Consider the following 57,490-nt stretch of genomic DNA (forward strand, 5'->3'; position numbering starts at 1 on the left):
GGTCGTTAGCTCAGTTGGTAGAGCAGTTGACTTTTAATCAATTGGTCGCAGGTTCGAATCCTGCACGACCCACCAATGTAAAAAAGCGCCCTAAAGGCGCTTTTTTGCTATCTGCGATATGGAAGATTCGAACCTGCAGCAGGTTCGGGTCTTGCCTGATGCGCTGCGCTTATCAGGCCTACAGACGACACCACACGCGTAGGCCGGATAAGACGTTAGTCGCCATCCGGCATAAATACCGCAGCAACGCTACCGGCTCACTTACCGTCTATAGCTGATACAGCGGATCTTTCGCCCTCGCGGCGGTTAATTCGCTGGCCTGGGTGCGTACTACATCCCACAACGCCTGCGCCGCCGTGGAGAGCGATCGGTTTTTTCGCCGCGCCAGCATGAGCTGCCTTTCAACTACGGGCGTCAGCCGTTTAACCTGTAAGTGGCTGCCCTGCGGGAGCGGTAACGCCAGCGCGGGCAGCACGCTGATGCCGATTCCCGCTTCCACCATTGGAAAAAGCGTGGCCGGGTGACCAATCTCCTGAACAATATTGGCATCAATCGAAAAATGGGCCAGCGCCGCATCAATCAGCGGTCGACTGCCGGAAGCATAATCCTGTAAGACCAGCGACGCCTGTTTAAGATCCTGCCAGCTTACCCATTCCTGATGCGCCAGCGGATGATCCTGGCGACACAACAGTAAAAAAGGCTCTGATAAGATGGCTTCACACTGTAAATCCACCGCTGCGCCGGGATCGATAACGATGCCAAAATCCACTTCTCCCTGGCGGATACTCTCCAGCACCCACTGCTGCGGACGATCGTGCAATACAAAATCAATAGCGGGATAAAGTGAATTACTTTGGGCAATGCATTGCGGAATAAGATGCGCAGAAATGGTTTGGCTCGCGGCAACGCGCACGGTGCCGGTTAATTGTGTCCCTACTCTGCCTGCATCGCGCAGTATGCTATTCAGTTCATCAAGCACCCGCTCCAGACGCGTCGCCAGTTGTTGCCCCGCCTCGGTCAGCACCACCTCACGCGTAGTGCGATCCAGCAGTCTGACGCCGGTTTGCCGCTCCAGCTCTTTTACGCTATGACTGACCGCAGACTGGCTCAGTCCAATCCTGTCCCCTGCCCGACTGAAACTTTTGGCCTGGGCGACGGTAATAAAAATACGCAGCTGACGCAGTGAATAATTCATCGACTAGATTCATATATAGATGCAATAAATCAATTTTATTTCTCAAAGCGAAAAACGCAAAATAGCTGCACCGACTTTCAGGAGTTTTTATGAAACTTTTTCGTATCCTTGACCCTTTCACGCTGACACTTATCACCGTGGTACTACTGGCCTCTTTTTTCCCGGCGGAAGGCGGCTTTGTGCCTGTCGTTGAAGGCATTACGACAGCGGCCATCGCTCTGCTATTTTTTATGCATGGCGCGAAGCTTTCGCGTGAAGCGATCATCGCTGGCGGCAGCCACTGGCGGTTGCATCTGTGGGTCATGTGCAGCACTTTTGTGCTCTTTCCTGTCCTCGGCGTACTGTTTGCCTGGTGGGCACCTGTCAATGTCGACCCTATGCTCTACAGCGGCTTTCTGTATCTGTGTATTTTGCCCGCCACCGTGCAGTCTGCGATTGCGTTTACTTCACTCGCGGGCGGTAACGTCGCGGCCGCGGTGTGCTCAGCGTCTGCGTCCAGTCTGCTGGGCATTTTCCTGTCGCCGTTGCTGGTCGGTCTGGTAATGAATATTCATGGCGCGCAGGGCAGTCTGGAAGAGGTGGGCAAAATTATGCTGCAACTGCTGCTGCCTTTTGTGCTGGGACACCTGTCTCGCCCGTGGATCGGCAACTGGGTCGCGCGCAACAAAAAGTGGATCGCGAAAACGGATCAGACCTCTATTCTGTTGGTGGTCTACTCGGCGTTCAGCGAAGCGGTGGTCAACGGCATCTGGCACAAAGTCGGCTGGGGATCGCTGCTGTTTATCGTCGTGGTCAGCCTCATACTGTTGGCGATCGTCATCGCTATTAACGTCTTTGTCGCCCGTAAATGCGGCTTCAATAAAGCCGACGAAATTACTATTGTTTTCTGCGGTTCGAAAAAAAGCCTGGCCAACGGGATCCCGATGGCCAATATTCTTTTTCCGACGTCAGTGCTGGGTATGATGGTATTACCGCTGATGATCTTCCACCAGATCCAACTGATGGTCTGCGCAGGGCTGGCGCGGCGCTACAAACGCCAGACCGAGATGTTACAGGCGCAGCAGGAAAGCCGCGCCGCGAAAGCTTAAAGCGGGCGTTTCAGGGGCTGTACCAGTTGCGTCAGCCCCTCGGTTTTAATCAGCAGCGTGATTTGCATCAACTCCCCCAGTTTACCCGCCGGAAATTGATCTTTACGGGCAAACCACAGCAAATACTCTTCCGGAAGGTCGATCAATCGACGTCCCTGATATTTGCCGAACGGCATCACGGTGTTGGCGATTTCAACCAGCTGCTCTTTTTCCATCTCAGGCACCCAGTAAGCGGATCATTTCCGCTTCATCAATCACGGTAATACCCAGTTCCTGCGCTTTGGCAAGTTTGGAACCCGCCGCTTCACCGGCAATCACCAGATCGGTTTTCTTCGATACGCTGCCTGCCACTTTCGCGCCCACCGCCACTAAACGCGCTTTAGCGTCATCGCGGGACATCTGGCTCAGGCTACCGGTTAGTACCACGGTTTTACCGGCAAACGGGCTATCAATCTCTTGCACATTAATGACTACTGGCGCGGGCCAGTGCACCCCTTCCGCCAGTAGCTGCCCAATCACGTCACGATTACTCTCTTCGGCAAAAAAGTTAAAGACGTGCGTAGCGACCACAATCCCCACGTCAGGTACTTTCTGCAACTCGTCAATGGTGGCGGCCTGCAGCGCCTCCAGCGTGCCGAAATAAGCTGCCAGCCCCGCCGCCGTCGCTTCACCCACTTCACGGATGCCCAGCGCATAGAGAAAACGCGCAAAGGTCGTCGCTTTGGCTTTTTCCAGCGCGTTAACAACATTTTGCGCGGACTTTGGCCCCATTCGGTCCAAGCCGGTCAGTTTACCCGCCGTCAGACGGAACAGATCCGCTGGCGTATGGACATACTCCCTTTCCACCAGTTGGTCGATGATCTTATCGCCCATCCCGTCTACATCCATCGCCCGGCGCGACACAAAATGTTTCAGCGACTCTTTACGCTGCGCGCCGCAAATCAGCCCGCCGGTACAACGGGTAACGGCTTCGCCTTCAACGCGCTCTACGTCCGATCCGCACACCGGACAGTGCGTTGGAAACACAATCGGACGCGTCTCTTCAGGGCGTTCGGACAGAACCACGTTGACCACCTGAGGGATCACATCGCCTGCCCGACGGATAACCACCTTATCGCCAATACGCAAGCCAAGCCGTTCAATTTCATCGGCATTATGCAACGTGGCATTGCTGACCAGCACACCAGCCACCTGAACTGGTTCCAGACGCGCCACCGGCGTAATCGCCCCGGTGCGCCCGACCTGAAACTCAACATCGCGCACAAAAGTCATCTGCTCCTGAGCAGGGAATTTAAACGCCACCGCCCAGCGCGGCGCGCGGGCCACAAAGCCCAGCTGTTCCTGCAAAGCCAGCGAGTTGACCTTAATCACCACGCCGTCGATATCAAAACCGAGCGTGGGGCGATCTTTTTCGACGTTGTGATAAAAATCCAGTACCGCCTGGGGAGAATCGCACAGCGTCACGCGATCGCTGACCGGTAGCCCCCACGCTTTAAATTGCAGCAAACGTCCCAGATGCGTATCCGGCAACTCGCCGCCTTCCAGAATACCGACGCCGTAGCAGAAAAATGTTAGCGGTCGCTTCGCCGTAATACGCGGATCGAGCTGACGCAGCGAGCCCGCCGCCGCGTTACGCGGGTTAGCAAACACTTTGCCGCCAGTACGGCGCGCGTCTTCATTGATCTTTTCGAACCCGGCCTGCGGTAAAAATACCTCTCCGCGAACTTCAAGACGCGCCGGAATGTTATCGCCATGCAGCTTTAAAGGAATGGCGCGAATCGTGCGCACGTTTGAAGTGATATCTTCACCGGTGGTGCCGTCGCCACGCGTCGCAGCGCTCACCAGCACGCCGTTTTCATACAGAATGCTGACCGCCAGGCCATCCAGTTTTAGCTCGCAGCACCAGATGACATTTTCCGTGCTTTTTAGACGATCCTGCACTCGCTTGTTAAACGCCAGGAAGCTTTCTTCATCAAATACGTTATCGAGCGACAGCATCGGTACTTCATGGCGAATCTGGTTGAATGCCGTCAGCGGCGCCGCGCCAACGCGCTGCGTGGGCGAATCCGGCGTGATAAGGTCCGGACGTTGCGCCTCCAGCTCTCGCAGTTCCCGCATCAGGCGGTCATATTCGGCGTCGGGAATCTCCGGCGCATCCATCACATGATACAGATATTCATGATGGCGAAGCGTGGTTCGCAGTTCTGTTAGTTGTTGTTCGATTGGTTCCATATCACACCATCAATGATAAAAAACCCCCGACAGGCGGGGGTTACGTTAAAAATGTCACACCTGCGTTAACCTCAGGCGTTAGCGTCCATCACCTCGCGGATGCGGTCCTGATATTCGCGCAGTTTCTGCGGCGTCATCATCCGACGCTGGTCATCCAGCACAACGCCGCCGACCTCATCAGCGATATGCTGCGCGGATTGCAGCATCAGCTTGAAGTTCTGCAGCGCATCGCCGTAAGACGGAACCTGCATAAAGATAGTGACGCCAGGCGTAGTGAAGTCCGTCATTTCAGGATCAAACGTTCCCGGATTGACCATATTCGCGAGACTGAACAAGGCCGGGCCGCTGCCGTCCGGGCTCAAATGACGATGGAAAATATTCATATCGCCAAATTTAAAGCCTGACTGCTGAATACTGTTCAGTAACACTTCACCATTAAGCTCGCTGCCATGATGGGCCGCGACGTTCATAATGATGACCGCCTCTTTACGCTGCGGTTTTTCCACAACCGGCGCTTCTTCCACTACCGGTTCTGCCTCAACCACAGGTTCCGCAGGCTGGAAGGTTTGCGCTGATGGCGGCGGCGCGGGCTGCGCAACAGGCTGCGGCGTTTGCGACGGCGGTGCAGGCTGCTGTTGCGGCGGCTGTACCGGCGGCGCAGATGGCTGAACCTGCTGAGGCTGCGGCGCAGGTTGGACCGGTTGCTGAACCGGCTGTTGCATCGGCGCTTGCGGCTGCGGCGGCGCCGCTGGACGCGGTTGCGCAGACGCATAAGGCGGCTGGTACTGGTGTTGCGGCGACTGACGAGGGGCATCATGCTCCTGCGGCTGGCCGGGGGCATGATTTACGCGGTGAACACGAACTTCACCCACGCCTTCGTCTTCTTCAACATCGTCGTCATACGAGTCGTCGTCGCGTTTCGATTTCATGCGTTTTAGTGGACGATCGCGGAACATAGAAGAGCGTTCTTTACGGCTGGTCCAGAAACCATGTACCAGTAAAGCGATTATGGCGATCGCGCCAACAATGATTAATATCAGACGCAAATCCTGCATCATTATATTCTCTGTTGTTCTAACACCTTGCCACCACGGCAAACATTTACTCACTAAGAGTATTTGCCGATTACGTCAAGTGCAAGTGTACTGTTGGCTTTCGCAGCATAAAGATGAAGGAAAATGTACTTTTTGCTGTTTTTTCGAACATTTCCGAACTATCCACCGTCTGATAACCGGGTAAGATATCCCACGTTTACCCAGGGCTTTAAGAAAAAGGAGTATGTCCTGCATATGGTTTCATCATCCACAACCGTACCACATAGCGGCGTCTATTATTTCTCGCAAGGATGGAAGTTAGTCACCCTACCGGGAATCCGCCGCTTTGTTATTTTACCTTTGCTGGTCAACATTGTGCTGATGGGCGGCGCATTTTGGTGGCTGTTTACCCAGCTTGACGCCTGGATACCTTCGTTGATGAGTCATGTGCCGGACTGGCTGCAATGGCTGAGCTATCTGCTGTGGCCGATTGCGGTTATTTCTGTTCTGCTGGTCTTTGGCTATTTTTTCTCTACCCTCGCCAACTGGATCGCCGCGCCGTTTAACGGCCTTTTAGCCGAACAGCTTGAGGCGCGGTTAACCGGCGCCACGCCGCCAGATACCGGCATACTCGGCATCATGAAAGATGTACCGCGCATTATGAAACGTGAATGGCAAAAGCTGGCGTGGTATCTGCCGCGTGCTATTGTGCTGCTGGTTCTCTATTTTATTCCTGGCATTGGCCAAACCATCGCGCCGGTGCTGTGGTTTTTGTTCAGCGCCTGGATGCTGGCGATCCAGTATTGCGACTACCCGTTTGATAACCACAAAGTGCCGTTTAAAACGATGCGCGCCGCGTTGCGCACGCAGAAGGTGGCGAATATGCAATTTGGCGCGCTCACCAGCCTCTTTACGATGATTCCAGTGCTTAACCTTTTCATTATGCCTGTCGCCGTCTGTGGCGCGACGGCAATGTGGGTTGATTGCTGGCGTGCTAAGCACGCGTTATGGAAATAACGTAAAAATGTATAAATAAGAGATGGCTTAGAGCCTATCCCACCAGGCGTTATTGGCGCAGCCAGTTTGGACACGGACAGCGCGCAAAAACCGGAGCGTACACGTAGTACGTGAGGATTTTGCGCGCTGTCCGTGTCCAAAATGGCAAGTAAAATAGCCCTAATGGGATAGGCTCTTATGCTGTCTCTTATTCTATACTGATAACCATTATTTCCCATCAGCATATAGATATGCGAAATCTTTACTTCCCCATATCTGGCTGGAAGGTATGCTGGGAAGGTATCCCAATTTCATACAGTTAAGGACAGGCCATGAGTAAGATTTATGAAGATAACTCGCTGACTATCGGTCATACGCCGCTGGTTCGACTGAACCGTATCGGTAATGGACGCATTCTGGCGAAGGTGGAGTCGCGCAACCCGAGCTTCAGCGTCAAGTGCCGTATCGGCGCCAATATGATTTGGGATGCCGAAAAGCGTGGCGTACTGAAACCTGGCGTGGAACTGGTGGAGCCGACCAGCGGCAACACCGGTATTGCGCTGGCGTATGTCGCCGCCGCGCGCGGTTACAAACTCACCCTGACCATGCCGGAAACCATGAGCATTGAACGCCGCAAGCTACTCAAAGCATTAGGCGCGAATCTGGTGCTGACCGAAGGGGCGAAAGGGATGAAAGGCGCTATTCAGAAAGCCGAAGAAATTGTCGCCAGCGATCCGCAAAAATATCTCCTGCTCCAGCAGTTCAGCAACCCTGCCAACCCGGAAATCCATGAAAAAACCACCGGCCCGGAAATCTGGGAAGACACCGATGGTCAGGTGGATGTGTTTATCTCCGGCGTCGGTACTGGCGGTACGTTAACCGGCGTCACGCGTTATATCAAAGGGACGAAGGGTAAAACCGATCTTATCACCGTTGCGGTAGAACCCACTGACTCCCCGGTTATCGCCCAGGCGCTGGCTGGTGAAGAGATCAAACCGGGCCCGCATAAAATTCAGGGCATCGGCGCAGGCTTCATCCCAGGCAACCTGGATCTGAAACTGATTGATAAAGTGGTTGGCATCACCAATGAAGAAGCCATTTCTACCGCGCGCCGTCTGATGGAAGAGGAAGGTATTCTGGCGGGAATTTCTTCCGGCGCCGCGGTTGCTGCAGCGCTTAAGCTGCAGGAAGATGAAAGCTTTACCAATAAGAATATTGTGGTTATCCTACCTTCATCAGGTGAGCGTTATCTGAGCACCGCGTTGTTCGCCGATCTCTTTACTGAGAAAGAACTGCAACAGTGATGCCAGCATGTTAAAAACGCGTAAAAAAGCACCTTTTTGGGTGCTTTTTTGTGGCCTGCTTCAAACTTTCACCTCACCTGGCATTGATTCACCCTGCCGGAACTGGTATTTAACCAGACTAATTATTTTGATGCGCGAAATTAATCGTTACAGGAAAAGCGTTAGCTGAATCGATTTTATGATTTGGTTCAAATCTTCCTTTCGCGGCATAATGTTTAATGACGAGCGAAACGTCAGCGGCCATAAGTTGCCAGCAACGGATTGCGTAGAACACCTTTTGTGTCGCGTCCCGTTTACGCCGGCGCTAACAATACAGGCTAAAGTTGAGCCGCCAGGCTAGACTTTAGTTCCACAACACTAAACCTATAAGTTGGGGAAATACAATGTTCCAGCAAGAAGTTACCATTACCGCTCCGAACGGTCTGCACACCCGCCCTGCTGCTCAGTTTGTTAAAGAAGCAAAAGGCTTCACTTCTGAGATTACTGTGACTTCCAACGGCAAAAGCGCCAGCGCGAAAAGCCTGTTTAAACTGCAGACTCTGGGCCTGACTCAAGGCACCGTCGTCACCATCTCCGCAGAAGGTGAAGATGAGCAGAAAGCGGTTGAACATCTGGTCAAACTGATGGCGGAACTCGAGTAAGTTTTTTTCCGGGTTCTTTTAAAAATCAGTCACAAGTAAGGTAGGGTTATGATTTCAGGCATTTTAGCATCCCCGGGTATCGCTTTCGGCAAAGCACTGCTGCTGAAAGAAGACGAAATCGTCATTGACCGGAAAAAAATTTCTGCCGACAAGGTTGATCAGGAAGTTGAACGTTTTCTGAGCGGTCGTGCCAAGGCATCTGCGCAACTGGAAGCGATCAAGACAAAAGCTGGTGAAACGTTCGGTGAAGAAAAAGAAGCCATCTTTGAAGGGCATATTATGCTGCTCGAAGATGAGGAGCTGGAGCAGGAAATCATAGCCCTGATTAAAGATAAGCACATGACGGCTGACGCAGCCGCACATGAAGTTATCGAAGGTCAGGCCACTGCCCTGGAAGAACTGGATGATGAATACCTGAAAGAGCGCGCGGCTGACGTACGTGATATCGGTAAGCGCCTGCTGCGCAACATCCTGGGTCTGGCCATTATCGATCTGAGCGCGATTCAGGAAGAAGTTATCCTGGTTGCCGCTGACCTGACGCCATCAGAAACTGCACAGCTGAACCTGCAGAAAGTGCTGGGCTTCATCACCGACGCGGGCGGACGCACGTCTCATACCTCCATCATGGCGCGTTCTCTGGAACTGCCGGCGATCGTAGGTACCGGTAGCGTCACCTCTCAGGTGAAAAACGGCGACTATCTGATTCTGGATGCCGTAAACAACCAGGTTTACGTCAACCCGACCAACGATGTTATTGAGCAACTGCGCGCCGCCCAGGAGCAGGTTGCGACCGAGAAAGCGGAACTCGCAAAACTGAAAGATCTGCCGGCAATCACGCTGGATGGACATCAGGTCGAAGTTTGCGCCAACATCGGTACCGTTCGCGACGTTGAAGGCGCTGAGCGTAACGGCGCGGAAGGCGTTGGTCTGTATCGTACTGAATTCCTGTTCATGGATCGCGACGCGCTGCCGACAGAAGAAGAGCAGTTTGCCGCCTATAAAGCGGTCGCTGAAGCGTGCGGCTCGCAGGCGGTTATCGTCCGTACCATGGACATTGGCGGCGACAAAGAGCTGCCTTACATGAACTTCCCGAAAGAAGAGAACCCGTTCCTGGGCTGGCGCGCCGTGCGTATCGCCATGGATCGCAAAGAGATCCTGCGTGACCAGGTTCGCGCGATTCTGCGTGCCTCCGCTTTCGGTAAATTGCGCATTATGTTCCCGATGATCATCTCTGTTGAAGAAGTTCGCGCGCTGCGCAAAGAGATTGAAATCTACAAACAGGAACTGCGTGACGAAGGTAAAGCATTTGACGAAAGCATTGAGATTGGCGTGATGGTGGAAACACCGGCTGCGGCGACAATTGCGCGTCATTTAGCCAAAGAAGTTGATTTCTTTAGTATCGGCACCAATGATTTAACGCAGTACACCCTGGCAGTTGACCGTGGTAATGATATGATTTCACACCTTTACCAGCCAATGTCACCGTCCGTACTGAACTTGATCAAGCAAGTTATTGATGCTTCTCATGCAGAAGGTAAATGGACTGGCATGTGTGGTGAGCTTGCAGGCGACGAACGTGCTACACTTCTGTTGCTGGGGATGGGTCTGGACGAATTCTCTATGAGCGCCATTTCTATCCCGCGCATTAAGAAGATTATCCGTAACACGAACTTCGAAGATGCGAAGGTGTTAGCAGAGCAGGCTCTTGCTCAACCGACAACGGACGAGTTAATGACGCTGGTTAACAAGTTCATTGAAGAAAAAACAATCTGCTAATCCACGAGATGCGGCCCAATTTACTGCTTAGGAGAAGATCATGGGTTTGTTCGATAAACTAAAATCTCTGGTTTCTGATGATAAGAAAGACACCGGAACTATTGAGATTGTTGCCCCGCTCTCTGGCGAGATCGTCAACATCGAAGACGTGCCGGATGTAGTTTTTGCTGAAAAAATCGTTGGTGATGGCATCGCTATCAAACCAACCGGTAACAAAATGGTCGCCCCTGTTGACGGTACCATCGGCAAAATCTTTGAAACCAACCATGCGTTCTCTATCGAATCTGATAGCGGCATTGAGCTGTTCGTTCACTTCGGTATCGACACCGTTGAGCTGAAAGGCGAAGGCTTCAAGCGTATTGCTGAAGAAGGTCAGCGCGTGAAAGTTGGCGATCCGGTCATCGAGTTCGATCTGCCGTTGCTGGAAGAAAAAGCCAAGTCTACCCTGACTCCGGTTGTTATCTCCAACATGGATGAAATCAAAGAACTGATCAAACTGTCCGGTAGCGTGACCGTGGGTGAAACTCCGGTTATCCGCATTAAGAAGTAATTCTTGCCGCAGTGAAGAATGGCGCCTTTGGGCGCCATTTTTTTTGCCTGTACTTGCGCCGCCATCCGGCGATGGTGCGGCGCACTGCCTGATGGCGCTACGCTTATCAGGCCTACAAGGTTGCGAACATTTCAGCGCCAATCCACGGGTTACAACTGCGAGGTCACCGGGCGAAAGCACTTCTCGCGCATCAGGATCTTCATCCCATCCGGGCCACTCTCCAGCATCCTGCGTTCGGAATCGGACACTTGCAACTCGCACTGATAGCCGCCAGTGATACCAAACATCGCCCGCGCTACGCAAATATCTTCCAGCGCGTCCAGCCCGCTCGTTTCAAAATGCCCCACGATACGTCCCTGCTGGCGAACTACCAGCCGATAACTCTTCATCGCGCCTCCCCTGCCGGCGGCAGAATTAACTCATCACAGCCACACTGCTGTGTCCAGGTCATCACCTCCAGCACGCGCTGCGCCGCATCTTTTGCCGCGGTCGTCAGTTTTTTTCCCTGCACAATACCGCTGACCAGCTCGGCGCAAAAGAGATCTCCCGTCCCTTTTAACTCCGTCGCCACCCGCGGATGGGCAAAGACCTCCACGACCTGCGCGGTAACGACGGCAACCGTTATGGTCTCCAGAGATTCGCCCGGCGCGCTGGTGATAACCACCCATTTCAGCGTATCGGAAAGCAGCGATTGCGCCGCCGCCACCGCCTCTTCCAGCGTGCGGCACGGTTTACCACTCAGCATCTCCAGCTCAAATACGTTCGGCGTTAGCCCCTGCGCCTGCGGCAACAAATGTGTGCGATAAGCCTGCGGAATTTCCGCCTGCACATACATTCCACTGTCGGTATCGCCAATGACCGGATCAACAAGAATACACACCTCCGGATGCGAAGCCCGGATCGCCATTAGCCACTTCGAAAGCAAGACAATTTGGTCTGCGCTGCCCATGTAACCGGTGGTAATCGCTTTTAATTCACGTAGCGCATCGCGCTCATTCAACGCCGTAAGGTAGCCTGCAAACCACTCGGCGGGAATAATACCGCCATAAAACGTTTTATAGTGCGGCGTATTGCTGAACAGCACCGTCGGGACAGCCGTCACGCGTAATCCCTGCGCTTTAATGGCCGGAACAGCGATACTGTTGCCTACGCTGCCGTACACGACCTGTGACTGGACGGCGACGATATCGGTCTGTAACGCCCGATAGTTGTCGTCGAAGAGCACTGACTGAATATCACTCTCTTGTCCCATAAAATTTTCCTCTCGCTGGACAGCAGGCTACCGCCTCATTATCATTGTCATATGCTAAAATTCATTTTGTCATAGGTCAATAATGATCGACGGAAAAACCGCTAACGAAATTTTTGACAGTATCCGTCAACACATTATTGCCGGCACGTTACGGGCAGAGGATTCGCTCCCGCCGGTACGGGAGCTGGCAAACGAATTAAAGGTGAACCGCAATACCGTCGCAGCGGCGTATAAACGGCTGATAACGGCGGGACTGGCGCAAAGTTTAGGCCGCAATGGGACGGTGATTAAAGGCAGTCCGTCTCCCGTAGCGCTGGAAGGCGGCGATCCGCATACGCCTCTGCACGACCTTTCCGGCGGCAATCCCGATCCGCAGCGTCTGCCTGACCTCAGCCATTATTTTGCCCGTCTCAACCGCACGCCGCATCTCTACGGCGATGCGCCCGTTTCCCCTGAACTACACGCCTGGGCGGCGCGCTGGCTACGGGATGCCACTCCCGTCGCAGGCGAAATTGATATCACCAGCGGAGCTATCGACGCTATCGAAAGACTGCTTTGCGCGCATCTGCTGCCGGGCGACAGCGTCGCGGTGGAAGATCCCTGTTTTTTAAGCAGTATCAATATGCTGCGCTATGCCGGTTTTAGCGCCAGCCCGGTCAGCGTAGATAGCGAAGGAATGCAGCCTGAAAAGCTGGAGCAGGCGCTAAATCAGGGCGCGCGGGCAGTGATCTTAACGCCGCGCGCGCACAACCCTACCGGCTGTAGCCTGAGCGCTCGCCGTGCCGCTGCGCTGCAAAATATACTGGCGCGTTACCCTCAGGTACTGGTCATTATCGACGATCACTTCGCCTTGCTTTCTTCGTCGCCCTGGCAGCCGGTTATTGCGCAGACAACGCAACACTGGGCGGTGATACGCTCCGTTTCCAAAGCCCTCGGCCCCGATTTACGTCTTGCTATTGTCGCCAGCGACAGCGCGACCTCGGCAAAACTTCGGCTGCGGCTAAATGCCGGTAGTCAGTGGGTCAGCCATCTGTTACAGGATCTGGTCTACGCCTGCCTGACCGACCCTGAGTATCAGCACAGGCTGGCGCAAACGCGGCTGTTTTACGCCGCCCGGCAACAAAAACTGGCCTGCGCCCTACAGCAATATGGCATCGCCATTTCTCCCGGCGACGGCGTGAATGCCTGGCTCCCGCTGGACACCCATAGCCAGGCTACCGCGTTTACGCTGGCAAAATCCGGCTGGCTGGTACGTGAGGGAGAAGCCTTTGGCGTAAGCGCGCCGTCTCACGGTCTACGTATCACGCTGTCGACATTAAATGACAGCGAGATCAACACGCTGGCGGCTGATATCCATCAGGCGCTAAATCGCTAACAGGAGAAAATAACGTGCGAGTTCATTTTGTTGTCCATGAGTCGTTTGAATCCGCTGGCGCTTATCTGAAATGGGCTGAAGATCGCGGTTATACCATTTCATGGTCGCGCGTCTATGCCGGAGAAGCGCTACCGCCCAATGCCGATGAGTTCGATATGCTCGTGGTATTTGGCGGTCCCCAGTCGCCGCGCACCACCCGCGAAGAGTGCCCGTACTTTGACTCTCGCGCCGAACAGCACTTAATTAATCAGGCGATTACGGCCCGGCGAATGGTTATCGGCATTTGTCTTGGTTCGCAGCTCATTGGCGAGGCGCTGGGCGCCGCTGTGTGCCAAAGTCCGGAAAAAGAGATTGGTCACTACCCTATTACGCTCACTGAAGCCGGTCTGCGGCATCCGCTTATCGCCCACTTTGGCTCCCCGTTAACCGTCGGCCACTGGCACAACGATATGCCAGGACTCACCGATCAGGCGACCGTGCTGGCCGAAAGCGAAGGCTGTCCACGTCAGATAGTGCAGTACGGCAATTTTGTCTACGGCTTCCAGTGTCATATGGAATTTACCGCTGAGGCGGTTGAAGGATTAATCCAACATTCGCAGCAGGAGCTGGCCGACGCGCAAGGGAAGCGTTTTATCCGCTCGGTCGCCGAGATGCGCGCATGGGATTACCAGCAAATGAATGAAAAGCTGTGGCGTTTTCTGGATGAACTCACGCTGGCGCACTCACAGAAATAACCACACCAGGAGTGCAACTTATTACCCGGCTAACGGTCTGAGGTGCAGTGATTCTCGCATGAAAAAGGATTTTACCATGAAGAAAATTGTCTGCGCCGTCGTTGCGCTCCTGCTGGCCCTACCCGCCTGGGCGAAGCTAAACGCCCACGAAGAAGCGCGCATTAACGCCATGCTTAATGCGCTGGCGCAGAAAAAGGATCTGACATTCGTTCGTAACGGTGATGCGCATAACTGCGAGGAAGCCGTATCGCACCTGCGCTTAAAACTGGGTAACACGCGCAATCGTATCGACACCGCCGAACAGTTTATCGATAAAGTCGCGTCGTCGTCGTCCATCACCGGAAAACCCTATATCGTTAAAATTCCCGGTAAAAGCGATGAAAACGCGCAGCCTTATTTACATGCGCTTATTGCGGAAACGGATAAAACGCTATAACACACGGGTGCCATACGACGATGGCACCTCGTTTAAATCCCTGCCCCCTGGCTGAAATGCTCTTCACCAAACACGCCGGTAGACAAGTAACGGTCGCCGCGATCGCAGATGATCGCCACCACTATCGCGCCGGGCGTGGCTCGTGCGACGCGTAACGCACCCGCTACCGCGCCGCCGGAACTCACGCCGCAGAAAATCCCTTCACGCACCGCCAGTTCACGCATGGTGTTTTCGGCATCATTCTGATGAATATCCAGCACCTCATCCACCAGCGAAGCGTTAAATATGCCCGGCATATATTCCGCAGACCAGCGGCGAATTCCCGGAATACTGCTGCCCTCTTCCGGCTGCAGGCCAACGATAGTGACCGGCTTTTCCTGCTCGCGCAGAAAACGCGACACGCCGGTAATGGTGCCGGTCGTGCCCATGCTGGAGACAAAATGCGTTACCCGCCCCTGCGTTTGCCGCCAGATTTCCGGGCCGGTGGTGGTGTAGTGAGCGTAGGGATTATCAGGATTATTAAACTGATCGAGCAGTTTGCCCTCGCCTCGCTCAGACATAGCGAGCGCTAAATCGCGTGCCCCTTCCATTCCCTGCTCTTTAGTGACCAGAATCAGTTCCGCGCCATAGGCCCGCATTGCCGCCCGACGCTCCTGGCTCATGTTGTCTGGCATCAACAGCTTCATGCGATAACCTTTCAGCGCGGCGATCATCGCCAGCGCAATGCCAGTGTTGCCGCTGGTCGCTTCAATCAGGACATCGCCCGGTTTAATTTCCCCGCGCTTTTCCGCCTCGACAATCATCGATAGCGCCGCGCGATCTTTCACCGATCCTGCTGGATTATTGCCTTCCAGCTTGACCCAGATTTCACTGCCGTTATCCGGCGCCAGACGTTGTAATTTGACCAGCGGCGTATTGCCGATGGTTTGTTCTAATGTATTCACGTTTTCAGCTCAATAAAAATGCCGGGTGGCGCTGTGCTTACCCGGCCTACAAAATCACGATATACGCTGTAGGCCCGGTAAGCACAGCGCCACCGGGCGATAACTATACAAATTAACCTATCAGGCCGATTGCGCCAGAGCAAGTTCCTCTTCACGCGTTTCAATACGCTGGTCGCCGTTATACAGACGCGCTTTTTGCAGTCCAACAAACAAACGCTCGCCGCGAACCGGAACATCCTCACCCGCCATCACCACCGTCAGCGGATCGTGATACCACCCCAGCGGCTGTACCACTAACTGTGTATAATGACCTTTCGGGCTGGCCTCAATGACCTGTACTGGTAGCGGAGAATCCAGGCTGGTGCGGCGGCTAATATCCACCTCCCACGGACGCAGGAACAGATCGACCGGCCCCTGGTACGCGGGCGTATAACCCAGCGGCCAGCGATGCGCGCCAACGTGAAACTGCCCGCCGCGGACGGTGCCTGTCAGGCGGTTCACCTCGCCCATAAACTCCAGTACGAAGCGGGTTGCCGGTTCACGCCACACCCGATCCGGCGCATCAGCCTGTTCGATATTGCCCTGACTCATCACCACCACCCGATCCGCCACTTCCGTCGCTTCTTCCTGATCGTGGGTGACAAAGACGCTGGTGAATTTCAGTTCTTCATGTAGCTGGCGCAACCAGCGACGTAACTCTTTACGTACCTGGGCATCCAGCGCGCCAAAGGGTTCATCCAGCAGTAGAATTTGCGGTTCCACGGCGAGCGCGCGCGCCAGCGCCACGCGCTGTTTTTGTCCGCCGGAAAGCTGGGCGGGGAAACGATCCGCGAGGTGCGCCAGTTGCACCATCTCCAGCAATTGCGTCACTTTCGTTTTAATCGCCGCCGCAGTTGGGCGGTCGCGTCGCGGCAGCACCGTCAGACCAAAAGCAATGTTGTCAAACACCGTCATATGGCGAAACAGCGCATAGTGCTGAAACACAAAACCGACTTTACGCTCACGCGCGTGCAGGCGGCTAACGTCCGTACCGTGGAAACGAATATGGCCGCTGGACTGATGTTCCAGCCCAGCAATAATGCGCAGCAGCGTCGTTTTGCCGGAACCTGACGGCCCCAACAAGGCAACCATCTGGCCGGAAGGAATATCCAGCGAGATATCATTCAGTACCTGAGTACGACCAAACGATTTCTTAATTCTGGCGATCTCAATGCTCATGATTTTCCTCCTGTTGCGCGCGTTTTTCCTGATTCTCCAGACGCCATTGCAACATGCTCTTCAAAAACAGGGTAATAATCGCCATTAGCGTCAACAATGCGGCGGCGGTAAAGGAGCCGACGGTGTTGTAGTCCTGCTCCAGTAATTCAATCTGTAACGGTAGCGATAACGTTTCGCCGCGAATCGAGCCGGACACCACCGACACCGCGCCAAACTCGCCAATCGCGCGGGCGTTGGTTAACACCACGCCGTAAAGTAGCGCCCAGCGAATATTCGGCAATGTCACGCGGCGAAACATTTGCCAGCCGGATGCGCCCAGTAAAATCGCCGCCTCATCTTCCTGACTGCCCTGGCTGAGCATCACTGGCACCAGTTCGCGCACCACAAACGGACAGGTGACAAAAATAGTGACCAGTACCATCCCCGGCCAGGAGAACATCATTTGCAAATTATGTTCATCCAGCCAGCCGCCCAACGGGCCGTTGGAGCCATAAAACAGCAGATAAACCAGACCGGCCACCACCGGCGAGACGGCAAAGGGAATATCCAGCAGGGTCAGCAGTAGCTGACGTCCGGGGAAGTTAAAGCGCGTCACCAGCCACGCCAGCAGAATGCCGAACACCAGATTCACCGGCACTGCGATCAAGGCAATCAACACCGTCAGCCAGATAGCGTGCAGCATGTCCGGATCGGCCAGATTTTGCAGTACCGGCATTAACCCTTTGCTGAACGCCTGCACGAAGATGTAAATCATCGGCACCAGCAGGATAAACGCCGAAACCAGCATCCCGACGCCAATCAAAAACCATTTTCCCCAGTTAATGCGGGGGACGTCGTATCGCTTCAATTGAGTCACTTCCGCCATTAATGACCTACCACACGTCGACCAAAGCGACTTTGCAAGGTATTGATAGAGAACAGCAGCAGCAAGGATGCCGCAAGGATCACCGAGGCAATGGCGCTGGCGGCGGGGTAATCAAACTCCTGCAAACGCACAAAAATCATCAGCGAAGTCACTTCTGTTTTCCAGGCGATATTTCCGGCGATAAAAATCACCGCGCCAAACTCGCCCAGGCTACGGGTAAAAGAGAGCGCCACGCCGGCAATCAGCGCAGGCGACAGCTCAGGCAGCACGACTTTGCGAAAACTTTGCAGGCGGGTGGCCCCCAGCGTTTGTGCCGCTTCTTCATATTCCGGCCCCAGCTCTTCCAGTACCGGCTGGACGGTGCGTACCACAAATGGAATGCTGGTAAAGGCCATCGCCACCGCAATACCGAGCCAGGTATAGGTCACTTTGATATCAAACTGCGCTAGAAACTGACCGTAGAAACCGTTCACAGAGAACAGCGAGGCCAGCGTTAACCCCGCTACTGCTGTCGGCAGCGCAAACGGCAGATCCATCAGCGCATCCAGCAACGTGCGCCCAGGAAAACGGTAGCGGGTTAAAATCCACGCCATCAACAGGCCAAACACGCCGTTAAAAATCGACGCCACAAATGCCGCCAGTAGCGTCACTTTATAGGCAGCCACCACCTGAGGGTTGGTCACGACATCCCAGTATTGCGCCCAGCTCATCTGTGAGAGCTGCATCACCAGCGCGCTCAACGGCAACAGTAGGATCAGGCAGACAAACAGCAAACTGGTGCCGAGGCTTAACGTAAAGCCGGGCAGCACGCGTCGGGAAGAAACGGCAAGCATTACTTACGCCCCGCCGCCAACAGTTTGTCCAGCTCGCCGCCGCTGGCAAAGTGCGTTTTCATCACTTCCGGCCAGGAACCAAACTTGTCTTCCACGCGGAACAGTTCGGTCTGCGGGAATTTATCTGCTTGCTTGCCCATGATTTCCGGGTTACTCACGCGGTAGTAGTAATGGGTAATGATGGTCTGCGCCTGCGGGCTATACAGCCAGTTCAGGTAAGCTTTGGCGGCTTTTTCTGTGCCGTTGGCCTGCACGTTTTTATCCACCCAGGCAACCGGGAACTCAGCAAGAATGTTCGTTTTCGGGATCACCACTTCAAATCCCTGGGCTTCATATTGTTTGCGGATGTTGTTCACTTCCGATTCAAAACTAATCAGCACATCGCCCAGACCACGCTCGGCAAAGGTAGTCGTAGCGCCGCGACCGCCGGTATCAAACACTTCGACGTTTTTCAGGAACTGGGTCATAAACTGTTCGGTTTTGGCTTTATCGCCGCCGTCCGCGTTATCCGCCGCGCCCCATGCCGCCAGATACGTATAGCGGGCGTTGCCGGAGGTTTTCGGGTTAGGGAAAATCAGCTTCACGTCGGAACGTACAAGATCGCTCCAGTCGTGAATATTTTTCGGGTTCCCCTTGCGCACCAGGAAGCCCATCGTGGAATAGAATGGTGAACTGTTGTTCGGCAGACGGCTTTGCCAGTCGGCAGGGATCAGTTTGCCTTTATCATGGAGAATCTGTACGTCGGTCACCTGATTGTAGGTCACGACGTCTGCCTTCAGCCCCTGCAAAATCGCCAGCGCCTGTTTTGATGACCCGGCATGAGACTGCTTAATCGTCAGCTTATCGCCGCCGTTATCCTTCGCCCATTGTTGCTCAAACGGCGGGTTAAGGGCGGCAAACAGCTCGCGGGAGACATCGTATGAGCTGTTCAGCAGCTCCGTTGCCTGCGCCTGCCCTGCCAGTAACAGCATTGCTGCCAGCGTCAGGGGTCTCTTTTTCAGTAAGTTAACGGCCATTGCGCACCCTTATAAATTTAATGACTTTCTTATGGTCATCATATTTATAACCAGCGCTAAAGGAGTAACGGTTTTATATACCGTTTGATGATTTGAAAGTTGAAAAGGGAATAAGAGAATCCCTCCCCACGCGGCGCGGGGAGGAGACCGGCATCAATCAGACGCCTACGCTCACGCTTTCAGGCAGGGTACTGCCGCCATCAATGACGTTTTGCGTTCCGGTAAGATAGCTGGACTCATCGGAAGCCAGAAATGCCGCCAGTTCCCCTACTTCCAGCGGATCGGCAAGACGGCGTAGCGGAATGGCTTTTGCCATTTCCGTTAATACCGATTCCGGATCGTCAGGATTAGACTGACGGGCAATGCTTTCCGCCATCGGCGTTCTTACATAACCGGGGCAAATGGCATTCACGCGAATACCGGACTGCGCATACTCCACCGCCAGCGATTTGGTTAAACCGACAATGGCGGCTTTTGACAGCGCATAGGCCGTTTCACCCGGGTCCGCCACCATATCTCCCGTGACGGAAGACATCATCACAATGCGGCCATCTTTACGTTTAATCATCTCCGGCAGGACGGCTTTGGTGACGTTCCAGACACCTTTAATATTAATATCAATGTGGAAATCGCGATCTTCTTCACTCATATCGAGGAAGTTGCCCAGACGGCACACGCCAGCGTTATTCACCAAAATATCAATTCTTCCTTCAGTCTCTTTGGCGCGCGCAACCGCCGCCTGCACCGAAGCAAAATCTCTGACGTCAGCCTTAACGGCAGTACAGCGATGCCCGCGCCCGCCCAGCTCATCCGCCAGCTTTTCAATCTCATCGGAGATATCCAGCAAGATTAAGTTCGCGCCGTGGCGTGCGAATACGCGAGCGATCCCTTCGCCAATGCCCTGCGATGCGCCCGTAATCAATGCTGTCTTGCCCGTGAGTTTACCCATTTTCAATGTCTCCTTTTGAATATGGAGTCTTACACTCCATTAACACTGAAAATACAGTAATAACAAATAAGTGCTGAGGAATAGCTCACTAATTCAGGTAAATATTAGGTAAAAAAATCCCCGCGGAGGCGGGGATGGGCATTTTTATGCTGTTCTGCCTGATGGCGCGGCGCTTATCAGGCCTACCAATCGTAGGTCGAATAAAGCGTTTGCGCTGCCATCCGACAGGGTTTTACCTTATAGCGCTAACAGGCGATCCAGCGACGGCGCAAAATAGTAGCCGCCAGTCACCGGTTTGGTGAAGCGCAGCATCGCGTCGCGTTTACCGTCGGTATCGCCGAACATACTCAGAAGCTGCTGTTCGATATTGTGCAGGCGTGCGCAGTAAGCGCAGAAATAGAGACCATGAGTACCGCTGGCGGTGCCGTATGGCAGGCTCTGGCGCACAATCTTCAGCCCTTTGCCATCTTCTTTGAGATCGACGCGGCTCAGGTGAGACGTTGCCGGACGCGCATCGCCGTCAATCTCTTCATTGGCTTCTTTGGTACGCCCAATCATCATCTCCTGATCGTGAATACTCATCCGGTTAAGTTGCTTGAGATTGTGTTCCCAACGCTGCACGAACACATAACTGCCGCCGGCATCCACGCCATCTTTGATCACCGCCACTTCACGACGCGTCTCTTCGCCCGCCGGGTTCTCTGTCCCGTCGACAAAGCCGCTCAGATCGCGTTCTTCCACCCAACGGAAGCCGTGAACTTCTTCTTTCACGTCGATACAGTCGCCGAAGGCTTCCATCGCCGCCTGGGCAACAGAAAAATTCACATCGTGGCGCAGGGAAAGGATATGGATCAGCACGTCATACTGCGTGGCCGGCGCCAGCCCTTTACCATAAGGAATAAAATCTTTCAGTTCTTCCGCCCCGACGCCGCCGCTCAGGGCGCGCCAGGTATTGTTGCCAAACGCCACAACGGCCCCAAGATGGGCGTCCGGAAATTTGACTTCGAAGGTCGCCAGTTTATCGGCAAATGTTCTGCTGGCCGCGCGCAGGGCGTCCAGGTCGCCTTTTACATTGGCTTCAATCCAAATTGCCGCACGGCAATGTTCCGGCAAAATGCCACTTTGAACCTGAGACATGATTCCTCCTGAAAATGAGAATGCCACGCAGTCGTGGCATTAATGGAGGCTATTTTACCTTGTTTTTAAGCGAAGCGGTTTGTTCAGGCGCAAATTAACGACGCCAGATAATTTTGCGCACATCCCAGTTTTTTAAGACGTCATCAGGAGGCATTAAGCCTTCCGGTCCGCTCCACTCGCCGGAGAAAACATAGCTAATATGCTGACTTCCCTCGGCTTTACATTCGACGCTGGTATGGCTATCGCTGGAAACCGGCTCGCAGTGACCAAACGCTTTGCTGTAAAGGTCGCTAAACGGCGTACCGATTTTGCCCCCCGCGGCGGTTGGGATATCGCTGTCCAGCACATCAATACGGCTCACGGTTCCCTGCTCGCCGTTGATCACCATCGCGACGCTGTCGCCCTTCATCGCTTCGAAAAAGCGCACCACGTTACCGTTATCGGTTTTCATACCGCTACGCAGGCGATAATCGCCATCTAATGCCTCTGCAATAGCCGGCTCTTCCAGCGGCGTGGCGGCGGTCAGCGCTCCCACGCCTTGCTCAGTAACTTCTGTCGAGGAACCAAACCAGTTCCATGGATTTGCGGCAGACCAGTTGACCGAGGAGAGCGTTGAGCAGCCGGTCAGCGCCAGCGGCAGTGCGAGTAAAGTCAAACGCAGCGATTTCATCTCACTTCCTTTCTTTTATTAATTAACGTTGGTTGGAGTGCGGGTTCGCCAAAAAGTGCCGTTATTCTTTCTCAAGGGAAAAACAGGCACGCAAACGTTGATTGGTTAACAGCCAGATCAGCGCGACGATGTCCGCCAGCAGCAGCGCCAGCCCGACGCCGTTGACCGGGTCGCCACCCAGCCACATCACCGGCAGCCAGCACAACGACACCAGTTGAGCAAGGATCAGGAGTCCGCGCAGCCAGCGCCACACACCAGGAACCGCTTCACGCCGCCCGCTGAGTAAAAATGCCACTACCGCCGGAACGCCGGGCAACAGCCCCAGCCAAAAATTGTCATGGTCGGGATAAAAAAAGTTTAACAAAGTATTACCCTGTCCACGGGATGAACCGGCAATGACAAAGAGTACCCAGGCGCGCGCCTGAAGTAGCAGTACGCACCAGAACAGAAACGGCAGGCGTAAACGTCCGTGTACATCATAATCGGCTGGATGAAACTCAGTACTCTTCATCTTCAATCAGGCGTTTACCCAAACTTATGGCGTCAGAATGCTCATACCCCAGACGTTCATACATGCCCAGCACAACGTCGTTATCATCACGCACCATAATTTGGATTTTCGGACACCCGCGGGCGATGAGTTTTTTTTCCAGCCGGTTAAGCAACGCATTCGCAATGCCGCGCCCGCGGAACTCCGGGTGAACGCCCAGGTAATACGCCGAGCCGCGATGCCCGTCATAACCGCCCATTACCGTACCGACGACTTCGCCGCTAACTTCCGCAACGAGGAACAAGCTGACATCGTGATTCACCTTGCGTTCAATATCCATTTCAGGATCGTTCCATGGACGCAGCAGGTCGCAACGCTCCCAGAGGGTAATCACCTCTTCGAAATCTTCCTGGCGAAAAACGCGTATTTCCATGGTATTCGTTGCCTTTTCGGGTGGAAAAACCAAGATTATGGCGCAAACATCTGATTCAGCCAATATCTGACGCGATGTAGCGGAAAAAATGGCATAATGGCGATGTGTCACGTATTGAAATGAAAAGTAAAACAATTCTCATCACCAACCGTCGTAACGGATTACGCGATACGATATAACATCTTGAACTTAATTTTCACAACTCAGGCCGTATGAGCACTTTTAAACTCCTAAAAACTCTCACTTCGCGCCGCCAGGTACTCAAAACAGGTCTGGCGGCCCTGACGCTGTCAGGTATGTCGCACGCAATAGCCAAAGAAGAAACGCTAAAAACCAGTAATGGTCACAGCAAACCCAAAACCAAAAAAACCGGCAGTAAACGGTTGGTGATGCTCGACCCCGGACACGGCGGCATCGATACCGGCGCGATTGGCCGCAACGGTTCTCAGGAAAAACACGTCGTACTGGCAATTGCCAAAAACGTACGCGCTATTTTGCGAAATCACGGAATCGATGCGCGTTTAACCCGGACAGGGGATACCTTTATTCCGCTGTACGATCGAGTGGAAATCGCCCATAAGCACGGCGCGGATCTGTTTATGTCCATTCATGCCGATGGTTTTACCAACCCGAAAGCGGCGGGCGCTTCCGTTTTTGCGCTTTCCAACCGCGGGGCCAGTAGCGCCATGGCGAAGTATCTCTCCGAGCGTGAAAACCGCGCGGACGAAGTGGCGGGTAAAAAAGCCACTGACCGGGATCATCTATTACAACAAGTTTTGTTTGATCTGGTGCAAACCGATACGATTAAAAACAGTCTGACGCTGGGTTCGCATATTCTCAAGAAAATCAAACCCATACATAAATTACACAGCCGCACTACCGAACAAGCGGCTTTCGTGGTGCTAAAATCACCGTCAATTCCGTCGGTACTGGTCGAAACCTCGTTTATTACCAATCCGGAAGAAGAACGCCTGCTGGGCACGACGGCGTTTCGCCAGAAAATCGCTACGGCGATCGCCAACGGCATCATCAGTTATTTTCACTGGTTTGATAATCAGAAAGCACACACGAAGAAACGGTAATCATGAAACCCGATGCACATCACGTAAAACAGTTTCTGCTACGCCTGCAGGATGATATTTGCCAAAAGTTATCCGCTGTGGATGGCGCAAACTTTGTCGAAGATAGCTGGCGACGCGAAGCGGGCGGCGGCGGACGCAGCCGGGTATTACGCAACGGCGGGATTTTCGAACAGGCGGGCGTTAATTTCTCTCACGTTCACGGCGATGCGATGCCCGCGTCCGCCACCGCGCATCGGCCAGAGCTGGCCGGGCGTAGCTTTGAAGCGATGGGCGTATCGCTGGTGGTGCATCCGCACAATCCGTATATTCCCACCAGCCATGCTAACGTGCGCTTTTTTATTGCCGAAAAACCGGGCGCCGATCCGGTGTGGTGGTTTGGCGGCGGGTTCGATTTAACGCCCTACTACGGCTTTGAAGAGGATGCCGTTCACTGGCACCGCACCGCCCGCGACCTGTGTCAGCCGTTTGGCGACGATGTGTATCCGCGCTATAAAAAGTGGTGCGACGACTACTTTTTCCTCAAACACCGCAACGAACAACGCGGTATCGGCGGCCTGTTTTTTGACGATTTGAATACGCCGGATTTCGACCACTGCTTCGCCTTTATGCAGGCGGTCGGTAACGGCTACACCCAGGCGTATTTACCGATTGTCGAACGACGCAAAGCGATGGTCTGGGGCGAGCGGGAGCGTAATTTTCAACTTTATCGCCGCGGGCGCTACGTGGAGTTCAATCTGGTATGGGACAGAGGCACCCTGTTTGGTCTACAAACCGGCGGACGCACTGAATCTATCCTGATGTCGATGCCGCCGCTGGTGCGCTGGGAGTACGACTGGCAGCCAGAAGCGGGTAGCCCGGAAGCGGCGCTGAGCGAGTTTATTCAGGTACGCGACTGGGTGTAATTGCCTTATAGCGCCACGCTTATCAGGCCTACAACCACAACTGCACCGCCCCGTAGGCCGGATAAGACGCAAAGCGTCGCATCCGGCACAAGAATGCCATCAAGCCCATTGCCGCATCCGTTGATGCAGCGTCAACGACGGTTTTTCGGCAAATAATTGCTGATAATCGGTAGCAAATTGCCCCAGATGCCAGAATCCCCACTGCATCGCGGCATCTTTGACCGTGGCGCTCTGCGACCACGGGCTAATCAGTTCCCGGCGTACTGCGTTTAAGCGAATACGTTTCAGCCACGCATTGGGGCCAATGCCCAAAATGGCGTGAAACGCATTTTGCAGCGTGCGACGGCTTACGTGTAGCTGGTTACATAAGTCGAGCACCGTCAACGGCTCCGACATATTTTCCAGCACATATTCCCGCGCCCGCGACAGTAGCCTACGATATCCCTGATGGCTGATGCTCTCGGCGCTATGAATCGGCTTCGCCTCATCCAGCATCGTGCCCATCGCCAGCAATAAATTATCACTCAAGACCTTACGCACCGCAGGTTGATGCAGGGTTTCAGGACTCTCGCTGAAGGTGGCCAGCGCCTGCTGCACAAAGCCCCACAGCGCCGCTTTATGCTGCTCTTTTACCTCCAGCGCTAACTGGTTACGCAGCATATGTAGCACCCTTTCCGGGTTATGCAAAAACGTGGCCTGACGGGAAATAACATCTTCCGAGATAACGACGCCCAGAATGGTGTAATCATCCGGCGTGCTCAGTTCAAACTCGGTGCCTCCCGGTCGGGTGGCAATCTCGGCGCTGCCGAGCCCCTGCGCGCCGATAAATCCCTGTTCGCCGCGCGTCGCCGGAATACCAAACCAGAAAGAGTTTGGCCAAACCAGACACGACTGACGCAGCGCCAGGCCGGTGTATTCACGGAACACCTGAATCTCATCAAGCAGGATTTCCGTGAACTCGCCATGAAATTTACCCGGGTGTAACTGATCGTAGATCTGCTGCCAGGCGGTGATAGTCAGAGCATGTTCATAGACATCCGTCGTCCGTCGCTGATGAACATTGTCCACCTCGACTCTGGGCGTAAGTTTAACGTCTTCGGGTAACGCTTCATGATAAAGATGGTGCAAATTCGCTGTACGGGTCTTTTTCATGATCTTCTATGCCGGACGCCCGCCAGGACGCCCGGCCCTCCGACAGATTAATTTTTGATGCGATAGCGACTACTGCGTTTACGCAACGCTCCGTCAGAAAAGAGTTGTTCCAGCACGTTTCTGGCCTGCTCCAGCGGCCAGCCAAAATGCGCGGCAACCTCTCCCGCCGTCATTCCCTGGCGTACTGATGCCAGCAGCGCCAGTAACGCTTCAGCGAACTCAGGCGTTGCGGGTACCTGGGGCGCTTTCTCAGTCGGCGTTGTCGCACGCGCAAACCCGCCAATCAGCCACTGGGTGTCCTCTTCCGGACGACCAATTTCTTTGCGGCTAATCACACGGCCTGTGCGCTGCGCGGCGGCGCTTCCGGCATCCAGCGCCGCACGACACGCCGCCAGATCGCCCTCCACCACCAGCGTGAGCCTGCCAGGGTCGAGCACTTGATGACTGAGCAAACGAACGTTGGCCGCTTTCAGCATGGCATCCGCCGCATCGACGGCGGCGACCATTCCGTCCACTTCCAGTAATCCCAGGGCATTGATCATTGGCAGCCTCCGTTACGCACGCTGGACAGGGTTACGGGCGATATCCAGCACGGCGTCGGTAAAGGCGTTGCAGGCGGCTTTACACGCGGCCTGGCTTCCCGTTAAAAACGCGGCCGAATAGTTGGTTTCCGACGGCGGCGGCACATAAGTCACCAGCTGAACGTCAGCGGATTTCATCGCCGCGTCAATGCCGAATGTCGCTTCCAGCGGCGGCGCCACCAGGTAGGCCATTGGATCGCCCAGCGCGATACCTGCGGTAGACGAGAGGTACGAGCCGGTACGCGAAACCACATGCGCCAGGAACGCGGTATTTTCCGCATCGTTCGCCCACTGGAACGCCGCGCCGTTTTCAATGCTGGCGACCATCGCATCCAGACCGGCGCGCACTTCCGCCGGGTTCGGTCCGCCCAGCATAATCAACACCTCACCGGCGGTCGGCGACGGCCCGTGAGCCGCCCCGGCATAGAGGGAGCGGCCATAGACCACTTCCACCATCGCCTGTTTTGTCGCTTCATCAGCGGCAATATAGGTCACATCATCAGAATCTGCCGTGATGAGTCCGAGGCTACGGATATGTGGCGGTAATTTAAGTTCCCGCGCAAAGCCGTCATTCACGGAGGCAATCACGCGCATGGCAGTCACTGAAGGTCGAATCAAATCTAATGCAGGCATGATGTCTCCTTAACGGGTCATGTTGATGCCGGACGCTTTCTGCTCCAGCATCCGTTTGGCCAAATCCACAATCACGGCGGCGGCTTCTACTGGCGGCGTCCCCCCCTGATGAATGTTTGAAATACAGGTTCTGTCGGCCTCGACGGTGGTCGCCACGCGCGGGGAATAGACGGCGTAGCAGGAGAGGCTTTCCGACTGTCCCAGCCCCGGACGTTCGCCCACCAGCAGGATGACGACCTTCGCGCCGAGAATTTCGCCAATCTGATCTTCAATCTTCACGCGGCCATAGCGCACAAAGAACGGCGTGCCGACGTTCAGCCCGGCCTGCTTCAGACCGGCAAGCAGCGGCGGCAGGATCTCTTCATAGTTGGCGGTGATCGCATCCGTAGAGAGGCCATCGGAGACCACTACCTGCACATCCGGGTTCATCACGCACTGCGACTTCAGCGCGTCCATGGCTTCCGGACTCAAGCGACGCCCCATATCCGGGCGCGTCAGGTACAGGTTTTTGTCGCTGATCTCCGAACGCACTTCCAGCAGCCCTTGCGCTTTTACCCACTCTTCCGGCACTTCTTTGAGCACGGTGTCTTTCGAACGGGAGTGATCCGCCAGGAAGCGCAACAGCGCCTGGGTACGTGGACGCGGCCCGGCACGCCCCGTACAGACGCGTGCCGCAGTACTGCGACGCAGTTCGGTCAGCACGTCCGCACGATGCGGGTTCTCGACGCCAATCCAGGCTTTTGCCTCCGCAGAACCTAAATCCAGCGCGCAGCTTTCGGCCACCGTCGGCACGGCGCACTGCGGCTTTGCGCCTTCCTGCGTTGACGGCGCGGCGGGTTGCGGTACGTCCTGTCCCATTGACGCCATCACGCTACGTACAATTTCTTCAATCTGTTTTTGATCCATGGTGTTATCCCCGCGTCATCAGAAGAACAGTGACGGATCGCCCGCCCGTTTGGTCAGACGACCGTTTGCCATAATGCCCATCGTTTCCAGCCAGCGTTCAAACTCCGGCGACGGCCGTAAATTCAGCAACTGACGGACGGTGGCGGTATCGTGGAAAGCGGTGGTCTGGTAGTTGAGCATGATGTCGTCGCCGAGCGGCATCCCCATGATGTAGTTACAGCCGGCAGTGGCGAGCAGAATCATCAGGTTTTCGTTAAGGTTCTGGTCGGCGTCGGCATGGTTGGTATAGCAGCAGTCGCAGCCCATCGAGATGCCGCTCAGCTTGCCCATAAAGTGATCTTCGAGACCGGCGCGGATAATCTGCCTGTCGTTGTAGAGATACTCCGGCCCGATAAAGCCCACGACGGTGTTCACCAGGAACGGATCGTAGTGGCGCGCCAGCCCGTAGTTACGCGCTTCCATCGTCACCTGGTCGGCACCAAAGTTCGCGCCAGCCGACAGCGCCGAGCCCTGTCCGGTTTCAAAGTACAGGCAGTTTTCCCCGGCGATGCGGTTGAACTCCGCCCCCACAGCCCGCGCTTCGTCGAGCATGGCCAGCTCGACGCCGAACTCTTTTAAGCCCTTCTCGCTGCCGCAAATGCTCTGGAAAATCAGTCCGCCCGGCGCGCCGCGACGAATCGCTTCAATCTGGGTGGTGACGTGCGCCAGCACGCAGCCCTGGGTCGGAATATTGAATTTATCGATAACGCCGTAAACGGTGTCGAGCACGCGGGTCAGGTTCTCCACGTCATCGGTCACCGGGTTAACGCCGATCACCGCATCGCCCGCGCCGAAAGAAAGCCCTTCGTAGATTTGCGCGGCGATACTCTGTACATCGTCACGGGTATCGTTCGGCTGCAAACGGCAGCTAAAGGTGCCCGGAATACCGATGGTGGTATTGGCTTTTTTGATCACCGGCATTTTCTTGCCGCCGTAGATCAGGTCAGCGTTGGAGCAGATTTTCGCTACTGCCGCCACCACTTCGGAGGTCAGGCCTTTGCGGGTAAACGCGATGTCGTCCACGGAGGTTTCATCGCTCAGCACGTATTCACGCAGTTCGCTGATGCTCCAGTTTTTAATCCGGTTATAGGCCGTTTCGTTGACGTCGTCCTGAATCAGGCGCGTCACGCAGTCCTCTTCATAGGCAATCACCGGATTGTTGCGGATATCCGCCACCGTCATTTCCGACAGTACCTGTTTTGCCGCTACGCGCTCCTGCGAACTTGCCGCGGCAACCCCGGCCAGCACATCCCCCGAACGCAGTTCGTTGGCTTTAGCCAGTACCTCTTTTACATCCTTAAACTGATAAACATTGCCGAACAATGTGGTCTTTAGTTTCATAAGTCGTTCCCTCAGGAAGGAAATGCGAGTGATTTCACCGTCACCGGCACAACCGATCCGCCAAAAAGAGGCGTACCAATGTCGATATAGTCTCCCGCCCGCACGACCACCTCATCGATGACCGCCAGCGGAAGTTGCGGTAACTGTGGGCGCAATAACATGCCCAGCGCTTTACCAAAATCCTGCTCGGCCACCACCAGCAGGGGATGTGGATTGGGATAACGCGCGACAAAAGCCGTCAGCGCGTTGATGACCGTGAGTAATGCGGCGTAACGCACCGGGAGCGTGGCGGGAAGCGCCAGCACGTAAGCGTCGGTTTGCGGGTCGAGATCAAGCTGGAGAAGCGCCTGCCGCCAGGCGTTCACCAGATCGGCGTCATCCTGCGGGATCGCCACCGGCAGGTTGCGCAGCGGCAGTTGGACGTCTTCCAGCCAGATAGTACTGCCGGAAAGCGAGAGCGTATGGGCCCCCGCGCCAATCACCGTGGCGCGCACGGTTTGCGCCGGAAACTGCACGTTCATCTCGCGCAGACGCGGGTGCTCATGCAGCGCGGTCGCCAGCAGCGGCCCGATATCAGAAAAGCAGAACGGATCGGCAGGTTGGTTGCGGTAGCATTCACCTACCCCACCGGAAAGGGTAATCACCTCCGGCGTAATATCGGCGGGCAGTAGCCCGGTTTGCATCAGCGATTGCGCCAGCGGCGAGAGCGCGCCAGTGATAACCTCGACGATGAGATCCGCCATCCGCCGCGCCACCTGCCCCAACTGTGCGGCAGCTAAGGCGCGAGCATCAGTACCCGAACCGAACACCTCATCGATAATCATCTGCCCCGGCTGGTGGGCATAAACCACGCGCCCCTGAGCGTCGGTTTCCAGCAGGCGACCACCGACGTTAAGGCAGGCGGTGCCGCTGACTTTTCCCGCGTCAAACAGCGCGTAGTTAGACGTGCCGCCGCCGATATCAATATTCAGCACCCGGCACATCCGCTGCTCAGACAAGCTTTGCGCTCCGGCGCCGTGACCGGCAATGACTGATTCCAGATGCGGCCCGGCGCTGGCGACCACAAAGTCGCCCAGCGACTGCGAGAGCGCCATGACCGCCGGACGGGCGTTGCGGGTTTTGGCGCTTTCGCCGGTGATAATGATAGCCCCGGAGTCCACCGATTCAGGCGCGATGCCTGCGGCCTGATACTGGGCCAGAATCAGCGCTTTAAGTTCGGCCTCTTTCAGACCGCCCTGCTTATCCACGGGCGTAAAGAAGACCGGGCTTTGCCAGCTAATGTCGCGTTTGATGAATTCGTAGCGCGGCACCTGCGACACCGCCGCACGGTTAACCAACTCCAGGCGCGAGAAGATCACCTGCGTGGTGGTGGTGCCGATATCGATACCGACGCTCAGTAGCTGGCGAGTGTTCACGATTGCGCCTCCACTTCGGTTTTCACCTGGGCGGCGTCATCTTTCGGCACCAGCATCATCGCCACGCCAATCGCCGTCACGCCGCCGATCAGCTTGCCAACGATCATCGGGAAGATCATGGCGTTCATGTTGGCGGCGGCGAAGCCTAAATGGTCGCCCAGCGCGAACGCCGCAGAGACGGCAAATGCGCAGTTAATCACTTTGCCGCGGGTATCCATCTGCTTCATCATGCCGAACATGGGGATATTGTTCGCCAGGGTCGCTACCATGCCTGCCGCCGCAATATTATTTACGTTCAGCAGTTTACCGACATTCATCAACGGTTTTTCAAACCAGCGAGTCAGTAATAGCACCATCGGATACGCGCCGAGCAGCACGCAGGAGATAGAGCCGATCACTTCAATGGCGCGCATCACTTCGCCGGGTTTGTCGCCTGGCGCCATAAAGATCGGGTCGAGTCCCGGAATCAACTCCCAACCCAACAGGAATTTAACCACCGCAGCTGCCAAGCCGATGGTGATCAGCGCCACCAGAAATTTGGCGAAAATCTGGAAACCGTTGATCATTTTTTCCGGGATGAACTTCAGCCCCAGCGCTACCAGCACCGCGACGATCAATACCGGGATCATGTTCATCAGGATCAGCGCGAAGGTAAACTCCACTGGCTGACCATTGATCTGCACGCCTGAGTACATGGCGATCAATCCCCCCGCAATGCAGCCAATGGGAATGGTGACGATACCCGCCAGTACGCCAAGTGCCAGGTAGCGGCGGTCAGACGGTTCGATAATGCCGAGCGCCACCGGAATGGAGAACACAATGGTCGGCCCCATCATCGACCCAAGGATTAACCCTGAGTATAGCCACGCCGCGACATCACCGCCGGCCAGCTCTTTGGCGAGGAAGAATCCGCCCATATCACAGGCCAGCAGCGTACCCGCGAACATGGATGGGTTCGCGCCCAGCATTTCGTATACCGGGATAATAACCGGCCCCAGTACATGCGCCAGCACCGGCGCCAGCGCGGTCATACCGACCATCGCCAGCCCCAGCGCGCCCATCGCCATAAAGCCCTCTTCAAACTGGCCGCCAGACCCCTCAATACTCTTACCGAATTTACCGAGGAAGCGCGCCGACCCGCCGAACTGCGACAGGATTCTGTCCACGGCGGCAATCAGCATAAAGAACATCATGATGTACATGATGATTTCGTTAATTCCCATAGCCCTTACTCCCTGCCATTTATGATTTGTAGGCCGGATAAGACGTTTACGTCGCCTCCGGCATTAACGCCGTGTTATTGCCGGATGGCGGTGCGAGCACCTTATCCGGCCTACAGGCATTACCCGGCAGCCGCGTACAGGTCGATAATCTGTGCCTGTGTGGCGGTGCGTGGGTTACTGCGCAGACAAATATCCTCCAGCGCGGCTTGCGCCCATGCGCTGTAGTGTTCGGGTTTGGCGCCAGCGTCAGCCAGCCGTTTGCTCTGCCCCACTTCGGCAATCAGCTCGCTCACCGCCGCAATCGCATCGCGATCGTCCGATTTCTTATTGGTTAGCGCCCGACCGATTTGACTGAAGCGTTCGCGGCATACCATCCGGTTAAAGCCCATGACCGTTGGCAGCAGCATAGCGTTGGCCTGGCCGTGCGGAATATGCAGCGCCGCCCCTGGCTGGTGCGCCATCGCATGACACAGCCCCAAACCGGCGCTGGAAAAGGCCATTCCCGCCATACAGGAGGCCAGTAACATATTTTCACGCGCCGCCAGATCGTGGCCGTAACCCACGGCTTTCGGCAGCGATTTGCCAATCATCGCTATCGCGCCAATCGCCAGGCTGTCGGTAAACGGCGTGGCGTTGAGCGCGCTGTAGGCCTCAATCGCATGCGTCAACGCATCGATACCGGTCATCGCCGTCACGTTTGGCGGAACGCCTTCGGTCACGGCAGCATCAAGAATCGCCACATCCGGCATTAGTGACGCGTGTGCCAGCACCTGCTTGCGCCCGCTGACCGCGTCGATAATCACCGTCACGTTGGTGGTTTCAGAACCGGTTCCGGCGGTGGTCGGCACCGCAATCAGCGGCAGACGCGGGCGTAATGTACTGCGCTCGGTCATGGCGCTCAGCGTCTGATCAGGGTTAGTCACCAGCAGGGCAACCGCTTTCGCCGCGTCCAACACCGAACCGCCGCCAAAGGCCACTACGCCATCGCACGCCGCCTCACGCAGTTGCGCCACCGCCGCGCAAACGTCGGTAATGCACGGCTCGCCTGGCGGACACGGCCAGACCGTCATCGCCACGCCTTTCATCGCCAGGCTGCGTGCCAGCGGCGCGGTCATTCCCGCCTGATGCAGGAAGCTGTCGACCATCACAAACAGATGGCTTACGCCTCGCGCTTGCGCTTCCTGTCCACAGGCGCCGAGCGCCCCAAGTCCGCACAGCGTGACCGGCGGTACGCTGAACGTTTTCACCCGTTGCAGATTCAGGGTGTCGAATGCCTGAAACAGCGCCGTCTGTAGTTCAGCTTGCATAGAGTCCCTCCGCTTTCGCTCTCCCGCTGTTGGCTATCGCCAGCGGGGTCATAAACAGGCTGTGCTGCGGCAAATGCACCTGTAACTCCGGGAAACGCTGGCGAAATAACGCCTCCACGCCCGGCTGCATACAGGAACCGCCCGCCAGCCATAAATCAGCAATTCCTTGCCCTTCAATGTGGCGAGCAACGATCTCCGCCATCTTTTCGTACACCGGCTTCACTACCGGCCAAATCTCCTGCGCATTGCTGCGCTTGTACTGTTCCGCCTCTTCCAGGGGAATACGGCGGTTGCCCGCCAGCGTCAGGGAGATATGGTGCCCGCCAGTGGCTTCATCGGCGGAGTAAGTCACCTTGCCCTGTTTGACGATGGCAATGCCGGTAGTGCCGCCGCCAATATCCACCACGCCTGCATTATCAAGCGCCAGCAGATCCGCCACCGCCGTCGGCTCATCCAGTACGTGGCTGACTTCTAACCCAGCAGACTCCAGCACGTTGATCGAAATACGCGGGTCGGTGCCCGGCGGGAACGAGGTCGCCGCGTGGGTAAAGCGGCAGCCGAGCTGCTGTTCAAGGGTGTCGAGATGGCGGCGCACGAGGGTGACGGCGCCGAAGAAATCCCAGACGATGCCGTCACGCACAACGTCGGCCCAGTCAAGGCACACCGCCACCGGCTGGGCGTTGCCGTCGACCACCATCGACACCACGTCGCAGGTGCCCAAATCGATGCCCAGCCACAGCGGTGTGTCGCTGGCGGCGGGCGTCTGGTTACACAGGGCCGCCGCTTTTTGCAGTCTTGGGGTGAGCCAGAGTTGTTCGTCGTGCGCCATGAGTCATCCCTTATACAATGCGAAACGCATCCACCAGCACGCATCGACGCAGCCGCACAAAGGTACGCGCGCTGGTCACCCCTTCGCCGGTTGGCGTAGTGATAGTCATGGTGGTCCAGCCTTCTCCGCCCAATCCAAGCCCGGCAATGCACGGCCCGTTTTTGACGAAAATGCTGGTGTCGATGGCGTTCGCCATCTGGTTCATGTTGTCGATATTGCGCGAGTGCATCGCCGCCGTATGGTGGCAACCGCCTTCAAGCTGAACCGCCAGGGCGATGGCTTCTTCGACGTTGGCGACCCGTACCACCGGCAGTACCGGCATCATCATTTCAGTGACAGCAAACGGATGGTTAGCTGGCGTTTCCACAAACAGCAGGCGCGTTTGATCCGGGACGTTCAGGCCGATGGCTGCGGCGATCTTGCCCGCGTCACGACCGACCCAGTCACGGCTGACGGTGCCTTTGCCGCGCTCATCAATATTCTTCAGCAGCACCGGCTGGAGCTGTTCGGCCTGACCGGCGGTCAGTTTCACCGCGTGCTGACCTTCCATCAGACGCATCAGCTCGTCGGCGACGCTATCCACCACAATCAGCACTTTTTCGTCGGCGCAGATGATGTTGTTATCAAACGACGCGCCTTTGACGATGGATTGTGCAGCGCGCGGCAGGTCGGCGGTCTCATCCACCACCACCGGGGGATTGCCGGCACCAGCGGCAATCAGGCGTTTATTAGTATGTTTGCGCGCCGCGTCCACCACCGCTTCGCCGCCAGTCACCACCAGCAGGCCAATACCGGGATACTTGAACAGCCGCTGGGCGGTTTCGATATCCGGGTTCGCCACGGTGACCAGCAAATTTTCCGGGCCACCGGCGGCGACCACCGCCTGATTGAGGAGGGTGATTGCCCGCTGAGAGACCTTTTTCGCCGCCGGATGCGGGGCAAACACGACGCTGTTGCCTGCGGCAATCAGGCTGATGGCGTTATTAATCACCGTCGCCGCCGGATTGGTGGACGGCGTGACCGAGGCCACCACGCCCCACGGCGCATTTTCAATCAGCGTCAGGCCGTTATCGCCGGTCAGCACCTGCGGAGATAAACACTCGACGCCCGGCGTGCCGCGCGCCTGCGCCACGTTTTTAGCAAATTTATCGTCAACGCGTCCCATGCCGGTTTCGCTGACGGCAAGTTCCGCTAATTCTCGGGCGTGTTTTTCGCCCGCTTCGCGAATGGCATGAATGGCAAGCTGGCGCATCGCCACGCTCTTCAGCCCCTGCTGGGCCCGTTTTGCTGCCGCCACTGCGTCATCCAGGGAGGCAAAAACGCCCATCTCATGAACAGTGCTGGCCGGCTGGCTGCTGTCTTTCATTTTCAGCAGTACCGCTTTCACCACCTGTTCAATATCCTGTTGATTCATGATGTTCAGTCCTATTTATGGAAAACCACTTTCCCGCCAGCCACCACTTCATCGACGATGCCAATGACGCACAGATCGACCGGTGATAATTCGCTGCGATGCGCCTGGCGTGCGGAACTGCCGCTGACCAGCAGTACCCACTCTCCGGTTCCCGCCCCGATACTGTCGATAGCGACGGCACACTGCCCGTCGGGGTTGCCCTGGGCATCGATCATTTCCACCATCAGCAATTTGTCATGCGCCAGTCCCTGATGGCGGACGGTACATACGATTTGTCCTGTGACGACTGCCAGTTTCATATCCGCCTCCATGGATTGCCCGTTGGGTCGTAGGCCTTGAATCTGCGCACCATCAGGCAATGGCGCGCATTCATGCCGGATGGCGACGCTGCGCGTCTTATCCGGCCTACCATCAAATGTTGCTGTCGCCTTTGAAGCTGATCGGGAACACTTCTTCCAGATCGCCGTGCGGGCGTGGAATCACGTGTACGGAGACCAGCTCGCCAATGCGCTGCGCCGCAGCGGCGCCAGCATCGGTTGCGGCTTTGCACGCCGCCACGTCGCCACGTACCATGGCCGTACACAGGCCACCGCCAATCTGCTTCACGCCGACCAGCTTCACGCGTGCGGCTTTTACCATCGCATCTGAGGCCTCAATCAGCGCAACCAGGCCCCGGGTTTCAATCATTCCTAATGCTTCCATCGTGTTTTCCTCTCATTAAAGGGGTCCAGAACGGGACCGTTCATTCAACCAGTGTGTGTAAGCTGCGTTCGCGGCTCACGTCAGCCTGGCGCGGCACGGCTGCCACCAACGCCAGTTCGATAATTTCCTGCACGCTACAGCCTCGGGAGAGGTCGTGAAGCGGCGCGGCAAGCCCCTGAATTAGCGGCCCAACAGCGCGATAGCCTCCCAGACGCTGAGCGATTTTGTAGCCAATATTGCCCGCCTCCAGCGACGGGAAAATCATCACGTTGGCGCGGCCTTGCAGCGGGCTGTCAGGCGCTTTTTGCGCGGCGACCTCCGGTACGAAAGCGGCGTCAAACTGCAATTCACCGTCCACAAGCAGTTGCGGCGCACGTTCGCGAACGAGCTCTGTCGCCTGCTGCACGTTGGCAACATTGGGGTGACGGGCGCTGCCGTTGCTTGAAAATGACAGCATCGCCACGCGCGGCTCTTCGCCGGTAATGGCCCGCCAGGTGTCGGCACTGGCGAGAGCGATATCCGCCAGCTGCGCCGCCGTCGGCTGCGGCACTACGCTGCAATCGGCGAACCCTAATGCCGGACCGGTATACTGCGGCAGCATCAGGAAAATAGACGACAATGTTTTGCACCCGGGTTGCAGGCCAATCACCCGCAGCCCTGCGCGCAGCACATTCGCCGTTGACGACAGGTTGCCTGCGATACACACATCAGCCTCACCGGCGCTCACCATGGCGGCAGCGAACATTAGCGGGTCGCTAAGCTTTTCCACTGCGTCCGGCGGCGTTTTTTCTCCGGCACGGGCAAGCCAGCGTTGCGCAAAACGCTGGCGCATACTCAGGTTGCTGTGTGGGTCGATGACCTGAATGCCATCCATCGCCATACGATGACTCAGGGCAAACTGACGCAGCGCAAACGGACTGGCGACCAGAACGGGGCGAGCCAGACCGCACTGTTGCAGGTAATGCGCCGCTTTCAGCACGCGTTCGTCCAGCGCATCGGGAAAGACGACTCTGGCGGGGGCACGTACCGCCAGTTCGCGGGCGCGTTCAATGATCATGGCTTCTCTCCCAACCGTTGTTGAATTTGGGCGACCGTCAGCGGATGTTTCGCCACGCTCAAAATCATCATCACGTAAACCGTGCTGGAGAGACGGTTCAGCGCCTGTAAAATGTCCGGGCGCAAGACCTCAAAACTACGGGTAATAAACACTTGTGCGGCGAGGGTTTCCGTTTCGCGGACTTTGGTTCGCAGCAGATTAAGCAGCGCCGCATCGCGACCGTGGCTGGCCTCCGGCACCAGGTGATCGTGGTCGAGATAGCGCAGCGGCTGGTGGGAAAGCCGATGCAGCTCATCCTCGTTCAGCCCGACGATAGACTGCGCCGCCAGCGGTTCATCTATAGCGTCGGCGCGCATAATGTTGCCCAGCCGCGAACGGATATCGAAAAGCCACGGCTGCCAGGGTTCCGCCAGTTCGATTTGTAGCCACACGGTCAGCGCGATGGCGCTGTCGAGCGCGGCGCGAAAGCCGAGGCGCGGGTCGCTTTTGGCGACCATTTTGTCCGCCGTCAGATGGGTCAGCGTATCGGGCTTTTTCACCACCGGCTGGCGGCACAGTTCACAGCAGGCCTGTGGGTGCGTATCGCTACTGGTTAAGCCATGTACCGGCTGCGGCTGCTGTTCGTCATCATCAACAAACAGCCGGCCTTGCGGATCCAGAAACTTAATGCGCAGGCGGCGGCTTTCCAGCAGTTCCCGGGCCGAGGGCGTCAGTCGTGCATCAGCGGGCAGATGGATTTCCGATCCTTCGCTGAGCGTATGATTCGCTCTGAGCCACGTTTCGGTGATGAAATCGTTCATACGGATTGCCAGTTCGCAGGCCAGGCGACGTACAGAAAGCGCACGGACGTTGGCGTGCCAAATTCAATGCTGGAGCCTTTAGGGATGAACATCACATCTCCGGCTTTGGCAATCATGGTTTCGCCTTCATGACGTACGTGCAGTTCGCCCTCCAGCACCATGTCGATTTCGTCGTAGTTCAGCGTCCACGGGAAAAAGGCGTTGTCCCACTGCATAAACCCGGCGGCCATGCTGCTGCCGTCCTGCTCTGTAACCAGATCGGTTAAGCCGACGCAGTGCGGTTCGGCGCCGTCGAAGCGGCCAAATTTCACGCTGCTGCCGTCAATGACTTTCACGCCGCCTTTACCCGTGACGGAGGTAAAGCTCGGCTGCATCGTCCCCAGTTCCAGCGACTGCTTTTCCTTGAGCACTTTTTCCATCAACTGCGCCACCAGGCTTTCAGTAAACTGCCCTTCCGGGAGCTGCGCGATGATGGCTTCCCGAATGCGCTGGCTTTCGCTTTTACACGCCTGCGCCGATGTGGATGCCGGGACGGACTCGTCGCATTCGGTAATCGTGAATCCCAGTAGTTCCGCCACTTCGCGAGCCTCCGGGGTAATAATGCTGGCGCGCAGCACTACCGACATCGCCTGTTCGCCGCGGGCGTGGGCCGCACGAATATCGTTAGCTGTGATAAGTTTTTTCACCTGCCTCTTCCTCCTGTTCACTGAGAGCCGCCAGATAATCCACCAACTGCCGCACGCTTTGCGGGTCGTGGCCGTTGAGCTCGAAAATCGGCTCCCGGAATCCAATCTCGCAAAGCAACTGCCGCGTAGCGGCGACGTCGGCATCCGGCATGTCCGTTTTGCTGATAACGGCGATATGTCGTTTACGGGTTCCAACATCCAATAACCCGGCAGGTAAGCGACTTTCTTTATCGTTTGCCGCGTGGACATAAATCAGCGTGTCCACATCCTGCAACGTGGTAATTAAGGCGTGATACCAACGGGGATGGCTAAAATATTCACCCGGCGTATCTATATCGCCATGATCATTAAATTCCACGGCCTGTGTTTTTCTGGCGAGGGAATAATTTCCCCGTAACGCGTTAAAAAGCGTTGTCTTTCCGGCACCGACCGCGCCGACAAAAGCAATACGTTTCATTACCGCCACCAATTAACTTTTTGTTAACTCACACAGGGTAAAGTTTAATAATCGCCCCAGCCCGCTGACCGTCTGTAATAGCGCTTCTTCTACTGCGCCGACGGTGCCATAAATCACCAGCGCGCCGCTAAATCTGTCGAGAAAACCGATGTGTACATCCGCAGCCTTCATCGCTAAATCGCCAGCGATCATGGCCGTCTCCCCCGGCGTTAAGGTCATAATGCCAATCGCGCCAGCATCGGGAACGCCGATCTTTTTCGCCAGTTCTTCACCAGGGTGCGCAATGAGATGCGCCAGCGTGACCTGTTTGCCCGGCACAAATTCCTGAATAATGCGTTCTTTATTCATTGCTCACCATCTCCACTGAAACTGCCGTCATCGTGGCAATTTTTTGTCGGAGTAAATAACAAAATTCGGCAAGGTGATGTAAAAGGTGAGGTAGATCACTAAGAGAAAGAAAATAAAAGGGACTTCTGTCGAAGGTGTTAACGATAAATATCGTGGTGCATCACATTTTCAGGCGTCATTCTGAATTTAAACCTGTTCCGCAATAAATACCCACCGGCTATTCTTTGTATTACTACTATTGATAAAAATAATGCGTATCACTCGATTTATGCATAGTACAGATTCAGTGAAATAAGTAGGGGTAACGCAATAGGTTCCAGAATATCCCCACCCGAGCCTTTCATGCCATGGCGAAGCCCAGCGGCGCATAAAAAAAGCGCAGGAGAACCTGCGCCAGAAGAGAGAGTAATGCGTTATTAAAGCGGCGTGGTTTGCGCTTCAACTACCGCTAACGCCACCATATTCACGATACGGCGTACAGAGGCGATCGGCGTTAATACATGTACCGGTTTAGACACGCCCATCAGGACCGGGCCGACCGTGACGCCTTCGGAACTGGAGACGCGTAGTAAGTTGTAACTAATGCGGGCGGCTTCCATATTCGGCATCACCAGAATATTGGCGGCTCCCTTCAGCGGGCTATCCGGCATCCGGTCATTACGAATACTTTCCACCAACGCTGCATCACCGTGCATCTCACCGTCAATCATCAGATCGGGCGCTCGTTCGCGTACCCGCTCAAGGGTTTCGCGCATTTTGCTGGCGGACAGCGAATTTGAGGAACCAAAGTTAGAGTGCGACAACAGCGCGACTTTCGGCTCAATACCAAAGCGGCGAACGGTTTCCGCCGCCATTACGGTGATCTCCGCCAACTGTTCCGGCGTGGGATCTTCGTTAACATAAGTATCGGCGATAAAAGTGTTGCCGCTTGGCAGCAGTAAGGCGTTCATCGCCCCTGCCGTATGCACGCCGTCACGGTAGCCAAAGACGGCTTTCACGACGCTGAAATGCTCATGGTAGTCGCCGATAGTGCCGCAGATCATCGCATCCGCTTCCCCACGCTGCACCATGATCGCGCCAATGGCCGTATGGTTGCCGATCATCGCACGCTGCGCCTGTTCCTGAGTTACCCCGCGACGCTTCATGATCTGGTAATACTCGCTCCAGTACTCTTTGAAGCGCGGATCGGATTCATTATTCACGATCTCGAAATCAACGCCCGCTTTGATCTGTAGCCCCAGTTTCTGGATACGCATTTCGATCACGCTCGGACGTCCGATCAGGATGGGTTTCGCCAGCCCCAGGGTGATCAACTCCTGGGTTGCGTGCAGCACGCGCGCCTCTTCCCCTTCCGGCAGCACTACACGCTTCGGATCTTTGCGTGCCTGCGAGAAGATCGGCTTCATGAACAGGTTGGTTTTGTAGACAAACTCGGTCAGTTTATCGATATAGGCATCAAAGTCAGCAATCGGGCGCGTCGCCACGCCGGAATCCATTGCCGCTTTCGCGACCGCCGGAGCGATTTTGACAATCAGACGCGGGTCAAACGGTTTCGGAATAATGTATTCCGGCCCAAAGCTCAGGTCCTGATCGCCATAGGCCGAGGCCACCACTTCGCTCTGTTCGGCGTGCGCCAGCTCGGCAATCGCACGGACCGCCGCCAGTTTCATCTCTTCGTTGATCGCCGTCGCGCCGACGTCCAGTGCGCCGCGGAAGATAAACGGGAAGCACAATACGTTGTTCACCTGGTTCGGATAGTCGGAACGACCGGTACAGATAATGGCGTCCGGGCGCACTTCTTTCGCCAGCGGCGGCAGAATTTCCGGTTCCGGGTTAGCCAGCGCCAGAATCATTGGCGCGCGGGCCATTTTCTTCACCATCTCCTGAGTCAGCACTTTCGGGCCTGAACAGCCGAGGAAAATATCCGCGCCGTCAATGACCTCATCCAGCGTGCGCTTGCCGCTGTCGTCTACCGCATAGGCCGCTTTGGTCTCCGCCATATTCGGCTCACGGCCTTTGTAAATAACGCCCTTAGAGTCGCACACCACGATGTTGTGCTTTTGCATCCCCAACGCGACCAGCAGGTTCATACAAGCGATTGCCGCCGCCCCTGCGCCGGAGACGACCATCCGCACGTCGGAAATATTTTTCTCTACGACTCGCAGGCCATTAAGAATGGCGGCCGTACTGATGATCGCCGTTCCGTGCTGATCGTCATGGAAAACCGGGATGTTCATGCGCTCGCGCAGTTTCTGTTCAATATAGAAACATTCCGGCGCTTTAATGTCTTCGAGGTTAATGCCGCCAAAGGTCGGCTCCAGCGCAGCGACCACGTTGATAAATTTGTCCGGGTCAAGCTCATCGACTTCAATGTCAAACACATCGATGCCGGCGAATTTTTTAAACAGAACGCCTTTGCCTTCCATGACCGGCTTGCCGGCCAGCGCGCCAATGTTGCCTAACCCCAGCACCGCTGTACCGTTGGAAATGACCGCAACAAGGTTGCCGCGCGCGGTGTATTTGTAGGCTGCCAGCGGATCTTTTTCGATTTCCAGGCAGGGCGCCGCCACGCCTGGCGAGTAAGCCAACGCCAGATCGCGTTGGGTGGCAAGGGGCTTAGTCGGAGAAACCTGAATTTTACCGGGTACCGGAAATTCGTGGAAATCAAGGGCGCTTTGTTTTAACTGCTCATCCATCTTGTTGTTCCTTTCACGTATCGTTCAAAAAGTGACGCGGCCTGGTGCGCCGCACATTATCACCGTACTGCGCAGCACAAACTTTGAAGGTCTGCAAACTATCACGACGCGGCGCAAGAGTTTGTTATCAACTTATAACGGCCATGTTACCTGCTTATACCAGCAATACCATGCCTGTCTGCTATGCTTTTTGGTTATGTAGTGTATCAATCTTTCAGAAGTGTGAATCAACACACTCATCTAACACTTTACTTTTCAAGGAGTATTTCCTATGAACCAGCTAGACGGCATCAAACAATTCACTACCGTCGTCGCCGACAGCGGCGACATCGAGTCCATCCGCCACTACCAGCCGCAGGATGCCACGACAAATCCCTCTTTACTGCTGAAAGCCGCCGGGCTTGAGCAGTATGGTCATTTGATTGAGGATGCGATTGCCTGGGGGAAAAAACACGGCGGTACGCAGGAACAGCAGGTTGCAGCAGCCAGCGATAAACTGGCGGTCAATTTTGGCGCGGAAATACTGAAAAGTATTCCCGGTCGCGTCTCTACTGAAGTCGACGCGCGGTTATCGTTCGATAAAGAAAAAAGTATCGAGAAAGCGCGCCATCTGGTGGATCTCTACCAGCAGCAGGGTATTGATAAATCGCGCATTCTGATCAAGCTCGCCGCAACCTGGGAAGGTATCCGCGCCGCCGGGCAGCTCGAAAAAGAGGGCATTAATTGTAACCTGACGTTGTTGTTCTCTTTTGCCCAGGCGCGCGCCTGCGCCGAAGCGGGCGTCTATTTGATCTCTCCGTTCGTGGGCCGAATTTACGACTGGTATCAGGCGCGTAGTCCGCTGGAGCCGTATGTCGTGGAGGAAGATCCCGGCGTGAAATCGGTACGCAATATCTACGATTACTTTAAACAGCATCGCTATGAAACCATCGTGATGGGGGCAAGTTTCCGCCGTACTGAGCAAATCCTCGCGCTAACCGGCTGCGATCGACTGACTATCTCCCCTAACCTGCTTAAAGAGCTGAAAGAAAAAGAAGAACCGGTGATCCGTAAACTGGTGCCTTCCTCGCAGATGTTCCACCGTCCTACGCCAATGACGGAAGCGGAGTTCCGCTGGGAACATAATCAGGACGCGATGGCCGTAGAGAAGCTGTCGGAAGGTATCCGTCTTTTTGCTGTTGACCAGCGCAAACTGGAAGACCTGCTTGCCGCCAAACTATAAACCTTGCATGGAGTGATTTATGTCCCGTAAAGACCTTGCCAATGCGATTCGTGCGCTGAGCATGGATGCCGTTCAAAAAGCCAATTCCGGGCACCCCGGCGCGCCGATGGGGATGGCGGATATCGCTGAAGTGCTATGGAACGATTTTCTTAAACATAACCCCACCGATCCGACCTGGTATGACCGTGATCGTTTTATCCTTTCCAACGGTCACGCCTCCATGCTGCTCTATAGTCTGCTGCATTTAACCGGTTATGACCTGCCGCTGGAGGAGCTAAAAAACTTCCGTCAATTACACTCTAAAACGCCCGGTCACCCGGAGATTGGCTATACGCCCGGCGTTGAAACCACCACCGGGCCGCTGGGCCAGGGGCTGGCGAATGCCGTCGGGCTGGCGATTGCCGAGCGTACGTTAGGCGCACAGTTCAACCGGCCGGACCACGAGATTGTCGACCACTACACCTATGTCTTTATGGGCGACGGCTGTCTGATGGAGGGGATCTCGCATGAGGTGTGTTCGCTGGCTGGTACGCTGGGACTGGGCAAACTGATCGGCTTTTACGATCACAACGGCATCTCCATTGATGGCGAAACCGAAGGCTGGTTTACCGACGATACCGCCAAACGTTTTGAAGCCTACCACTGGCATGTCGTGCATGACATTGACGGGCACGATCCGGAGGCGGTGAAAAAAGCCATTCTGGAAGCCCAGAGCGTAAAAGACAAACCTTCGCTAATTATCTGTCGGACGGTGATAGGTTTTGGCTCGCCGAATAAAGCCGGGAAGGAGGAGTCGCACGGCGCGGCGCTGGGCGAAGAAGAGGTGGCTCTGACCCGCCAGAAGCTGGGATGGCATCATCCGGCGTTTGAGATCCCAAAAGAAATTTACCGCGCGTGGGATGGCCGTGAAAAAGGCGAGAAAGCGCAGCAGCAGTGGCAGGAAAAGTTTGCTGCTTATGAGAAGGCTTATCCTGAGCTGGCCGCAGAGTTTACCCGCCGGATGAGCGGCGGACTGCCGGAGGCATGGGAATCCGCCACGCAAAAATTTATTAACGACTTGCAGGCTAATCCGGCCAAAATCGCCACCCGTAAAGCATCGCAAAATACGCTCAATGCCTATGGTCCCCTGTTGCCGGAACTGTTGGGCGGATCGGCGGATCTGGCACCGAGCAACCTGACTATCTGGAAAGGTTCGACCTCGTTGAAAGAGGATCCGGCAGGTAATTACATCCACTATGGCGTGCGCGAATTCGGCATGACCGCCATTGCCAACGGCATCGCCCACCACGGCGGCTTTGTACCGTATACCGCCACGTTTCTGATGTTTGTCGAATATGCCCGTAACGCGGCGCGTATGGCGGCCTTAATGAAAGCCCGGCAGATTATGGTCTATACCCACGACTCCATCGGTTTGGGCGAAGATGGCCCGACACACCAGGCCGTGGAACAACTGGCGAGCCTGCGCTTAACGCCAAACTTCAGCACCTGGCGTCCCTGCGATCAGGTTGAGGCGGCGGTCGGCTGGAAGCTGGCCATTGAACGTCAGCACGGGCCGACGGCGTTGATTCTCTCGCGGCAGAATCTGGCGCAGGTGGAACGCACGCCAGAACAGGTGAAAGCGATTGCCCGCGGCGGATATATTCTCAAAGATAGCGGCGGCAAGCCGGATATCATTCTGATCGCTACCGGATCGGAAATGGAAATTACCCTCCAGGCGGCGGAAAAATTGACTGGCGAGGGGCATAACGTTCGCGTGGTGTCGTTGCCTTCAACGGATATTTTCGATGCGCAGGACGAAGCATATCGCGAATCAGTGCTACCAGCGCACGTGACCGCCCGCGTCGCGGTGGAAGCCGGTATAGCCGACTACTGGTATAAATATGTTGGCCTAAAAGGCGCAATTATCGGCATGACGGGATACGGTGAATCCGCCCCGGCTGACAAACTGTTCCCGTATTTTGGCTTTACCGTGGAAAATATTGTAGAAAAAGCCCGCCGGGTGCTGAACATCAAAGGCTAAGGCGAGCGTTAGCAACACAGACTTTGCGCAGTCTGCAGACCTGTTCTGTAGGCTGTGCAAAATTACTTCGTAGACTCAGGCGCATCTGACTGCCCGATGACGACCTCATCAATGGATTTATGGCACATCAGGCAAAAGGCCTTTTTTTTATGCGCCTGTAATGTTGAATCCCACGCCGCTGATCCGCCTTCTTTATTCACTTTTTCTCTTATCGCCGCCAGCCGATCTATTTCATAATAAGCGCTCAGGCAGCCACAATGGGGGCATAATACGGGGCCATTATTTATTTTCATACTATTTCCTGCTGTGGTGAGGCTATCGGGTAAAGTAACAATCCTACCGTAACGTAGCAATCTCTATACCATAAATGAAACCTCAATAGGTGTATCCCTATTCTGAAAAGGGGATAACAACCAGGATTCAACGCGTGATCCACAGCGTAGGCCAGGCATCCGGCCCGTGCCAGTTATCGCAGCTCGGTTCTTCGGCATAACGCACCAGACGAAAACGATCGCCATCATAACGCCAGCGCGTCTGGATACCGCAGTCGGTTAACCCCCGCCCTTTCGCCAACGTCACCAGCTCGCGCGTTTTCTCGTCAAAGAAGGCGTTCATCAACTCCATGTCATTACTTTCGACGCCGCGATTAAACGGCAGCCGCAAACGTACGGCGCGCGAGGCGAGCGTTTTTTTGCGTGAAACTACCCAGGCGAGATCAATAGTGTTATAGGCGCCGGCTTCGCAGTTAACAATCAATAACGCTTTATCATCCGTCAACGCGCTGACCTGCGTCTCGCGACGCAGCGGGTCAAGCGAACAGCGAATGCCGTTTACCCGCCATGCTGCGTAGTCCAGCAGATCGTCGCGTTCTTCCTCACTCAGCGGTACGGGCGTTGGATTAATCACGGCGATCCCCTTTAATGCCGGTGCCGGGGGCACGCTGAGCGGCGGTTCGTTTCCTTTTTCAATCCAGGCGGTTTCGCTGCCCACACGTTTTTGTTGCGCGTCGATAAACAGTAATGCCGCTTTTAATCCCGCCAGCGAAAGCGTCTGAACGCCGTTTTTTAAGGTGATGGCCTGCGCATCCTGAATCGTCTGTAAAAATGCGGTGATGGTGGCAGGATCGCCGGTCATGAGATGCCAGGGCGACACGCGCCAGTGTGGACTGTTGAACGAAAGCGGTTTGCCATCCAGCAATAAGCGAGGCGCAATTGCGGCTTCTTTAGCGTCGGGCGGCGCCAAACCGCCGCGGTCGATACGCAGTACCGCATCGGTACGCGCCCCGGCGCTGCGGCTTAATGTCATCACCAGCCCATGATGTTCGCCAGTATTGCGCGCTACGCAAAAATTTTGGTTATTACAGGTGACCTGCCAGTCGGAAAAAGTCCGTTGCGCTGGCGCAGCCCACAGTAGCTGGACCGGCAACAGGCCAAACAGACAAAAAAGAATAACGCGGTAGCGCATGAACGGAACAACCCCAGATTCAGAACAACACAGCTAAGGCGGTATCTTCCTTGCGCGCCTCAGGGTTCTCAATCAGATTTATCGGATTGGTCTTTTTTGTGTAAAGAAATATATTTCTTTTTTTTCAGTCCATTAGATGAGACGTCTGTAAATAGTTAAGCAATAACACGGTCTTACCGTCCCGAATCTCACCTGAGCGCACCATTTCCAGCGCCCGGGAAAACGGCAGTTCAAGCACCTCAATCTCTTCGTCCTCCACGCCGCCGCCGATGCTGGCACGCTCGCTATCATGATATTCGGCAATGAAGAAATGAATCAGCTCCGTGACGCCGCCTGGCGACATATAAAGCTCAAATATCTTGCGTACCTCACCAACGTCATACCCTGTCTCTTCAATGGCCTCTTTACGGATACAGACCTCCGGCTCGTCGTTATCAAGCAGGCCAGCGCAGGTTTCAATTAACATACCGTCTTGATTACCGTTGACCCATGTCGCCACGCGAAACTGACGAACCAGAACCACGGTTTTTTTAGTTGAGTTGTAAAGCAGAATGGTTGCGCCATTCCCGCGATCGTAAACCTCACGCTTGTGACGGATAACCTCGCCATTACGACGGGTCAGGTCATAGGTAATGTTGCGCAGAGTAAAATAATTATCAGAAAGAATTTTATCCTTAATAAGCGTAATGGTTTGCGACATGCTGGCTCCAGGGTGTAAAAAGAGCATTAATATTACGCCGTGAGGTCGGTTTTGTCTGCTAAAGGGTTAATCCTTAACGCCGACTGAACAGATGTACAGCCATATTTTTCTGTCACTGCCATGACCATATTCTGCTTCTCCGGGCCGCAAAGTCCATGCTCGCGATATGATTTGACGGCCGGAGTGAGACTGAGGGAATCATCATGAAATTTACTCTCGTTGCGACGGTTCTACTGACGTTTTCCCTTTCAGCTTTTGCCGTTGAGTATCCGGTATTGACCACCGCGAGCCCTGATCAGGTGGGATTTGATAGCCAAAAACTTCACCGACTTGATGGCTGGATTCAAAATCAAATTGATGCCGGATATCCCAGTATTAATCTTCTGGTGATAAAAGATAATCATATTGTTCTACAAAAAGCCTGGGGCTATGCCAAAAAATATGACGGTTCCACGCTGTTAGCCCATCCCATTCGGGCGACCACTAACACGATGTATGACCTGGCTTCAAACACAAAAATGTATGCCACTAACTTTGCATTGCAAAAACTGGTGTATGAAGGGAAAATAGATGTCAATGATTTGGTATCAAAATACATCCCCGGCTTTAAGGATATGCCTGGGGATAAAATAAAAGGCAAAGATAAACTCCGCATTATTGATATTCTTCATCACGTCGCGGGCTTTCCTGCCGACCCACAATATCCCAATAAAAACGTCGCCGGTAAATTATTTTCACAGAGTAAAAGCACTACTCTGGAGATGATTAAAAAGACGCCGCTGGAATATCAACCTGGATCAAAGCATATCTACAGCGACGTGGATTATATGATTCTTGGTTTTATCGTTGAATCGATAACGGCAATGCCATTAGATCGCTACGTCGAAACCACCATTTATAAACCGCTCGGATTAAAACATACCGTCTTTAACCCGCTGATGAAAGGCTTCACGCCGCCGCAAATCGCCGCAACGGAACTACATGGCAACACGCGTGACGGCGTGATTCATTTCCCCAATATTCGCACCGGTACACTATGGGGCCAGGTGCATGACGAAAAAGCCTGGTACTCAATGGGCGGCGTTTCAGGACACGCCGGACTGTTTTCTGACACCCATGATATGGCTGTGTTAATGCAAGTCATGCTCAATGGGGGCGGCTACGGTAACGTGAAGCTATTCGACGACAAAACGGTTGCGCAGTTTACTCGCCGCTCGCCAGAAGACGCTACCTTTGGTCTGGGGTGGCGCGTTAACGGCAACGCCTCAATGACCCCCACGTTCGGGGTATTAGCCAGTCCGCAAACGTATGGACATACCGGATGGACCGGAACGCTGACGTCTATCGATCCGGTTAATCATATGGCGATTGTGATTTTAGGTAACAGGCCGCACTCGCCGGTAGCAAATCCTAAAGTGAACCCGAATGTTTTTGTCAGTGGATTATTACCTGCGGCGACGTATGGCTGGATTGTTGACCAGATATATGGTTCCTTAAAATAAAAATTAAGAGCCTATCTCACCAGGCGTTATTGGCGCAGCCAGTTTGGACACGGACAGCGCGCAAAAACCGGAGCGTACACGTAGTACGTGAGGTTTGACTCGCTACGCTCGCCCTTCGGGCCGCCGCTAGCGGCGTTCAAAACGCTAACGCGTTTTGGCGAGCACTGCCCAGGGCCAAAATGACAAGTAAAATAGTCGTAATGGGATAGGCTCTAAGAAGGGATTCTGATAGCGTCCCTTCCTTCAATTTACACTCTATTTTCAATACTAAGATTGGCCTCATCAGGCCTGTTAAACGTCGCCCCGACGGGAAAATGTTTATCGCAGGGCGTCCAGCCCTGCGAGCGTCAACATTTCTGCAAACGGAGTAAGGTTAGCCAATAAGTTTAAGATTTTTTATCACTCAATCATTTAACCGTTCCAGGCCTTAACCGGCCTACAAATACGCTTATTTAGCTAACCAGTCGAGTATCCCCTGCGCGGCATGTCGGCCTTCTGCCATCGCCGTCACCACCAGATCGGCGCCGCGCACCGCATCGCCGCCGGCGAAAATTTTCGGGTTGGACGTCTGGTAACGAAACTCGCTCTCGACGCTGGCGGCAATACGTCCCCAGTTATCCACCTTCACGCCATGCGATTCCAGCCACGACATACCATGCGGATGAAAACCAAACGCCATAATGACCGCATCCGCCGGCATCACGAACTCGCTGTCCGGTACAGGTACCGGACGGCGTCGCCCCTGACCATCCGGTTCGCCAAGCCGCGTACGCAAAAAGCGAATACCGCTGACGCGCCCGTGCGTATCCAGCACCAACTCAACCGGCTGAACGTTAAATTCAAAGTTCGCGCCCTCTTCCCGCGCGTTTTTCACCTCTTTTTTCGACCCCGGCATATTGGCCTCATCACGGCGATAAGCGCAGGTGACGTTGGCAGCGCCATGACGCAGCGCCGTACGTACGCAGTCCATTGCGGTGTCACCGCCGCCCAGCACAACCACGTTAAGGCCCGCAGTATCAATAAACGGCTCGTCAGGCAACGCCGGAAGCCCCATCACCTGTTTGGTATTGGCGATAAGGAATGGCAACGCATCATATACCCCCGGCGCGTCTTCATTCGGTAAATCAGCCTTCATGGAACGATAGGTTCCTACCCCGACAAAGACGGCGTCATAACTCTCCAGCAGCGTCTCCAGAGAAATATCTTTCCCTACTTCGCAGTTAAGCTCGAAACGAATCCCCATCGCGCTGAAGATTTCCCGACGGCGCGCCAGCAGAGATTTATCCAGTTTGAAAGCCGGAATACCAAAGGTGAGCAAACCGCCGATTTCCGGGTGGCGATCGTAGACGGTGGCGCTTACGCCATGGCGCGCCAACACGTCAGCGCAGGCAAGACCTGCCGGCCCCGCGCCGATAATCGCCACGCGCTTATCGCTCTTCTGTACGTCCGACAGGTCGGGACGCCAGCCTTTGCTCAGAGCGCGATCGGAGATATAGCGCTCAATGTTGCCGATGGTAACCGCGCCATACTCATCGCGGAGTGTACACGCGCCTTCACATAGCCGGTCCTGCGGACAGACGCGCCCGGTAATTTCCGGCAGGCAGTTGGTCTGGTGGGAAAGCTCTACCGCCGCATCAATATCGCCGGCTTTCACCAGTTCGATCCACTGGGGAATATGGTTATGCAGCGGACAGGTCCATTCGCAGATACTGTGTTCCCCGCATGTGAGGCAGCGGGACGCTTCACGCTCCGCCTGCGCGGCGCGAAACGGCAGATAAATTTCCTCAAAGGTGGTTTTACGCGCTTCAATCGCCAGTTTATCCGGTTCGCCGCGCGGCGGCGTCGCCTGCATACGCTCGACTTTGCTGCTTGCTGTCCCACTGTGTTGTGTATCCACGGTATGCCAGGGGCGAATCTCCTGCTGGGCGGTACGCAGCCGTCGCGTTTTAGCCAGACGGGTCAACGAGTCTTCGGTGACCAATTGCAGCGCATCCGCCGGGCAATTTTCCACACAGGCCGGACCCTGTTCACGTCCCTGGCACAGATCGCATTTATGCGCGCTGGCTTTGAACTGGTTTGGCGCGACGGGCGTCAATACCATCTGCATGGTGCCGAATGGGCAGGCGACGACGCAGGATTTACAGCCGATGCACTTCTGCGCATTGACCTGCACGCTGTCGTTAATATGCGCGATCGCGCCGTTCGGACAGCTACGGGCGCAGGGCGCATCTTCGCAATGGTGACATGTGACCGCGCTGCGCTGGTGCTGATGTTTGATGACAGTAATTCGGGGCTGATAGCGCTGTGACGTCAGGACATGGCGCTCATCATTGTGAGCCATTACGCAGGCGACCTCGCAGGCATGGCAGCCCAGACACTGCTGGCTATTGGCCATAATAAAACGATTCATGGCATCCTTCTGTTTTGGTTGTAAAAACCTTATTCTTTATATGAGCATTGTTATTAACTGACGAAGGCGGGGTCGGCAATGTTCATCTGCCCAGGAAGCACAACTATCTGTCCAGAACCTGTGGCAGATCAATTTATTTCAAAGCAAATGCAATTGCGATTCAGCTAAATGCGGGGAGTGCCAGCGTGACGGTTAAACGCCCGGTCTCAGCCAGTCTGGCTAAGGCTTTTTTCTATATTGTGCTGTTGTCTATTCTGTCCACCGGCAGCGCATTACTGACGCTGACCAGCAGTTTACGGGATGCCGAAGCGATCAATATCGCCGGTTCGCTACGAATGCAGAGCTATCGGCTAGGTTACGATCTGCAAAGCCGTAGCCCGCAGATTAATGCGCATCGTCAACTTTTCCAGCACGCGCTCAACTCGCCGGTACTGCAAAATCTCAACGCCTGGTATGTGCCGCAGGCGGTGAAAACTCGCTACGCGCGCCTGCACGCCAACTGGCTGGAGATGAATAGCCGCCTACAGGACGGCGACATTGCCTGGTATCAGACCAATATCAACAATTACGTCGATCAAATTGATCTCTTCGTTCTGGCGTTACAGCATTACGCCGAGCGTAAAGTCATGCTGGTCGTCGCCATATCGCTGGCGGGCGGTATCGGCATATTTACGCTGGTCTTTTTTACCCTACGGCGTATTCGCCAGCAGGTCGTTCGTCCGCTGAATCAACTGGTCACCGCCAGTCAGCGTATTGAACATGGTCAGTTCGCCCCGCTGCCGCTGGATACCAGCTTACCCAATGAGCTGGGATTATTGGCGAAAACGTTTAGTCAGATGTCGAGTGAGCTGCATAAACTTTACCGTTCGCTGGAAGCCTCGGTGGAAGAAAAAACGCACGATCTGCACGAAGCGCATCGCCGCCTGGAGGTGTTATACCAGTGCTCTCAGGCGCTGAATACCAGCCAAATCGATGTCCACTGTTTTCGCCATATTTTGCAAATTGTCCGTGAACATGACGCCGCCTGGTATCTGGAGTTAACCGTGGGCGATAACTGGCGGATTAGCGAAGGCACGCAAAGCCCCGACCTGCCGATGCAAATGCTGCCAGTGACGATGCAGGACACGGTTTATGGCGAACTCCACTGGCAAAGCCCCAACGTTAATGCCTCTACGCCGCTGCTAAACAGCGTCTCCACGATGCTGGGGCGTGGTTTGTACTTTAATCAGGCGCAAAAACACTTCCAGCAACTTTTGTTAATGGAAGAGCGCGCGACGATTGCCCGTGAGCTACACGATTCGCTGGCGCAGGTACTTTCTTATTTACGTATTCAGTTAACGCTTTTGAAGCGCGCCATTCCTCAGGATAACGCCGGCGCGCAAAGCATCATGGCGGATTTTTCCAGAGCGCTGAACGACGCCTACCGTCAGCTTCGCGAGCTACTCACCACGTTCCGTCTGACGTTACAGCAGGCCGATTTACCCTCCGCATTGCATGAGATGCTGGAAGATTTACAGAGTCAGACCCCGGCCAAACTCACGTTGGATTGCCGTTTACCCACGCTGGCGCTGGATGCGCAAATGCAGGTGCATTTGTTGCAAATTGTGCGTGAAGCGGTCCTGAACGCCATTAAACACGCCAACGCGAGCGAAATCGCCGTGAGCTGCGTCACCGCGCCTGACGGCGATCATACCGTTTATATTCGTGATAATGGCATTGGTATCGGCGAACCGCATGAGCCTGCCGGACACTATGGTCTGAATATAATGCGTGAGCGCGCAGAGCGCCTTGGCGGCACGCTGAATTTTTCGCAACCCTCCGGCGGCGGCACACTGGTCAGTATCAGTTTTCGCTCCTCCAACAAGGAAGAGAGTCAGTTAACGTAAAGAACGGCAAATCGCCGGAAGGCCAGATGTCAGGCTTTCCGGCGTTGGCACAAAAAGTATGCTGTAAAAGCGCATGATAATTTACATTATCTCCTTTATTTCTCCACGTTTGGCTCGTAGCTTGCCGCTACAGTGAAGCAGTTCAAATCTATAACGATATGTAGAAACACGAGGTTCCCCTTTAATGGCGAATTTTTTTATCGATCGCCCCATTTTTGCCTGGGTGCTGGCTATCCTGTTGTGTCTGACAGGGGCGTTAGCCATTTTTTCTTTACCTGTTGAACAATATCCCGATCTGGCGCCGCCCAACGTACGTATTACCGCGAATTATCCGGGAGCGTCGGCGCAAACGCTGGAAAATACCGTAACCCAGGTTATTGAGCAGAATATGACGGGCCTCGATAATCTGATGTACATGTCATCACAAAGCAGCGGAACCGGGCAGGCGACCATCACCCTGAGCTTTATTGCGGGAACCGATCCTGATGAGGCGGTTCAGCAGGTGCAAAACCAGTTACAGTCCGCGATGCGTAAACTGCCGCAGGCAGTACAGGATCAAGGCGTCACGGTACGCAAAACGGGCGATACTAATATTTTGACCATCGCTTTCGTCTCTACCGACGGCTCTATGGACAAGCAGGATATCGCCGACTACGTCGCCAGTAATATTCAGGACCCGCTCAGCCGCGTCAACGGCGTGGGCGATATTGACGCTTATGGTTCACAGTACTCTATGCGTATCTGGCTCGATCCGGCCAAATTGAATAGTTTTCAGATGACCACGAAAGACGTGACCGATGCAATTGAGTCGCAGAATGCGCAAATCGCCGTCGGGCAGCTTGGCGGTACGCCTTCGGTCGACAAGCAGGCGCTGAACGCCACCATTAATGCGCAGTCACTGCTGCAAACGCCGCAACAATTTCGCGATATCACCCTGCGCGTTAATCAGGACGGTTCCGAGGTCAAACTGGGCGATGTCGCCACCGTGGAGCTGGGGGCGGAAAAGTATGACTACCTCAGCCGTTTTAACGGCAATCCGGCTTCCGGTCTTGGGGTTAAGCTGGCTTCCGGCGCGAATGAAATGGCGACCGCGAAGCTGGTGCTGGATCGCCTCAACGAGCTGGCGCAGTACTTCCCTCACGGCCTGGAATACAAGATCGCGTATGAAACCACCTCCTTTGTTAAAGCCTCGATTATCGATGTGGTCAAAACGTTGCTGGAGGCTATCGCGCTGGTTTTCCTGGTGATGTACCTGTTCCTGCAAAACTTTCGCGCCACGCTGATTCCGACGATCGCCGTGCCGGTGGTATTAATGGGCACCTTCTCCGTGCTTTACGCGTTTGGCTACAGTATTAACACATTAACCATGTTCGCGATGGTGCTGGCGATCGGGCTCCTGGTCGACGATGCCATCGTGGTGGTGGAAAACGTCGAACGTATCATGAGCGAAGAAGGGCTCACGCCGCGTGAAGCGACGCGCAAATCCATGGGGCAGATCCAGGGGGCGCTGGTCGGTATTGCGATGGTGCTGTCTGCGGTATTCGTGCCGATGGCGTTCTTTGGCGGTACCACCGGGGCGATTTATCGTCAGTTTTCTATCACCATTGTCTCGGCAATGGTGCTGTCGGTGCTGGTCGCCATGATCCTGACACCGGCGCTGTGCGCAACGTTATTAAAACCGCTGCACAAAGGCGAACAACACGGGCAACGCGGATTTTTCGGCTGGTTTAACCGTACCTTCAATCGTAATGCCGAACGTTATGAGAAAGGCGTAGCGAAAATTTTGCATCGCAGCCTGCGCTGGATTCTGATTTATGTTCTGTTGCTTGGCGGCATGGTGTTCCTGTTTTTGCGTCTCCCCACCTCCTTTCTACCGCAAGAAGATCGGGGCATGTTCACTACGTCTATCCAGCTACCGAGCGGTTCTACGCAACAGCAGACCCTGAAAGTCGTTGAAAAGGTTGAAAACTATTACTTCACCCATGAGAAAGACAACATTATGTCGGTCTTCTCGACGGTAGGTTCCGGCCCTGGCGGGAATGGGCAAAACGTCGCGCGCATGTTTGTTCGCTTGAAAGACTGGGACGCGCGCGATCCCACCACCGGCTCCTCGTTCGCCATTATTGAGCGGGCGACAAAAGCGTTTAACCAGATTAAAGAAGCTCGCGTCTTCGCCAGCAGCCCGCCGGCAATTAGCGGTCTGGGCAGCTCCGCCGGTTTTGATATGGAATTACAGGATCACGCCGGAGCAGGCCATGACGCGCTGATGGCCGCACGAGATCAACTCATTGAGCTGGCCGGGAAAAACAGTTCCTTGACCCGCGTGCGCCACAACGGCCTGGACGACAGCCCGCAACTGCAAATTGATATTGACCAACGAAAAGCGCAGGCGCTGGGCGTATCGATTGACGATATCAACGACACCCTGCAAACAGCCTGGGGATCGAGCTACGTCAACGACTTTATGGACCGGGGCCGCGTGAAGAAGGTCTATGTTCAGGCCGCGGCGAAATATCGTATGTTGCCGGATGATATTAATCTTTGGTATGTCCGTAACAAAGACGGCGGCATGGTCCCCTTCTCCGCCTTCGCCACCTCGCGCTGGGAAACCGGATCGCCGCGTCTGGAACGCTATAACGGCTATTCGGCGGTAGAAATTGTCGGAGAGGCCGCGCCGGGGGTCAGTACCGGGACGGCGATGGATGTCATGGAGTCGTTGGTACATCAGCTACCGGGCGGTTTTGGCCTGGAATGGACAGCCATGTCTTACCAGGAACGGCTCTCCGGCGCGCAGGCGCCTGCGCTGTACGCTATTTCGCTATTAGTCGTCTTCCTGTGTCTGGCGGCATTGTATGAAAGCTGGTCGGTGCCCTTCTCGGTGATGCTGGTTGTGCCGCTCGGGGTCATCGGCGCGTTACTCGCCACCTGGATGCGCGGGCTGGAAAACGATGTTTACTTCCAGGTGGGGCTGTTGACCGTTATCGGCCTCTCGGCGAAAAACGCGATTCTGATTGTGGAATTCGCCAACGAAATGAATCAGAAGGGACACGCGCTGTTAGACGCCACGCTGTACGCCAGCCGCCAGCGCCTGCGACCGATACTGATGACTTCGCTGGCGTTTATCTTTGGCGTATTGCCGATGGCCACCAGCACCGGGGCAGGCTCGGGTAGCCAACATGCTGTCGGAACCGGCGTGATGGGGGGAATGATCTCAGCAACCATTCTGGCTATCTTCTTTGTACCCCTGTTTTTCGTGCTGATACGTCGCCGCTTCCCGCTGAAGCCGCGCCCGGAATAAGCTCCCGGCCAGCCTGATACAGGGTGTCGGGCACAAAAAAGGCGACTTTCGTTGAGTCGCCTTTTCTTATCCCCTATGGGAGCGCGGTGCCTTCCAGGCATTTATTTACGAAGCATGACTTCGATAAAATCTTTCCAGTTCCCCAGTTCACGTTCAATCATAATAGCCTCTCTTATTATTATGGGTATTCTACGTAGTTAGCGGTATAGAGAGAAGTTCATTTAACCGATTGTTGCGATATCCTCTGGTT

55 protein-coding genes are annotated in these 57,490 nt (G+C 55.1%); 16 read left to right on the forward strand and 39 right to left on the reverse strand.

Annotation, left to right across the window (positions count from 1 at the left end; all coding sequences use genetic code 11):
* Window positions 1–268: 268 nt before the first annotated feature.
* Window positions 269–1,195: a LysR family transcriptional regulator gene (locus ACLJRE_RS21615; protein WP_001109835.1), complete on the reverse strand. Its 927-nt coding sequence runs from the start codon at window positions 1,193–1,195 to the stop codon at window positions 269–271.
* An 89-nt stretch (window positions 1,196–1,284) separates the two neighbouring features.
* Between ACLJRE_RS21615 and ACLJRE_RS21620 the strand changes: the two genes are divergently transcribed.
* Entirely contained in the window at window positions 1,285–2,283 is a 999-nt protein-coding gene (locus ACLJRE_RS21620; RefSeq protein WP_000765570.1) for a bile acid:sodium symporter family protein, read from the forward strand.
* Here the strand turns inward: ACLJRE_RS21620 and ACLJRE_RS21625 are convergent.
* From ACLJRE_RS21625 to zipA, 3 genes are all read right to left on the reverse strand, one after another.
* Window positions 2,280–2,498 carry a DUF3820 family protein gene (locus ACLJRE_RS21625; protein WP_001519708.1) on the reverse strand — a complete coding sequence of 73 codons (219 nt, stop codon included), beginning with the start codon at window positions 2,496–2,498 and terminating at the stop codon, window positions 2,280–2,282. The genes ACLJRE_RS21620 and ACLJRE_RS21625 overlap by 4 nt on opposite strands.
* Before the next feature lies 1 nt (window position 2,499).
* The gene (ligA, locus tag ACLJRE_RS21630) at window positions 2,500–4,515 is read right to left on the reverse strand and encodes an NAD-dependent DNA ligase LigA (RefSeq protein WP_000433271.1); all 2,016 of its coding nucleotides are present in this window, start codon (window positions 4,513–4,515) and stop codon (window positions 2,500–2,502) included.
* Between the two features lie 71 nt (window positions 4,516–4,586).
* Window positions 4,587–5,573 carry a cell division protein ZipA gene (gene zipA / locus ACLJRE_RS21635; RefSeq protein ID WP_000983115.1) on the reverse strand — a complete coding sequence of 329 codons (987 nt, stop codon included), beginning with the start codon at window positions 5,571–5,573 and terminating at the stop codon, window positions 4,587–4,589.
* A gap of 231 nt (window positions 5,574–5,804) precedes the next feature.
* Between zipA and cysZ the strand changes: the two genes are divergently transcribed.
* The 5 genes from cysZ (at window position 5,805) to crr (ending at window position 10,816) form a co-directional block, all read left to right on the forward strand.
* On the forward strand, window positions 5,805–6,566 hold the full coding sequence (cysZ, locus tag ACLJRE_RS21640; RefSeq protein ID WP_000255004.1) for a sulfate transporter CysZ: 762 nt from the start codon (window positions 5,805–5,807) through the stop codon (window positions 6,564–6,566).
* Between the two features lie 311 nt (window positions 6,567–6,877).
* Window positions 6,878–7,849, forward strand: coding sequence for a cysteine synthase A (cysK, locus tag ACLJRE_RS21645; RefSeq protein WP_000036904.1), 972 nt, complete (start codon window positions 6,878–6,880; stop codon window positions 7,847–7,849).
* A 383-nt stretch (window positions 7,850–8,232) separates the two neighbouring features.
* On the forward strand, window positions 8,233–8,490 hold the full coding sequence (gene ptsH / locus ACLJRE_RS21650; RefSeq protein WP_000487600.1) for a phosphocarrier protein Hpr: 258 nt from the start codon (window positions 8,233–8,235) through the stop codon (window positions 8,488–8,490).
* Between the two features lie 48 nt (window positions 8,491–8,538).
* Window positions 8,539–10,266 (forward strand): phosphoenolpyruvate-protein phosphotransferase PtsI, encoded by a 1,728-nt coding sequence (ptsI, locus tag ACLJRE_RS21655; protein ID WP_023212338.1) that lies wholly within the window; start codon window positions 8,539–8,541, stop codon window positions 10,264–10,266.
* A 40-nt stretch (window positions 10,267–10,306) separates the two neighbouring features.
* The gene (crr, locus tag ACLJRE_RS21660) at window positions 10,307–10,816 is read left to right on the forward strand and encodes a PTS glucose transporter subunit IIA (protein ID WP_000522253.1); all 510 of its coding nucleotides are present in this window, start codon (window positions 10,307–10,309) and stop codon (window positions 10,814–10,816) included.
* A gap of 149 nt (window positions 10,817–10,965) precedes the next feature.
* On the opposite strand, the gene ACLJRE_RS21665 is transcribed toward crr, so the two are convergent.
* Both ACLJRE_RS21665 and pdxK read right to left on the reverse strand, forming a co-directional pair.
* On the reverse strand, window positions 10,966–11,205 hold the full coding sequence (locus tag ACLJRE_RS21665; RefSeq protein ID WP_000844541.1) for a hypothetical protein: 240 nt from the start codon (window positions 11,203–11,205) through the stop codon (window positions 10,966–10,968).
* Window positions 11,202–12,068: a pyridoxine/pyridoxal/pyridoxamine kinase gene (gene pdxK / locus ACLJRE_RS21670; RefSeq protein ID WP_023212337.1), complete on the reverse strand. Its 867-nt coding sequence runs from the start codon at window positions 12,066–12,068 to the stop codon at window positions 11,202–11,204. Before pdxK ends, ACLJRE_RS21665 begins: the two co-directional genes overlap by 4 nt.
* 82 nt (window positions 12,069–12,150) lie before the next feature.
* Here pdxK and ptsJ point away from each other — a divergent pair, with 82 nt between their 5' ends.
* From ptsJ to ACLJRE_RS21685, 3 genes are read left to right on the forward strand one after another with little or no spacing between them, the layout of a single operon-like run.
* Window positions 12,151–13,443, forward strand: coding sequence for a transcriptional regulator PtsJ (gene ptsJ, locus ACLJRE_RS21675; RefSeq protein WP_023212336.1), 1,293 nt, complete (start codon window positions 12,151–12,153; stop codon window positions 13,441–13,443).
* Window positions 13,444–13,457: 14 nt separating this feature from the next.
* Window positions 13,458–14,177, forward strand: a complete 720-nt coding sequence (locus ACLJRE_RS21680; protein ID WP_001728959.1) for a GMP synthase — start codon at window positions 13,458–13,460, stop codon at window positions 14,175–14,177.
* Between the two features lie 58 nt (window positions 14,178–14,235).
* Entirely contained in the window at window positions 14,236–14,613 is a 378-nt protein-coding gene (locus ACLJRE_RS21685; RefSeq protein WP_000710726.1) for a YfeK family protein, read from the forward strand.
* A 32-nt stretch (window positions 14,614–14,645) separates the two neighbouring features.
* On the opposite strand, the gene cysM is transcribed toward ACLJRE_RS21685, so the two are convergent.
* From cysM to ACLJRE_RS21735, 10 genes are all read right to left on the reverse strand, one after another.
* Complete coding sequence (cysM, locus tag ACLJRE_RS21690; protein ID WP_023212335.1) at window positions 14,646–15,557, reverse strand: cysteine synthase CysM; 912 nt, start codon at window positions 15,555–15,557, stop codon at window positions 14,646–14,648.
* 120 nt (window positions 15,558–15,677) lie between these two features.
* On the reverse strand, window positions 15,678–16,775 hold the full coding sequence (gene cysA, locus ACLJRE_RS21695; protein WP_000021076.1) for a sulfate/thiosulfate ABC transporter ATP-binding protein CysA: 1,098 nt from the start codon (window positions 16,773–16,775) through the stop codon (window positions 15,678–15,680).
* Complete coding sequence (gene cysW / locus ACLJRE_RS21700) at window positions 16,765–17,640, reverse strand: sulfate/thiosulfate ABC transporter permease CysW (protein ID WP_000852705.1); 876 nt, start codon at window positions 17,638–17,640, stop codon at window positions 16,765–16,767. Before cysW ends, cysA begins: the two co-directional genes overlap by 11 nt.
* Complete coding sequence (gene cysT, locus ACLJRE_RS21705) at window positions 17,640–18,473, reverse strand: sulfate/thiosulfate ABC transporter permease CysT (RefSeq protein ID WP_000881745.1); 834 nt, start codon at window positions 18,471–18,473, stop codon at window positions 17,640–17,642. The genes cysW and cysT overlap by 1 nt, the downstream gene beginning before the upstream one ends.
* Window positions 18,473–19,489, reverse strand: coding sequence for a thiosulfate/sulfate ABC transporter substrate-binding protein CysP (gene cysP / locus ACLJRE_RS21710; protein WP_023212334.1), 1,017 nt, complete (start codon window positions 19,487–19,489; stop codon window positions 18,473–18,475). The genes cysT and cysP overlap by 1 nt, the downstream gene beginning before the upstream one ends.
* A 157-nt stretch (window positions 19,490–19,646) precedes the next feature.
* Window positions 19,647–20,438, reverse strand: a complete 792-nt coding sequence (gene ucpA / locus ACLJRE_RS21715; protein WP_000517460.1) for an SDR family oxidoreductase UcpA — start codon at window positions 20,436–20,438, stop codon at window positions 19,647–19,649.
* 237 nt (window positions 20,439–20,675) lie between these two features.
* Window positions 20,676–21,575: a porphyrinogen peroxidase gene (yfeX, locus tag ACLJRE_RS21720; protein WP_000084583.1), complete on the reverse strand. Its 900-nt coding sequence runs from the start codon at window positions 21,573–21,575 to the stop codon at window positions 20,676–20,678.
* A 94-nt stretch (window positions 21,576–21,669) separates the two neighbouring features.
* Window positions 21,670–22,245, reverse strand: coding sequence for an RpoE-regulated lipoprotein (locus tag ACLJRE_RS21725; protein WP_000838971.1), 576 nt, complete (start codon window positions 22,243–22,245; stop codon window positions 21,670–21,672).
* Between the two features lie 61 nt (window positions 22,246–22,306).
* A complete protein-coding gene (locus ACLJRE_RS21730; protein ID WP_000842940.1) occupies window positions 22,307–22,756 on the reverse strand; it encodes a DUF2919 domain-containing protein in 450 nt (149 codons plus the stop codon).
* Window positions 22,743–23,168, reverse strand: a complete 426-nt coding sequence (locus ACLJRE_RS21735; RefSeq protein ID WP_000406007.1) for a GNAT family acetyltransferase — start codon at window positions 23,166–23,168, stop codon at window positions 22,743–22,745. The genes ACLJRE_RS21730 and ACLJRE_RS21735 overlap by 14 nt, the downstream gene beginning before the upstream one ends.
* 212 nt (window positions 23,169–23,380) lie before the next feature.
* Here ACLJRE_RS21735 and amiA point away from each other — a divergent pair, with 212 nt between their 5' ends.
* Window positions 23,381–24,250 carry an N-acetylmuramoyl-L-alanine amidase AmiA gene (gene amiA / locus ACLJRE_RS21740; RefSeq protein WP_000102880.1) on the forward strand — a complete coding sequence of 290 codons (870 nt, stop codon included), beginning with the start codon at window positions 23,381–23,383 and terminating at the stop codon, window positions 24,248–24,250.
* Between the two features lie 2 nt (window positions 24,251–24,252).
* Window positions 24,253–25,152 (forward strand): oxygen-dependent coproporphyrinogen oxidase, encoded by a 900-nt coding sequence (gene hemF, locus ACLJRE_RS21745; protein WP_000801327.1) that lies wholly within the window; start codon window positions 24,253–24,255, stop codon window positions 25,150–25,152.
* A gap of 99 nt (window positions 25,153–25,251) precedes the next feature.
* Here hemF and eutR read toward each other — a convergent pair whose 3' ends face one another.
* The 18 genes from eutR to maeB form a co-directional block, all read right to left on the reverse strand.
* Entirely contained in the window at window positions 25,252–26,304 is a 1,053-nt protein-coding gene (gene eutR, locus ACLJRE_RS21750) for an HTH-type transcriptional regulator EutR (protein WP_023212333.1), read from the reverse strand.
* 47 nt (window positions 26,305–26,351) lie between these two features.
* Window positions 26,352–26,846, reverse strand: coding sequence for an ethanolamine utilization microcompartment protein EutK (gene eutK, locus ACLJRE_RS21755; protein ID WP_000606266.1), 495 nt, complete (start codon window positions 26,844–26,846; stop codon window positions 26,352–26,354).
* A gap of 12 nt (window positions 26,847–26,858) precedes the next feature.
* Window positions 26,859–27,518, reverse strand: coding sequence for an ethanolamine utilization microcompartment protein EutL (gene eutL, locus ACLJRE_RS21760; RefSeq protein WP_001111056.1), 660 nt, complete (start codon window positions 27,516–27,518; stop codon window positions 26,859–26,861).
* Between the two features lie 9 nt (window positions 27,519–27,527).
* Window positions 27,528–28,424: an ethanolamine ammonia-lyase subunit EutC gene (eutC, locus tag ACLJRE_RS21765; protein WP_000372338.1), complete on the reverse strand. Its 897-nt coding sequence runs from the start codon at window positions 28,422–28,424 to the stop codon at window positions 27,528–27,530.
* A gap of 18 nt (window positions 28,425–28,442) precedes the next feature.
* Window positions 28,443–29,804 carry an ethanolamine ammonia-lyase subunit alpha gene (eutB, locus tag ACLJRE_RS21770; RefSeq protein WP_000769990.1) on the reverse strand — a complete coding sequence of 454 codons (1,362 nt, stop codon included), beginning with the start codon at window positions 29,802–29,804 and terminating at the stop codon, window positions 28,443–28,445.
* A gap of 11 nt (window positions 29,805–29,815) precedes the next feature.
* Window positions 29,816–31,219 carry an ethanolamine ammonia-lyase reactivating factor EutA gene (eutA, locus tag ACLJRE_RS21775; RefSeq protein ID WP_001097518.1) on the reverse strand — a complete coding sequence of 468 codons (1,404 nt, stop codon included), beginning with the start codon at window positions 31,217–31,219 and terminating at the stop codon, window positions 29,816–29,818.
* Window positions 31,216–32,442 (reverse strand): ethanolamine utilization protein EutH, encoded by a 1,227-nt coding sequence (gene eutH / locus ACLJRE_RS21780; protein WP_000512360.1) that lies wholly within the window; start codon window positions 32,440–32,442, stop codon window positions 31,216–31,218. The genes eutA and eutH overlap by 4 nt, the downstream gene beginning before the upstream one ends.
* Before the next feature lie 119 nt (window positions 32,443–32,561).
* Complete coding sequence (eutG, locus tag ACLJRE_RS21785; protein WP_001147505.1) at window positions 32,562–33,749, reverse strand: ethanolamine utilization ethanol dehydrogenase EutG; 1,188 nt, start codon at window positions 33,747–33,749, stop codon at window positions 32,562–32,564.
* Complete coding sequence (gene eutJ, locus ACLJRE_RS21790; RefSeq protein WP_000929669.1) at window positions 33,739–34,578, reverse strand: ethanolamine utilization protein EutJ; 840 nt, start codon at window positions 34,576–34,578, stop codon at window positions 33,739–33,741. Before eutJ ends, eutG begins: the two co-directional genes overlap by 11 nt.
* Window positions 34,579–34,588: 10 nt before the next feature.
* The gene (locus ACLJRE_RS21795) at window positions 34,589–35,992 is read right to left on the reverse strand and encodes an aldehyde dehydrogenase family protein (protein ID WP_017441391.1); all 1,404 of its coding nucleotides are present in this window, start codon (window positions 35,990–35,992) and stop codon (window positions 34,589–34,591) included.
* An 11-nt stretch (window positions 35,993–36,003) separates the two neighbouring features.
* The gene (eutN, locus tag ACLJRE_RS21800) at window positions 36,004–36,291 is read right to left on the reverse strand and encodes an ethanolamine utilization microcompartment protein EutN (protein WP_001522340.1); all 288 of its coding nucleotides are present in this window, start codon (window positions 36,289–36,291) and stop codon (window positions 36,004–36,006) included.
* 112 nt (window positions 36,292–36,403) lie between these two features.
* Entirely contained in the window at window positions 36,404–36,694 is a 291-nt protein-coding gene (gene eutM / locus ACLJRE_RS21805; protein ID WP_000387716.1) for an ethanolamine utilization microcompartment protein EutM, read from the reverse strand.
* A gap of 40 nt (window positions 36,695–36,734) precedes the next feature.
* Window positions 36,735–37,751 (reverse strand): phosphate acetyltransferase, encoded by a 1,017-nt coding sequence (gene pta, locus ACLJRE_RS21810; RefSeq protein WP_023212332.1) that lies wholly within the window; start codon window positions 37,749–37,751, stop codon window positions 36,735–36,737.
* Window positions 37,748–38,551 carry an ethanolamine utilization cob(I)yrinic acid a,c-diamide adenosyltransferase EutT gene (eutT, locus tag ACLJRE_RS21815; RefSeq protein WP_000997656.1) on the reverse strand — a complete coding sequence of 268 codons (804 nt, stop codon included), beginning with the start codon at window positions 38,549–38,551 and terminating at the stop codon, window positions 37,748–37,750. The genes pta and eutT overlap by 4 nt, the downstream gene beginning before the upstream one ends.
* Complete coding sequence (gene eutQ, locus ACLJRE_RS21820; protein ID WP_000733867.1) at window positions 38,548–39,237, reverse strand: ethanolamine utilization acetate kinase EutQ; 690 nt, start codon at window positions 39,235–39,237, stop codon at window positions 38,548–38,550. Before eutQ ends, eutT begins: the two co-directional genes overlap by 4 nt.
* The gene (gene eutP / locus ACLJRE_RS21825; protein WP_000820751.1) at window positions 39,215–39,694 is read right to left on the reverse strand and encodes an ethanolamine utilization acetate kinase EutP; all 480 of its coding nucleotides are present in this window, start codon (window positions 39,692–39,694) and stop codon (window positions 39,215–39,217) included. Before eutP ends, eutQ begins: the two co-directional genes overlap by 23 nt.
* Before the next feature lie 12 nt (window positions 39,695–39,706).
* Window positions 39,707–40,042, reverse strand: coding sequence for an ethanolamine utilization microcompartment protein EutS (eutS, locus tag ACLJRE_RS21830; protein WP_001031445.1), 336 nt, complete (start codon window positions 40,040–40,042; stop codon window positions 39,707–39,709).
* 416 nt (window positions 40,043–40,458) lie between these two features.
* On the reverse strand, window positions 40,459–42,738 hold the full coding sequence (gene maeB, locus ACLJRE_RS21835) for an NADP-dependent oxaloacetate-decarboxylating malate dehydrogenase (RefSeq protein WP_000344300.1): 2,280 nt from the start codon (window positions 42,736–42,738) through the stop codon (window positions 40,459–40,461).
* A 271-nt stretch (window positions 42,739–43,009) separates the two neighbouring features.
* On the opposite strand from maeB, the gene tal reads away from it, so the two are divergent.
* Window positions 43,010–43,960 (forward strand): transaldolase, encoded by a 951-nt coding sequence (gene tal, locus ACLJRE_RS21840; protein ID WP_001072443.1) that lies wholly within the window; start codon window positions 43,010–43,012, stop codon window positions 43,958–43,960.
* Window positions 43,961–43,979: 19 nt separating this feature from the next.
* Window positions 43,980–45,980 carry a transketolase gene (gene tkt, locus ACLJRE_RS21845; protein WP_000087326.1) on the forward strand — a complete coding sequence of 667 codons (2,001 nt, stop codon included), beginning with the start codon at window positions 43,980–43,982 and terminating at the stop codon, window positions 45,978–45,980.
* 62 nt (window positions 45,981–46,042) lie between these two features.
* Here the strand turns inward: tkt and ACLJRE_RS21850 are convergent, their stop codons facing one another.
* From ACLJRE_RS21850 to nudK, 3 genes are all read right to left on the reverse strand, one after another.
* Window positions 46,043–46,273 (reverse strand): hypothetical protein, encoded by a 231-nt coding sequence (locus ACLJRE_RS21850; protein ID WP_000700635.1) that lies wholly within the window; start codon window positions 46,271–46,273, stop codon window positions 46,043–46,045.
* 127 nt (window positions 46,274–46,400) lie between these two features.
* Entirely contained in the window at window positions 46,401–47,444 is a 1,044-nt protein-coding gene (locus ACLJRE_RS21855) for a DUF1176 domain-containing protein (protein ID WP_001270668.1), read from the reverse strand.
* Window positions 47,445–47,568: 124 nt separating this feature from the next.
* On the reverse strand, window positions 47,569–48,144 hold the full coding sequence (gene nudK / locus ACLJRE_RS21860; protein WP_000084037.1) for a GDP-mannose pyrophosphatase NudK: 576 nt from the start codon (window positions 48,142–48,144) through the stop codon (window positions 47,569–47,571).
* Window positions 48,145–48,347: 203 nt separating this feature from the next.
* On the opposite strand from nudK, the gene pbp4b reads away from it, so the two are divergent.
* Window positions 48,348–49,646 (forward strand): penicillin binding protein PBP4B, encoded by a 1,299-nt coding sequence (gene pbp4b, locus ACLJRE_RS21865; protein ID WP_000673297.1) that lies wholly within the window; start codon window positions 48,348–48,350, stop codon window positions 49,644–49,646.
* 448 nt (window positions 49,647–50,094) lie between these two features.
* Here the strand turns inward: pbp4b and aegA are convergent, their stop codons facing one another.
* Window positions 50,095–52,056 (reverse strand): formate-dependent uric acid utilization protein AegA, encoded by a 1,962-nt coding sequence (gene aegA / locus ACLJRE_RS21870; protein WP_001078935.1) that lies wholly within the window; start codon window positions 52,054–52,056, stop codon window positions 50,095–50,097.
* A gap of 185 nt (window positions 52,057–52,241) precedes the next feature.
* On the opposite strand from aegA, the gene narQ reads away from it, so the two are divergent.
* The gene (gene narQ, locus ACLJRE_RS21875) at window positions 52,242–53,942 is read left to right on the forward strand and encodes a nitrate/nitrite two-component system sensor histidine kinase NarQ (protein WP_000216815.1); all 1,701 of its coding nucleotides are present in this window, start codon (window positions 52,242–52,244) and stop codon (window positions 53,940–53,942) included.
* Window positions 53,943–54,126: 184 nt separating this feature from the next.
* Entirely contained in the window at window positions 54,127–57,240 is a 3,114-nt protein-coding gene (gene acrD / locus ACLJRE_RS21880; protein WP_001263076.1) for a multidrug efflux RND transporter permease AcrD, read from the forward strand.
* Window positions 57,241–57,341: 101 nt separating this feature from the next.
* Here the strand turns inward: acrD and ypfM are convergent, their stop codons facing one another.
* Window positions 57,342–57,401, reverse strand: coding sequence for a protein YpfM (ypfM, locus tag ACLJRE_RS21885; protein ID WP_001386977.1), 60 nt, complete (start codon window positions 57,399–57,401; stop codon window positions 57,342–57,344).
* Window positions 57,402–57,490 lie beyond the last annotated feature (89 nt).

The organism is Salmonella sp. SAL04157 (assembly GCF_046551635.1).
GTDB classification, from domain to species: Bacteria; Pseudomonadota; Gammaproteobacteria; order Enterobacterales; family Enterobacteriaceae; genus Salmonella; species Salmonella enterica.

Excerpts from the sequence above, each read along its gene's own strand:
- zipA (WP_000983115.1), bottom strand. The coding sequence starts at position 5,573 with ATGATGCAGGATTTGCGTCTGATATTAATCATTGTTGGCGCGATCGCC.
- ACLJRE_RS21625 (WP_001519708.1), bottom strand. The coding sequence starts at position 2,498 with ATGGAAAAAGAGCAGCTGGTTGAAATCGCCAACACCGTGATGCCGTTC.
- ptsI (WP_023212338.1), top strand. The coding sequence starts at position 8,539 with ATGATTTCAGGCATTTTAGCATCCCCGGGTATCGCTTTCGGCAAAGCA.
- cysW (WP_000852705.1), bottom strand. The coding sequence starts at position 17,640 with ATGGCGGAAGTGACTCAATTGAAGCGATACGACGTCCCCCGCATTAAC.
- cysZ (WP_000255004.1), top strand. The coding sequence starts at position 5,805 with ATGGTTTCATCATCCACAACCGTACCACATAGCGGCGTCTATTATTTC.
- ACLJRE_RS21730 (WP_000842940.1), bottom strand. The coding sequence starts at position 22,756 with ATGAAGAGTACTGAGTTTCATCCAGCCGATTATGATGTACACGGACGT.
- eutK (WP_000606266.1), bottom strand. The coding sequence starts at position 26,846 with ATGATCAATGCCCTGGGATTACTGGAAGTGGACGGAATGGTCGCCGCC.
- eutC (WP_000372338.1), bottom strand. The coding sequence starts at position 28,424 with ATGGATCAAAAACAGATTGAAGAAATTGTACGTAGCGTGATGGCGTCA.
- ucpA (WP_000517460.1), bottom strand. The coding sequence starts at position 20,438 with ATGGGTAAACTCACGGGCAAGACAGCATTGATTACGGGCGCATCGCAG.
- cysP (WP_023212334.1), bottom strand. The coding sequence starts at position 19,489 with ATGGCCGTTAACTTACTGAAAAAGAGACCCCTGACGCTGGCAGCAATG.
- cysA (WP_000021076.1), bottom strand. The coding sequence starts at position 16,775 with ATGAGCATTGAGATCGCCAGAATTAAGAAATCGTTTGGTCGTACTCAG.
- ACLJRE_RS21685 (WP_000710726.1), top strand. The coding sequence starts at position 14,236 with ATGAAAAAGGATTTTACCATGAAGAAAATTGTCTGCGCCGTCGTTGCG.
- nudK (WP_000084037.1), bottom strand. The coding sequence starts at position 48,144 with ATGTCGCAAACCATTACGCTTATTAAGGATAAAATTCTTTCTGATAAT.
- hemF (WP_000801327.1), top strand. The coding sequence starts at position 24,253 with ATGAAACCCGATGCACATCACGTAAAACAGTTTCTGCTACGCCTGCAG.
- amiA (WP_000102880.1), top strand. The coding sequence starts at position 23,381 with ATGAGCACTTTTAAACTCCTAAAAACTCTCACTTCGCGCCGCCAGGTA.
- eutB (WP_000769990.1), bottom strand. The coding sequence starts at position 29,804 with ATGAAACTAAAGACCACATTGTTCGGCAATGTTTATCAGTTTAAGGAT.
- pbp4b (WP_000673297.1), top strand. The coding sequence starts at position 48,348 with ATGAAATTTACTCTCGTTGCGACGGTTCTACTGACGTTTTCCCTTTCA.
- eutS (WP_001031445.1), bottom strand. The coding sequence starts at position 40,042 with ATGAATAAAGAACGCATTATTCAGGAATTTGTGCCGGGCAAACAGGTC.
- ptsJ (WP_023212336.1), top strand. The coding sequence starts at position 12,151 with ATGATCGACGGAAAAACCGCTAACGAAATTTTTGACAGTATCCGTCAA.
- eutJ (WP_000929669.1), bottom strand. The coding sequence starts at position 34,578 with ATGGCGCACGACGAACAACTCTGGCTCACCCCAAGACTGCAAAAAGCG.
- ptsH (WP_000487600.1), top strand. The coding sequence starts at position 8,233 with ATGTTCCAGCAAGAAGTTACCATTACCGCTCCGAACGGTCTGCACACC.
- eutN (WP_001522340.1), bottom strand. The coding sequence starts at position 36,291 with ATGAAACTGGCAGTCGTCACAGGACAAATCGTATGTACCGTCCGCCAT.
- maeB (WP_000344300.1), bottom strand. The coding sequence starts at position 42,738 with ATGGATGAGCAGTTAAAACAAAGCGCCCTTGATTTCCACGAATTTCCG.
- ACLJRE_RS21620 (WP_000765570.1), top strand. The coding sequence starts at position 1,285 with ATGAAACTTTTTCGTATCCTTGACCCTTTCACGCTGACACTTATCACC.
- ACLJRE_RS21615 (WP_001109835.1), bottom strand. The coding sequence starts at position 1,195 with ATGAATTATTCACTGCGTCAGCTGCGTATTTTTATTACCGTCGCCCAG.
- ligA (WP_000433271.1), bottom strand. The coding sequence starts at position 4,515 with ATGGAACCAATCGAACAACAACTAACAGAACTGCGAACCACGCTTCGC.
- eutP (WP_000820751.1), bottom strand. The coding sequence starts at position 39,694 with ATGAAACGTATTGCTTTTGTCGGCGCGGTCGGTGCCGGAAAGACAACG.
- ACLJRE_RS21850 (WP_000700635.1), bottom strand. The coding sequence starts at position 46,273 with ATGAAAATAAATAATGGCCCCGTATTATGCCCCCATTGTGGCTGCCTG.
- ACLJRE_RS21665 (WP_000844541.1), bottom strand. The coding sequence starts at position 11,205 with ATGAAGAGTTATCGGCTGGTAGTTCGCCAGCAGGGACGTATCGTGGGG.
- tkt (WP_000087326.1), top strand. The coding sequence starts at position 43,980 with ATGTCCCGTAAAGACCTTGCCAATGCGATTCGTGCGCTGAGCATGGAT.
- pdxK (WP_023212337.1), bottom strand. The coding sequence starts at position 12,068 with ATGGGACAAGAGAGTGATATTCAGTCAGTGCTCTTCGACGACAACTAT.
- ACLJRE_RS21855 (WP_001270668.1), bottom strand. The coding sequence starts at position 47,444 with ATGCGCTACCGCGTTATTCTTTTTTGTCTGTTTGGCCTGTTGCCGGTC.
- eutT (WP_000997656.1), bottom strand. The coding sequence starts at position 38,551 with ATGAACGATTTCATCACCGAAACGTGGCTCAGAGCGAATCATACGCTC.
- yfeX (WP_000084583.1), bottom strand. The coding sequence starts at position 21,575 with ATGTCTCAGGTTCAAAGTGGCATTTTGCCGGAACATTGCCGTGCGGCA.
- cysT (WP_000881745.1), bottom strand. The coding sequence starts at position 18,473 with ATGCTTGCCGTTTCTTCCCGACGCGTGCTGCCCGGCTTTACGTTAAGC.
- ACLJRE_RS21735 (WP_000406007.1), bottom strand. The coding sequence starts at position 23,168 with ATGGAAATACGCGTTTTTCGCCAGGAAGATTTCGAAGAGGTGATTACC.
- pta (WP_023212332.1), bottom strand. The coding sequence starts at position 37,751 with ATGATCATTGAACGCGCCCGCGAACTGGCGGTACGTGCCCCCGCCAGA.
- eutR (WP_023212333.1), bottom strand. The coding sequence starts at position 26,304 with ATGAAAAAGACCCGTACAGCGAATTTGCACCATCTTTATCATGAAGCG.
- ACLJRE_RS21725 (WP_000838971.1), bottom strand. The coding sequence starts at position 22,245 with ATGAAATCGCTGCGTTTGACTTTACTCGCACTGCCGCTGGCGCTGACC.
- crr (WP_000522253.1), top strand. The coding sequence starts at position 10,307 with ATGGGTTTGTTCGATAAACTAAAATCTCTGGTTTCTGATGATAAGAAA.
- ACLJRE_RS21795 (WP_017441391.1), bottom strand. The coding sequence starts at position 35,992 with ATGAATCAACAGGATATTGAACAGGTGGTGAAAGCGGTACTGCTGAAA.
- cysK (WP_000036904.1), top strand. The coding sequence starts at position 6,878 with ATGAGTAAGATTTATGAAGATAACTCGCTGACTATCGGTCATACGCCG.
- eutM (WP_000387716.1), bottom strand. The coding sequence starts at position 36,694 with ATGGAAGCATTAGGAATGATTGAAACCCGGGGCCTGGTTGCGCTGATT.
- eutH (WP_000512360.1), bottom strand. The coding sequence starts at position 32,442 with ATGGGAATTAACGAAATCATCATGTACATCATGATGTTCTTTATGCTG.
- eutG (WP_001147505.1), bottom strand. The coding sequence starts at position 33,749 with ATGCAAGCTGAACTACAGACGGCGCTGTTTCAGGCATTCGACACCCTG.
- tal (WP_001072443.1), top strand. The coding sequence starts at position 43,010 with ATGAACCAGCTAGACGGCATCAAACAATTCACTACCGTCGTCGCCGAC.
- aegA (WP_001078935.1), bottom strand. The coding sequence starts at position 52,056 with ATGAATCGTTTTATTATGGCCAATAGCCAGCAGTGTCTGGGCTGCCAT.
- acrD (WP_001263076.1), top strand. The coding sequence starts at position 54,127 with ATGGCGAATTTTTTTATCGATCGCCCCATTTTTGCCTGGGTGCTGGCT.
- eutL (WP_001111056.1), bottom strand. The coding sequence starts at position 27,518 with ATGCCTGCATTAGATTTGATTCGACCTTCAGTGACTGCCATGCGCGTG.